At 70.8% G+C, this 57,117-nt stretch carries 56 protein-coding genes and 2 tRNA genes (2 of these 58 running past the window's edge); 40 read left to right on the top strand and 18 right to left on the bottom strand.

The features are described from left to right. A protein-coding gene (locus BW982_RS01660; protein ID WP_076490362.1) for a ComEC/Rec2 family competence protein crosses the window boundary here: on the top strand, positions 1–1,233 show its 3' portion. It extends 1,074 nt beyond the left edge of the window; 1,233 of the gene's 2,307 nt are visible here — the last part of the coding sequence; its start codon lies off the left edge, out of view; it ends in the stop codon at positions 1,231–1,233. Between the two features lie 29 nt (positions 1,234–1,262). Here BW982_RS01660 and BW982_RS01665 read toward each other — a convergent pair whose 3' ends face one another. Further along, entirely contained in the window at positions 1,263–1,682 is a 420-nt protein-coding gene (locus BW982_RS01665) for a hypothetical protein (RefSeq protein WP_175611008.1), read from the bottom strand. A 264-nt stretch (positions 1,683–1,946) separates the two neighbouring features. Here BW982_RS01665 and holA point away from each other — a divergent pair, with 264 nt between their 5' ends. Next, entirely contained in the window at positions 1,947–2,984 is a 1,038-nt protein-coding gene (holA, locus tag BW982_RS01670; RefSeq protein ID WP_076490364.1) for a DNA polymerase III subunit delta, read from the top strand. 257 nt (positions 2,985–3,241) lie between these two features. Here holA and rpsT read toward each other — a convergent pair whose 3' ends face one another. Beyond that, on the bottom strand, positions 3,242–3,502 hold the full coding sequence (gene rpsT, locus BW982_RS01675) for a 30S ribosomal protein S20 (RefSeq protein ID WP_076490365.1): 261 nt from the start codon (positions 3,500–3,502) through the stop codon (positions 3,242–3,244). A gap of 118 nt (positions 3,503–3,620) precedes the next feature. Further along, the gene (locus BW982_RS01680) at positions 3,621–4,343 is read right to left on the bottom strand and encodes an alpha/beta fold hydrolase (protein ID WP_076490366.1); all 723 of its coding nucleotides are present in this window, start codon (positions 4,341–4,343) and stop codon (positions 3,621–3,623) included. Positions 4,344–4,422: 79 nt separating this feature from the next. Here BW982_RS01680 and lepA point away from each other — a divergent pair, with 79 nt between their 5' ends. The 15 genes from lepA to BW982_RS01755 all read left to right on the top strand — a co-directional run bounded on the left by lepA (position 4,423) and on the right by BW982_RS01755 (position 19,605). Then, positions 4,423–6,267 carry a translation elongation factor 4 gene (gene lepA / locus BW982_RS01685; RefSeq protein WP_076490367.1) on the top strand — a complete coding sequence of 615 codons (1,845 nt, stop codon included), beginning with the start codon at positions 4,423–4,425 and terminating at the stop codon, positions 6,265–6,267. A 25-nt stretch (positions 6,268–6,292) separates the two neighbouring features. Next, positions 6,293–6,937 carry a DUF1990 domain-containing protein gene (locus BW982_RS01690; protein WP_076490368.1) on the top strand — a complete coding sequence of 215 codons (645 nt, stop codon included), beginning with the start codon at positions 6,293–6,295 and terminating at the stop codon, positions 6,935–6,937. Beyond that, entirely contained in the window at positions 6,937–8,154 is a 1,218-nt protein-coding gene (hemW, locus tag BW982_RS01695) for a radical SAM family heme chaperone HemW (protein WP_076490369.1), read from the top strand. Before BW982_RS01690 ends, hemW begins: the two co-directional genes overlap by 1 nt. An 81-nt stretch (positions 8,155–8,235) precedes the next feature. After that, positions 8,236–9,270: a heat-inducible transcriptional repressor HrcA gene (gene hrcA, locus BW982_RS01700; protein WP_076490370.1), complete on the top strand. Its 1,035-nt coding sequence runs from the start codon at positions 8,236–8,238 to the stop codon at positions 9,268–9,270. 53 nt (positions 9,271–9,323) lie between these two features. Next, positions 9,324–10,448 carry a molecular chaperone DnaJ gene (dnaJ, locus tag BW982_RS01705; protein WP_076490371.1) on the top strand — a complete coding sequence of 375 codons (1,125 nt, stop codon included), beginning with the start codon at positions 9,324–9,326 and terminating at the stop codon, positions 10,446–10,448. A gap of 2 nt (positions 10,449–10,450) precedes the next feature. Continuing rightward, positions 10,451–11,185: a 16S rRNA (uracil(1498)-N(3))-methyltransferase gene (locus tag BW982_RS01710; protein WP_076490372.1), complete on the top strand. Its 735-nt coding sequence runs from the start codon at positions 10,451–10,453 to the stop codon at positions 11,183–11,185. A 51-nt stretch (positions 11,186–11,236) separates the two neighbouring features. Next, positions 11,237–11,584 (top strand): HIT domain-containing protein, encoded by a 348-nt coding sequence (locus BW982_RS01715; RefSeq protein WP_076490373.1) that lies wholly within the window; start codon positions 11,237–11,239, stop codon positions 11,582–11,584. A 49-nt stretch (positions 11,585–11,633) separates the two neighbouring features. Next, entirely contained in the window at positions 11,634–12,665 is a 1,032-nt protein-coding gene (locus BW982_RS01720; RefSeq protein ID WP_254845543.1) for a PhoH family protein, read from the top strand. Continuing rightward, positions 12,662–13,129: an rRNA maturation RNase YbeY gene (gene ybeY, locus BW982_RS01725; protein WP_076490375.1), complete on the top strand. Its 468-nt coding sequence runs from the start codon at positions 12,662–12,664 to the stop codon at positions 13,127–13,129. Before BW982_RS01720 ends, ybeY begins: the two co-directional genes overlap by 4 nt. Beyond that, positions 13,126–14,442 (top strand): hemolysin family protein, encoded by a 1,317-nt coding sequence (locus tag BW982_RS01730; protein WP_076490376.1) that lies wholly within the window; start codon positions 13,126–13,128, stop codon positions 14,440–14,442. The genes ybeY and BW982_RS01730 overlap by 4 nt, the downstream gene beginning before the upstream one ends. Continuing rightward, the gene (gene era, locus BW982_RS01735) at positions 14,439–15,332 is read left to right on the top strand and encodes a GTPase Era (protein ID WP_076490377.1); all 894 of its coding nucleotides are present in this window, start codon (positions 14,439–14,441) and stop codon (positions 15,330–15,332) included. Before BW982_RS01730 ends, era begins: the two co-directional genes overlap by 4 nt. A 31-nt stretch (positions 15,333–15,363) precedes the next feature. After that, on the top strand, positions 15,364–16,311 hold the full coding sequence (locus BW982_RS01740; protein ID WP_076490378.1) for a quinone oxidoreductase family protein: 948 nt from the start codon (positions 15,364–15,366) through the stop codon (positions 16,309–16,311). Continuing rightward, positions 16,308–16,895 (top strand): GNAT family N-acetyltransferase, encoded by a 588-nt coding sequence (locus tag BW982_RS01745; protein ID WP_076490379.1) that lies wholly within the window; start codon positions 16,308–16,310, stop codon positions 16,893–16,895. Before BW982_RS01740 ends, BW982_RS01745 begins: the two co-directional genes overlap by 4 nt. Before the next feature lie 150 nt (positions 16,896–17,045). Further along, positions 17,046–18,806, top strand: coding sequence for a 2-isopropylmalate synthase (gene leuA, locus BW982_RS01750; protein ID WP_076490380.1), 1,761 nt, complete (start codon positions 17,046–17,048; stop codon positions 18,804–18,806). Positions 18,807–18,816: 10 nt separating this feature from the next. Then, a complete protein-coding gene (locus BW982_RS01755; RefSeq protein WP_076490381.1) occupies positions 18,817–19,605 on the top strand; it encodes a methyltransferase domain-containing protein in 789 nt (262 codons plus the stop codon). Between the two features lie 61 nt (positions 19,606–19,666). Here the strand turns inward: BW982_RS01755 and BW982_RS01760 are convergent, their stop codons facing one another. Beyond that, a complete protein-coding gene (locus BW982_RS01760; RefSeq protein ID WP_076490382.1) occupies positions 19,667–20,104 on the bottom strand; it encodes a hypothetical protein in 438 nt (145 codons plus the stop codon). Between the two features lie 99 nt (positions 20,105–20,203). Continuing rightward, a complete protein-coding gene (locus tag BW982_RS01765; RefSeq protein ID WP_139327299.1) occupies positions 20,204–20,899 on the bottom strand; it encodes a trimeric intracellular cation channel family protein in 696 nt (231 codons plus the stop codon). 82 nt (positions 20,900–20,981) lie between these two features. On the opposite strand from BW982_RS01765, the gene recO reads away from it, so the two are divergent. From recO to BW982_RS01815, 10 genes are all read left to right on the top strand, one after another. Then, the gene (recO, locus tag BW982_RS01770) at positions 20,982–21,710 is read left to right on the top strand and encodes a DNA repair protein RecO (RefSeq protein ID WP_076490384.1); all 729 of its coding nucleotides are present in this window, start codon (positions 20,982–20,984) and stop codon (positions 21,708–21,710) included. Continuing rightward, entirely contained in the window at positions 21,707–22,513 is an 807-nt protein-coding gene (locus tag BW982_RS01775) for an isoprenyl transferase (RefSeq protein WP_076490385.1), read from the top strand. Before recO ends, BW982_RS01775 begins: the two co-directional genes overlap by 4 nt. A 46-nt stretch (positions 22,514–22,559) precedes the next feature. After that, positions 22,560–23,252 carry a DsbA family oxidoreductase gene (locus tag BW982_RS01780; RefSeq protein ID WP_076490386.1) on the top strand — a complete coding sequence of 231 codons (693 nt, stop codon included), beginning with the start codon at positions 22,560–22,562 and terminating at the stop codon, positions 23,250–23,252. Between the two features lie 70 nt (positions 23,253–23,322). Then, positions 23,323–24,489, top strand: a complete 1,167-nt coding sequence (gene dusB, locus BW982_RS01785) for a tRNA dihydrouridine synthase DusB (protein ID WP_076490387.1) — start codon at positions 23,323–23,325, stop codon at positions 24,487–24,489. Then, the gene (locus BW982_RS01790; protein ID WP_076490388.1) at positions 24,479–25,813 is read left to right on the top strand and encodes a deoxyguanosinetriphosphate triphosphohydrolase; all 1,335 of its coding nucleotides are present in this window, start codon (positions 24,479–24,481) and stop codon (positions 25,811–25,813) included. Before dusB ends, BW982_RS01790 begins: the two co-directional genes overlap by 11 nt. Then, positions 25,813–27,663 carry a DNA primase gene (gene dnaG / locus BW982_RS01795; protein ID WP_076490389.1) on the top strand — a complete coding sequence of 617 codons (1,851 nt, stop codon included), beginning with the start codon at positions 25,813–25,815 and terminating at the stop codon, positions 27,661–27,663. Before BW982_RS01790 ends, dnaG begins: the two co-directional genes overlap by 1 nt. 45 nt (positions 27,664–27,708) lie before the next feature. After that, complete coding sequence (locus tag BW982_RS01800; protein WP_076490390.1) at positions 27,709–28,482, top strand: ATP-binding cassette domain-containing protein; 774 nt, start codon at positions 27,709–27,711, stop codon at positions 28,480–28,482. A gap of 62 nt (positions 28,483–28,544) precedes the next feature. Then, positions 28,545–28,617: transfer RNA gene (locus BW982_RS01805), tRNA-Asn, on the top strand. A 131-nt stretch (positions 28,618–28,748) separates the two neighbouring features. Continuing rightward, positions 28,749–29,681, top strand: coding sequence for a glutaminase A (glsA, locus tag BW982_RS01810; protein WP_076490391.1), 933 nt, complete (start codon positions 28,749–28,751; stop codon positions 29,679–29,681). A 126-nt stretch (positions 29,682–29,807) separates the two neighbouring features. Next, the gene (locus BW982_RS01815; RefSeq protein ID WP_254845508.1) at positions 29,808–32,186 is read left to right on the top strand and encodes an acyltransferase family protein; all 2,379 of its coding nucleotides are present in this window, start codon (positions 29,808–29,810) and stop codon (positions 32,184–32,186) included. Positions 32,187–32,192: 6 nt separating this feature from the next. On the opposite strand, the gene def is transcribed toward BW982_RS01815, so the two are convergent. Beyond that, a complete protein-coding gene (gene def, locus BW982_RS01820; protein ID WP_076490392.1) occupies positions 32,193–32,759 on the bottom strand; it encodes a peptide deformylase in 567 nt (188 codons plus the stop codon). Between the two features lie 41 nt (positions 32,760–32,800). Here def and BW982_RS01825 point away from each other — a divergent pair, with 41 nt between their 5' ends. The 3 genes from BW982_RS01825 to BW982_RS01835 all read left to right on the top strand — a co-directional run bounded on the left by BW982_RS01825 (position 32,801) and on the right by BW982_RS01835 (position 34,297). Further along, a complete protein-coding gene (locus tag BW982_RS01825) occupies positions 32,801–33,763 on the top strand; it encodes a DMT family transporter (RefSeq protein ID WP_175611009.1) in 963 nt (320 codons plus the stop codon). Positions 33,764–33,931: 168 nt separating this feature from the next. Continuing rightward, positions 33,932–34,005: transfer RNA gene (locus BW982_RS01830), tRNA-Ile, on the top strand. A 106-nt stretch (positions 34,006–34,111) separates the two neighbouring features. Beyond that, complete coding sequence (locus tag BW982_RS01835) at positions 34,112–34,297, top strand: zf-TFIIB domain-containing protein (RefSeq protein ID WP_076490393.1); 186 nt, start codon at positions 34,112–34,114, stop codon at positions 34,295–34,297. A 69-nt stretch (positions 34,298–34,366) separates the two neighbouring features. Here the strand turns inward: BW982_RS01835 and hxlA are convergent, their stop codons facing one another. Together hxlA and hxlB are read right to left on the bottom strand one after the other, a co-directional pair. After that, positions 34,367–34,996 (bottom strand): 3-hexulose-6-phosphate synthase, encoded by a 630-nt coding sequence (gene hxlA / locus BW982_RS01840; protein ID WP_076490394.1) that lies wholly within the window; start codon positions 34,994–34,996, stop codon positions 34,367–34,369. Positions 34,997–35,037: 41 nt separating this feature from the next. Then, positions 35,038–35,610 carry a 6-phospho-3-hexuloisomerase gene (gene hxlB / locus BW982_RS01845; protein ID WP_076490395.1) on the bottom strand — a complete coding sequence of 191 codons (573 nt, stop codon included), beginning with the start codon at positions 35,608–35,610 and terminating at the stop codon, positions 35,038–35,040. Between the two features lie 109 nt (positions 35,611–35,719). Here hxlB and BW982_RS01850 point away from each other — a divergent pair, with 109 nt between their 5' ends. Continuing rightward, positions 35,720–36,547 (top strand): helix-turn-helix transcriptional regulator, encoded by an 828-nt coding sequence (locus BW982_RS01850; RefSeq protein ID WP_076490396.1) that lies wholly within the window; start codon positions 35,720–35,722, stop codon positions 36,545–36,547. Between the two features lie 58 nt (positions 36,548–36,605). Further along, entirely contained in the window at positions 36,606–37,472 is an 867-nt protein-coding gene (locus tag BW982_RS01855) for a zinc-ribbon domain-containing protein (protein ID WP_076491745.1), read from the top strand. 111 nt (positions 37,473–37,583) lie between these two features. Here BW982_RS01855 and BW982_RS01860 read toward each other — a convergent pair whose 3' ends face one another. Both BW982_RS01860 and BW982_RS01865 read right to left on the bottom strand, forming a co-directional pair. Continuing rightward, the gene (locus BW982_RS01860; protein WP_076490397.1) at positions 37,584–38,591 is read right to left on the bottom strand and encodes a CNNM domain-containing protein; all 1,008 of its coding nucleotides are present in this window, start codon (positions 38,589–38,591) and stop codon (positions 37,584–37,586) included. Continuing rightward, positions 38,588–39,991, bottom strand: a complete 1,404-nt coding sequence (locus tag BW982_RS01865; protein ID WP_076490398.1) for a hemolysin family protein — start codon at positions 39,989–39,991, stop codon at positions 38,588–38,590. Before BW982_RS01865 ends, BW982_RS01860 begins: the two co-directional genes overlap by 4 nt. Positions 39,992–40,255: 264 nt before the next feature. Here BW982_RS01865 and BW982_RS01870 point away from each other — a divergent pair, with 264 nt between their 5' ends. Continuing rightward, the gene (locus BW982_RS01870; protein WP_076490399.1) at positions 40,256–40,582 is read left to right on the top strand and encodes a DUF7882 family protein; all 327 of its coding nucleotides are present in this window, start codon (positions 40,256–40,258) and stop codon (positions 40,580–40,582) included. On the opposite strand, the gene BW982_RS01875 is transcribed toward BW982_RS01870, so the two are convergent. Then, positions 40,527–42,005, bottom strand: a complete 1,479-nt coding sequence (locus tag BW982_RS01875) for a sensor histidine kinase (protein WP_083696477.1) — start codon at positions 42,003–42,005, stop codon at positions 40,527–40,529. The genes BW982_RS01870 and BW982_RS01875 overlap by 56 nt on opposite strands. Then, positions 42,002–42,676, bottom strand: a complete 675-nt coding sequence (locus BW982_RS01880; RefSeq protein ID WP_076490400.1) for a response regulator transcription factor — start codon at positions 42,674–42,676, stop codon at positions 42,002–42,004. Before BW982_RS01880 ends, BW982_RS01875 begins: the two co-directional genes overlap by 4 nt. 147 nt (positions 42,677–42,823) lie before the next feature. On the opposite strand from BW982_RS01880, the gene BW982_RS17630 reads away from it, so the two are divergent. The 3 genes from BW982_RS17630 (at position 42,824) to BW982_RS01895 (ending at position 44,977) form a co-directional block, all read left to right on the top strand. Next, complete coding sequence (locus BW982_RS17630) at positions 42,824–43,363, top strand: lipase chaperone (protein ID WP_076490401.1); 540 nt, start codon at positions 42,824–42,826, stop codon at positions 43,361–43,363. Between the two features lie 70 nt (positions 43,364–43,433). Next, positions 43,434–44,357 carry a hypothetical protein gene (locus BW982_RS01890; RefSeq protein ID WP_083696479.1) on the top strand — a complete coding sequence of 308 codons (924 nt, stop codon included), beginning with the start codon at positions 43,434–43,436 and terminating at the stop codon, positions 44,355–44,357. Between the two features lie 116 nt (positions 44,358–44,473). After that, positions 44,474–44,977: a DUF3145 domain-containing protein gene (locus BW982_RS01895; protein ID WP_076490402.1), complete on the top strand. Its 504-nt coding sequence runs from the start codon at positions 44,474–44,476 to the stop codon at positions 44,975–44,977. A 144-nt stretch (positions 44,978–45,121) separates the two neighbouring features. On the opposite strand, the gene BW982_RS01900 is transcribed toward BW982_RS01895, so the two are convergent. The 6 genes from BW982_RS01900 to aceE form a co-directional block, all read right to left on the bottom strand. Further along, positions 45,122–46,360 (bottom strand): beta-ketoacyl-[acyl-carrier-protein] synthase family protein, encoded by a 1,239-nt coding sequence (locus BW982_RS01900; RefSeq protein ID WP_076490403.1) that lies wholly within the window; start codon positions 46,358–46,360, stop codon positions 45,122–45,124. Positions 46,361–46,425: 65 nt separating this feature from the next. Further along, a complete protein-coding gene (locus tag BW982_RS01905) occupies positions 46,426–46,674 on the bottom strand; it encodes an acyl carrier protein (protein ID WP_022880558.1) in 249 nt (82 codons plus the stop codon). Between the two features lie 76 nt (positions 46,675–46,750). Further along, positions 46,751–47,755 (bottom strand): beta-ketoacyl-ACP synthase III, encoded by a 1,005-nt coding sequence (locus BW982_RS01910; protein ID WP_076490404.1) that lies wholly within the window; start codon positions 47,753–47,755, stop codon positions 46,751–46,753. Beyond that, positions 47,752–48,672, bottom strand: coding sequence for an ACP S-malonyltransferase (locus tag BW982_RS01915; protein WP_076490405.1), 921 nt, complete (start codon positions 48,670–48,672; stop codon positions 47,752–47,754). Before BW982_RS01915 ends, BW982_RS01910 begins: the two co-directional genes overlap by 4 nt. Positions 48,673–48,754: 82 nt before the next feature. Further along, complete coding sequence (locus BW982_RS01920) at positions 48,755–49,942, bottom strand: PucR family transcriptional regulator (protein ID WP_076491749.1); 1,188 nt, start codon at positions 49,940–49,942, stop codon at positions 48,755–48,757. A gap of 88 nt (positions 49,943–50,030) precedes the next feature. After that, complete coding sequence (gene aceE / locus BW982_RS01925; RefSeq protein WP_076490406.1) at positions 50,031–52,757, bottom strand: pyruvate dehydrogenase (acetyl-transferring), homodimeric type; 2,727 nt, start codon at positions 52,755–52,757, stop codon at positions 50,031–50,033. A 354-nt stretch (positions 52,758–53,111) separates the two neighbouring features. Here aceE and BW982_RS18070 point away from each other — a divergent pair, with 354 nt between their 5' ends. The 4 genes from BW982_RS18070 to BW982_RS01945 all read left to right on the top strand — a co-directional run. Next, positions 53,112–55,127 carry a right-handed parallel beta-helix repeat-containing protein gene (locus BW982_RS18070; RefSeq protein ID WP_076490407.1) on the top strand — a complete coding sequence of 672 codons (2,016 nt, stop codon included), beginning with the start codon at positions 53,112–53,114 and terminating at the stop codon, positions 55,125–55,127. Further along, positions 55,112–56,194 (top strand): acyltransferase family protein, encoded by a 1,083-nt coding sequence (locus tag BW982_RS01935; protein ID WP_076490408.1) that lies wholly within the window; start codon positions 55,112–55,114, stop codon positions 56,192–56,194. The genes BW982_RS18070 and BW982_RS01935 overlap by 16 nt, the downstream gene beginning before the upstream one ends. A gap of 4 nt (positions 56,195–56,198) precedes the next feature. Then, on the top strand, positions 56,199–56,894 hold the full coding sequence (locus tag BW982_RS01940; RefSeq protein ID WP_076490409.1) for a DUF1345 domain-containing protein: 696 nt from the start codon (positions 56,199–56,201) through the stop codon (positions 56,892–56,894). A gap of 99 nt (positions 56,895–56,993) precedes the next feature. Further along, positions 56,994–57,117, top strand: partial view of an acyltransferase family protein gene (locus BW982_RS01945; RefSeq protein WP_175611010.1) — the start only. The gene runs 1,952 nt beyond the window's last position; 124 of the gene's 2,076 nt are visible here — the first part of the coding sequence; its start codon is at positions 56,994–56,996; the stop codon falls past the right edge of the window.

The following is a 57,117-nucleotide window of genomic DNA, read 5'->3' on the forward strand; positions in this document are numbered from 1 at the left end:
GCCGACGGGCTCGGACGATGGATGCCACGCTCTCTCGCGCTCGCCCTCGCGGTGCCGACGTCGGCACAGCTGGCGTGCGGTCCGCTCATCGTGCTGATCGACCCGCACGTGCCGCTGCTCGGCGTCGCGGCGAACCTGCTCGCCGACCCGGCGGCAGCACCCGCGACGATCGCCGGAGCGCTCGCTTGCATCGCGCCGTTCCCGTGGCTGCGCGACGGGTTGACGGCGATCGCGTGGATCCCCGCCGCGTGGATCGCCGGCGTCGCACACACGACCGCCTCCTCGGCGGCGCAGAACCTCCCCTGGCCGGACGGTCTCCCGGGGGCGGCACTGCTCGCGGTCATCGGCGCCGCCTTCGCGGTGGCGCTCACCCGGCCCCGGCGCGTGCCGCGGCTGACCGCCCTGGCCACGCTGGTCGTCGCGATCCTCGTCGGCGCGATCGGCGGGACGAGCACGATCCGCACCGTCGGCGGCGCGCTCACCGTGCCGACCGCATGGCAGGTGGCCATGTGCGATGTCGGACAGGGGGATGCCACGCTGTGGCGGTCCGGCGACGCCGTGGCCCTCGTCGACACCGGGCCCGAAGCCGAACCGATCGCCGAGTGCCTCCGGACGTTCGGGATCGATCGTCTCGACCTGGTCGTGCTCACCCACTTCGACAAGGATCACGTCGGCGGATCGTCCGCGATCGTCGGTAAGGCGGACGTCGTCGTGCACGGCCCGGTCGGTGAACCCGCCGACCAGAGGCTGCTCGATCGATACTCGGCCGGTGGCGCCCGCCTGGTCGCCGCCGCGATCGGGATGACCGGACAGGTGGGCAGCACACGGTGGCAGGCTCTCGGCCCCCTACCGGGCATGGAGCCGGGCAATGACGCCAGCGTCGCGATCGAGGTCACGGGCGCGGCATTCCCGCGCACGGTGATGCTCGGCGACCTAGGAGAGGAGCCGCAGGCCGCCCTCCTCCGCCGAGTCGACGTTCCCCACGTCGAGATCGTGAAGGTCTCCCATCACGGCAGCGCCGACCAGGATCCCGATCTCTACGAGCGTCTGCACGCCGACCTGGGTCTCATCGGCGTCGGCGCTGGCAACAGCTACGGGCACCCGACCGAACGATTGCTCGAGATCCTGCGGCGCAACGGCACGGTCACGGCGCGCACCGACACCGACGGCATCCTCGCAGTCTGGCACGACGAGGTCGGCAGGCTCACGCTGTGGCGAGAACGCCCGTCATGAACCCGAGGTCACCGGGCCCGGGCCATCCGTCACTCCGAGGGGAGCGACCCGCACGCGTCCATGGTCCACAGGAGAAAGGCCTGGTAGTCCGGATCGGTGGCAACGGCGGTGACGGCCTGCGACTGCAGGATCCGAGGGTCCGTCCCGATATCGGCGACGAGCGCGTCCGCGGGGAAGTCGGCGAGGATCGAGACGGTCTCTTCCGCCGCGGCGACGAACGTCTCGGCACCCGCAGCGACCTCCGGCGACGCCCCCTCGATCGGGAGAAGCGCTCTCGCAGCGTTCGCCTGCGCCTGGCGGGCGACGATGTCCTCCGCCACGGTTCCCTGTACCGCCGCGCTCGCCGCGGCGTTCGCCGCGCAGAACGTCTCGACGCGATCCGCGCCGGCGGGGGCGCTCGGGACCGGCGTCGGCTCCGGGGAGGAGGGCGCCGCGGGGGCGGAGGCCACGGGCGCCCCCTCGTCCGAGCGGGGCGCGGCACACGCGGAGACGCTCAGACCGAGCGAGAGCAGAAGCACGCACACACCGCCCACGGCGGAGCGGCGGGCGGGGAGTCCCCTCGACCGGTGCGATGCGTGCATGAGAACTCGCCCTCCTCGTCGCCGTAAAGACCCGAACAGCCTGGCACGGAGGACCGCCCTCCCTCAAACCGGCACCCGCGTGCGGCGGGGGTCCCCGGCATCCGTGTCCGACCCGGTCGGTAGGCTGGGGGAGTGACCCCGGCACCCCGACGCTCCGCCCCCGCGAAGGCGAAGTCGGCCATCCCGCAGATCGGCTGGCGGACGCCGCAGCCCGCGCCGATCGTGCTGGTGTCAGGCCCCGAAGAGGTCTGCGCGGAGCGCGCGATCGCGGGGGTCCGCGAGTTCCTCAAGAGCGAAGACCCGAGCCTCGAGGTCACCGACGTCCGCGCCGACGACTACACCGCGGGAACCCTGCTCGCCGTCACCTCGCCCTCCCTGTTCGGCGAACCGCGCCTGGTGCGCGTCGGCGGCGTCGAGAAGTGCTCCGACACGTTCCTCACCGAGGCGCTCGCGTACCTCGCGCACCCGCAAGACGGGGCGACGGTCGTCCTCCGGCACACCGGCGCGAGCGTACGCGGCAAGAAGCTGCTGGATGCCATCCGCGCGGGCCAGGGGAGCGGCATCGAGATCGCGTGCCCCGCGATCAAGCGCGACTCCGACCGCTTCGACTTCGCGGTCGGCGAGTTCAAGGCGGCGCAGAAGAGGATCGCCCCCGTGGCCCTGCGGTCGCTGGTCTCGGCGTTCGCCGACGACCTCACCGAACTCGCGGCCGCGTGCCAGCAGCTCATCGCCGACGTCCCCGGCGACATCGACGAGCGCACCGTCGAGCGCTACTACGGCGGCCGCGTCGAGACCTCCGCGTTCACGGTGGCCGACACGGCGATCGCCGGGCACTACGGACAGGCCCTCCTCGCGCTGCGGCATGCCCTGGCATCCGGAGCCGACCCCGTGCCGCTCGTCGCCGCCGTCGCCATGAAGCTCCGCACCATGGCGCGGGTCGCCGGCAACCGCGAGTCGTCGTCGGCGCTGGCGCAGCGCCTCGGCATGAAGGACTGGCAGGTCGACCGCGCGCGCCGCGACCTGGTCGGCTGGAGCGCCTCGACGCTGGGCATGGCGATCCACGCCACCGCGCGCGCCGACGCCGAGGTCAAGGGCGCCTCCCGCGATGCGGTGTTCGCCCTCGAGCGCATGATCACGATCATCGCCACCCGCCAGCCGTACGGCCGCTGATCCGCTGCAGACGGCTCGCCGCGGCGCTGCCGCGCACGGAGAGCCCGGTCGCGGACATGACGCTCGGAGTGTGACTGCCGCGACGGGAGGAGATTCGGCCGGGGGAGGACGCGATCAACCTCCCGCATCCTCCGCTCACCGAATCTCCTCCCCTCACCGCTCCGCCCAGCCGCCGACACGGCCCGCGGCCTCGCCATCCCCCCGAAAACGACGAAGCCCGCCCCGCGAGGCGGGACGGGCTGTCGAAGAGAGGCGGCTCAGAGAGCGGCGACCTGCTTCGCGATGGCCGACTTGCGGTTCGCGGCCTGGTTCTGGTGGATGACACCCTTGCTCACGGCCTTGTCGAGCTTCTTGCCGGCGAGGACGAGCGCCTTCTCGGCGGCTTCCTTGTCACCGGCGAGGACGGCCTCGCGCGTGCGACGCACGTGCGTCTTCAGCTCGCTCTTGACGGCCTTGTTGCGCTCGCGCGCCTTCTCGTTGGTCTTGTTGCGCTTGATCTGCGACTTGATGTTCGCCACGTCGACGGTCTTTCGTTTGAGTGAGTGTTGGAAGTGCCGGGCGAGCGGTAGAGGGGCGCTGCACCGGCGGTCGTGGAGGTCGGGAAAAACCCCACACGCAAGCCAAGGACCGAGTCTATCAGGTCGTGGCTTCCACCGTGGTGAGCGCCACGTCCAGCAGCGCGTTGAACACGCGGGGCCGCATGGCCGTCACGAGATGCGTCGTGCGCGGCACCACGATCAGCTCCGCGTCGCGCGCGACCGAGGTGAACAGCTTCTCGTTCACCCGCAGCTGATCCCACTGGCCGTTGACGAACCACATCGGCACGTCGATCCGGCGCAGCGCCGCCAACAGGTCGAGCACCGACAACGACGCGAGCGCGGTGTCCTGCGCGTCGAAGGCGTAACCGCCCGCGCCGAAGTCCTCCCGCGTCTCGGGCGGGAGGGTGCGGTCGAGCACGATGTTGGTCAGCCCCAGCCCCCGGTCCGGCAGACCGTCGAACCGCCGGGCGAGGAACCGGTACGCCGCGAGGCCGACCCCGCGGGGAACGGAGGTGCAGGATGCGGCGATGAACGCCGCGACCGGCGGCGGATCCTCGCGGCCGACGTACTCGATGGACAGCAGCCCACCCATCGAGTGCCCCACGAGCAGCACGGGGCCGCGGGTCGCGGCATCACGAACCGCCCGATCGATCGTCGCGAACGCCTCATCCAGCGTGAAGTCCTCGCCGCGGCGAGTGCCGTGCCCCGGCAGATCCACCGCGGTGACGGGATTCCCCCGCTCCCGCAGGTGCACGACCTGCGCCCGCCACATGGTCGCGGACGTGCGGATGCCGTGCACGAGCACGACCTGGACCGTCATGGCATCCAGCCTACGAACGGCGCCTGTGCACCGGCTCGGGGACGGGGATGTCCGCTCCCGCCCGTAGAATCGACGGAACATGTCACCGCGCGCCCTGAAGCCCCTCGAGCCGTCCGCCACCCCGCCGGCGCAGATCCGCAATTTCTGCATCATCGCCCACATCGACCACGGCAAGTCGACGTTGGCCGACCGCATGCTGCAGATCACCGGCGTCGTCGCCGACCGCGACATGCGCGCGCAGTACCTCGACCGCATGGACATCGAGCGCGAGCGCGGCATCACGATCAAGTCGCAGGCCGTGCGTATGCCGTGGGCCGTCGACGGCGAGACGTTCGCCCTGAACATGATCGACACGCCCGGTCACGTCGACTTCACGTACGAGGTCAGCCGCTCGCTCGCCGCGTGCGAGGGCGCGATCCTCCTCGTCGACGCCGCGCAGGGCATCGAGGCTCAGACGCTCGCGAACCTCTACCTCGCGCTCGAGAACGATCTGACGATCATCCCGGTGCTGAACAAGATCGACCTTCCGGCCGCCGACCCCGAGAAGTACGCGGCCGAACTCGCCGGACTCATCGGCGGAAAACCCGAAGACGTGCTGCGGGTGAGCGGCAAGACCGGCATGGGCGTCGAAGACCTGCTCGACCTCATCGTCGAGAAGATCCCGGCCCCGGTCGGAAAGGCCGACGCCCCCGCGCGCGCCATGATCTTCGACTCCGTGTACGACGCGTACCGCGGTGTCGTGACCTACGTCCGCATGGTCGACGGCGCGCTGTCGCCGCGCGAGCGCATCCAGATGATGTCGACCACCGCGACGCACGAGCTGCTCGAGATCGGCGTCTCCAGCCCCGAGCCCGTACCCACGAAGGGTCTGGGCGTGGGCGAGGTCGGGTACCTCATCACCGGCGTGAAAGACGTGCGGCAGTCGAAGGTCGGCGACACGATCACCAACCACCGCAAGCCCGCCACCGAGGCCCTCGCCGGGTACACCGACCCGAAGCCCATGGTCTTCTCGGGCATCTATCCGATCGACGGCAGCGACTACGCGGAGCTGCGCGAGGCCCTCGACAAGCTGAAGCTCTCGGATGCCTCGCTGCAGTACGAGCCCGAGACCTCGGTCGCGCTGGGCTTCGGCTTCCGCTGCGGGTTCCTGGGCCTGCTCCACCTCGAGATCATCACCGAGCGCCTGTCGCGCGAGTTCGGTCTCGACCTCATCACGACCGCCCCGTCGGTGACGTACGAGGTCACCACCGACACCGGCGAGGTCATCTCGGTCACCAACCCGAGCGAATACCCCGATGGGCGCGTCGCCTCGGTGTCCGAGCCCATCGTGAAGGTCGGCATCCTGTTGCCGAAGGACTACGTGGGCACGGTCATGGAGCTGTGCCAGTCGCGCCGCGGCACGCTCCTCGGCATGGACTACCTCAGCGAAGACCGCGTCGAGCTCCGCTACAACATGCCGCTCGGCGAGATCGTCTTCGATTTCTTCGACCACCTGAAGTCCCGCACGCAGGGCTACGCGAGCCTCGACTACGAACCGGCCGGGCAGCAGACCGCCGACCTGGTGAAGGTCGACATCCTGCTGCAGGGCGAGAAGGTGGATGCCTTCAGCTCGATCGTCCACCGCGAGAAGGCCTACGCGTACGGGACGCTGATGGCCGAGCGGCTGCGCAAACTCATCCCGCGCCAGCAGTTCGAGGTGCCCATCCAGGCGGCGATCGGCGCGCGCATCATCGCGCGAGAGACCATCCGCGCGATCCGGAAAGACGTTCTGGCCAAGTGCTACGGCGGTGACATCACCCGGAAGCGCAAGCTGCTCGAGAAGCAGAAGGAAGGCAAGAAGCGCATGAAGATGGTGGGTCGCGTCGAGGTTCCGCAGGAGGCGTTCATCGCCGCCCTGTCCGGCGACGTCGAGACCAAGAAGTAGCGCTCACAACCGAGAGGGGTGGATCATGCGCAGGCAGAATTTCACCGACGACACGGTCGACTATGCGGCGGTTGGCGCCACCCAGGCGCACGACCTCATGCAGTATCCGCCCGAGCACTCGGTGCCCGCGGAAGAGGCGTGGCGCATCGGCAGCGGCGAGGAGCGGTTCACCGCCGCGGGTGACCTGTTGCTGTCCTGGGCGCCGCTGCGGTCCGAGGAGCTGAGCATCAGCGACGTGCGCCCGGCGACCGACGGCGGCTACTCGGGAGTGGCTTTCGATGCCGACGGTGCTCCGGTCGCCCCCAGTCGCCTCGAATCCGAGCAGCGGTTCGCGGCCGACGGCACGCCCTTCGTCCGCCCCGGCACCAGCGTCCGCGTCCACGGCAAGGTCGACGGGCACCGGGCCGACGCCCATCTGCGCGTGATCTGGGTGTTCGAGGAGCCGCGGCGGGTGGGCTACATCCTCGGCACCGTCGGACACTCGATCGTCAGCGGCGAGGAGCTGTTCTCGGTCGAGTGGCGCGACAACGACGAGGTGTGGTTCGTGGTGCGGGCTTTCGACCGCCCCACGGCGCCGTCCTACCGCGTGTTCCTCGGTCTCGTCCGGCGTCGCCGTCGCGCGCTGTTCCAGCGGTACCTGCGAGCGATCTCGCCGCTGTACACGTCCTGATGGGCGGACCGCTCCCGCTCGGCGATCCGGCCCCCGTCGACGGACGCCTGCCCGACGATCTGTCGATCGATCCCGCCGCGGATTTCGGCGTCTACCTGCACGTGCCGTTCTGCCGTGTCCGGTGCGGCTACTGCGACTTCAACACCTACACCTCGAGCGAGCTGCGGGGGGCGCGGCAGGAGGACTTCGCCGACACGCTCACCGCGGAAGTGCGTCTGGCGGGAGGGGTGATGGATGCCACGGGCGGGCGGCGCGCGGCATCCACCGTGTTCTTCGGAGGCGGGACCCCCACCCTGCTGCCACCGGGCGACCTCGCACGCATGCTCGGATCGGTCCGGGACGAGTTCGGGATCGCCGACAGGGCCGAGGTCACGGTCGAGGCGAATCCCGACACGGTCGACGACCGCGTCGCCGAGACGTTGGCGGCCGCCGGCGTGACGCGACTGTCGATCGGCATGCAGTCAGCGCAGCCGCACGTCCTGGCGGTGCTCGATCGCACGCACGACCCGCGCAACGTCGCGACCGCGGTGGCATCCGCTCGCCGCGCCGGGCTCGACGTCTCGCTCGATCTCATCTACGGTGCGCCGGGGGAGTCGCTCGACGACTGGCGCGCGTCTCTCGAGACGGCCGCGGGGCTGCGGCCCGATCACGTCTCGGCGTACGCCCTGATCGTCGAGGACGGCACGAAGCTCGCCCGGCAGATCCGTTCGGGCGCGGTGCAGATGCCGGACGACGACCTCCAGGCCGACATGTACGAGCTCGCCGACGACCTGCTCGCCGGCGCCGGATACGACTGGTACGAGGTGTCGAACTGGGCGACCGACCCTGCCCATCGCTCGCGTCACAACCTCGCCTACTGGCGGGGAACGGACTGGTGGGGCTTCGGCCCCGGGGCGCACAGCCACGTCGCCGGGCTCCGCTGGTGGAACGTCAAGCATCCCGCGGCCTACGCCCAGCGACTGGCGGCGGGGGAGTCCCCGGCGGCGGCGCGCGAGCGGCCCGACGAGACCGCCCGGCGCCTCGAGTCCGTGCTGCTGCGCAGCCGCATCCGCGAGGGGCTGCCGGTGTCCGAGCTGCTCGGCGAGGGCCGGAAGGCCGTGGCATCCCTCATCGCCGACGGTCTCATCGAGGGCGCCGACGCGGTGCGCGGACGCATCGTCCTGACACGTCGCGGACGGCTGCTCGCCGACGCCGTCGTGCGGGCTCTCACCGCCTGAGCGCGCTTCCGACTCGGCGGCGGACAGGTGCCCTAGAATTGGCACTCAGGTGTCCGGAGTGCCAGAAGGAGGGAGCCGGCCATGGTGTCAGAACGCGGCCTGCAGGTGCTCCGCGCGATCGTCCAGGACTACGTCGACACGCGCGAGCCCGTCGGAAGCAAGGCGATCGTCGAACGGCACGCCTTCGGCGTCTCGGCGGCGACGATCCGCAACGACATGGCCCTGCTCGAGGACGAGGACCTCATCGTCGCGCCGCACACGTCGTCGGGCCGCGTGCCCACCGACAAGGGCTACCGCGTCTTCGTCGACCACCTCGCCGAGCTGCGGCCGCTGTCGACGGCGCAGCGCAGCGCCATCACCTCTTTCCTCGATGAGGCGGGCGACCTCGACGATCTGCTCTCGCGCACAGTCCGGGCGCTGACGCAGCTGACCGGCCAGGTCGCGATCGTCCAGTACCCCTCGTTCGCCCGCGCCAACCTCTCGCACGTCGAGCTCGTCGCCCTCGGCGGCCCCCGGGTGCTCGTCATCCTCGTCACCGACACCGGTCGTGTGTCACAGCGCATCGCGTTCGTGCCGGTCGAGCCGACCGAGAGCGACATCGTACAGTTGCGCGCCCGCGTGGGTGCGCTGCTGGTGGGCCGGAGCGTCGCCGACTGCGCGCAGTCGGTCGCCACAGCCGAGGCACCGCGCACCGGCAACGCGCTCGACGCGATCGCCGATGCGGTGCTGCGCGTCGTCGGGGAGGAGCTCGAGGAGTTCCGCCAGGACCGTCTGGTCATGGCCGGCGCGGCGACCCTCGCCAAACGCGAATCCGACTTCCGGGGGAGCATCTACCCGCTCCTCGAAGCCATCGAGGAGCAGGTCACCCTGTTGCGGCTGATGACCGAGATGGTCGCCGACGAGCAGGGACTCTCGGCCAGCATCGGCCGTGAGAACGAACCGTTCGGTCTGGTGGAGGCATCCGTCCTCGCCAGTCGGTACGACGGTTCCGCCGGCGGCGCGCGCGTGGGGCTCCTCGGTCCCACGCGGATGGACTACTCCTCCAATCTCGCGGCGGTCCGTGCCGTCGCGCACTACCTGACCCGGATGCTCGAAGACGACGAGACCGCTCGTTGACGGGCACCGCACCGAAACGGATCGACCCCGCATGAGCGGGCAGGAAGGCGACTGTGGCTGACCACTACGAGGTCCTCGGCGTCGAACGCGACGCGAGCCCCGAAGACATCAAGAAGGCGTACCGGCGCCTGGCCCGTCAACTGCACCCCGACGTCAACCCGGGCGCCGACGCGTCCGAGCGGTTCAAGCTCGTCACCCACGCCTACGACGTGCTGAGCGACCCCGAGCAGCGCCGCCGATACGACATGGGCGGCGACCAGAACCCGTTCGGCGGCGGCGGAGCGGCCGGCTTCGGCGGCTTCAGCGACATCTTCGAGACGTTCTTCGGCGGAACCCAGGGCGGCGGCGGCGGCCGCGGTCCGCGCCCCCGGTCGCGCCGGGAGCGCGGCCAGGACGCCCTCGTCCGCGTCACGCTGCAGCTGGGCGACGTCGTCTTCGGCGTCCACCGCGACCTCGAGGTCGACACCGCGGTGCTCTGCGAGACCTGTCAGGGCGCGTGCACGCAACCGGGGACGAGCGAGGTCACCTGCGACATCTGCCACGGCTCGGGCCACGTGCAGCGCACGGTCCGCAGCCTCCTCGGCAACGTCGTGACCAGCCAGCCCTGCAGCGTCTGCCAGGGACACGGCACGACCATCCCGTACCCCTGCGGGACGTGCCAGGGTCAGGGCCGTGTGCGCGCGCGCCGCACGGTGTCGGTGGACATCCCCGCCGGTGTCGAGACGGGCCTGCGCCTGCAGCTCCCCGGCTCGGGCGAGGTCGGTCCCGCGGGCGGACCCAACGGCGACCTGTACCTGGAGATCACGGTCGAGACGCACGACGCGTTCAGCCGCGAGGGCGACGACCTGCTCGCCACCCTCGAGGTGTCGATGCCGGATGCCATCCTCGGCACCACCACGACGATCGAGTCGCTCGACGGCAGCGTCGACCTCGAGGTGCGGGCGGGCGTGCAGTCCGGCGATGTGCTCACGATCAAGGGCCGCGGCATCACCCCGCTGCGCGGCAGCCAGCGGGGTGACCTGAAAGTCGGCGTGCACGTCGTGACCCCGACGCGTCTGGATCACAAGGAGCGCGCCCTCATCGAGGAGTTCGCCCAGCGGACGAAGGCTCCGGCGCCTCGCCTGGCCGAGCACCAGCAGGGCCTGTTCTCGAAGTTCCGCGACCGCTTCCGGCACTGATCGTGGCGCTGCATTTCGTCACCGACGACGCGTCGGGCGCCGGTGTCGGCGACGTGGTCGTGCTGACCGGACCCGAGGCGCACCACGCCGCCGCGGTGCGCCGCGTCCGCGTCGACGAGCCGGTGACGCTGGGCGACGGCCGCGGGGTGTGGCTCGACGGTGTGGTCACGGCCGCGGCGCCCAAGCAGGTGGACGTGCGGGTCACCGGTCGCGCCGAGATCCCCGCACCGTCCCCCCGCATCGTGCTCGTCCAGGCGCTCGCGAAGGGCGACCGCGATGAGCTCGCGGTGCAGGCGGCCACCGAGCTGGGCGTCGACGCGATCGTGCCCTGGCAGGCCGCGCGGAGCGTGTCGCGGTGGGATGCCAAGGCCGAGAGGGGTCTCGCCCGTTGGCGCACGATCGTGCGCGAGGCCGCGAAGCAGGCGCACCGCGCGTGGGTCCCCGAGGTCGAGGGCGTCGCGCGCCTGGCGGATCTGGTCGCGCGAGCGGGCGCGGCGAACGTCTTCGTGCTGGAGCCGTCCGCGGTCGAGAGGCTGACCGCCGTGGCATCCGATCCGCTCGACGATCGCGACGTCGTGCTCGTGGTCGGGCCCGAAGGAGGGATCGCGCCCGAGGAGCTCGACGCCCTGCGCACGGCCGGCGCGCGCCTGGTGCGCCTCGGCGACACGGTCCTGCGCACGTCGACCGCGGGGGCGGCGGCGATCTCCGTGCTCTCGGCGTCGACCGGCCGCTGGTAGCGGACGATCGCGCCCGGCCCCCTGTCGGACCCCGTCGATAGACTGGATGCCATGACCGAGCCGTCGATCTTCACGCGCATCCTCCAGGGCGAGATCCCCGCCGAGATCGTCGCTGAGACCGAGAACGCCTTCGCGATCCGCGACATCGCGCCGCAGGCGCCGGTTCACCTGCTCGTGATACCCAAGACCGAGCAGTACCGCGACGTCGTCGAGCTGGCCGCCGGCGACCCCGACCTGCTGACCGAGATCGTGGGATTGGCGAACTCCGTCGCGGCAGAACACGCCGACGGCGACTTCCGACTCGTCTTCAACACCGGCGCCGGTGCCGGCCAGACGGTCTTCCATGTACACGCCCACGTTCTCGCGGGCGGACTGAACGAAAAGAGCACGGGTGGCTGATTCCCCCGAAGAACCCGTCGTCGAGCGTCTGTACGCCGACGGCGTCGCCATGGTCCAACTCCTCGGCCCGCAGGACCGACTGCTGCGGGTCGTCGAGAAGGAGCACCCCGAGGTCGACGTGCACGTGCGCGGCAACGAGATCACCCTTTCCGGGGCAGCCGCGGCGGTGACGGCCGCCAAGGGCCTGGTCGAGGAACTGCTCACCATGACCCGCCGCGGCCAGGGGCTCGACCCGTCCGACGTCTCGAGCTCGAGCCGTATGCTGCGCTCCGACGGCGGCCCGCGCCCGTCCGAGGTCCTCGGCGAGGCGATTCTGTCGTCCCGCGGCAAGGTCATCCGTCCGAAGACCCTGGGCCAGAAGGCCTACGTCGACGCGATCGAAGAGAACACGATCGTGTTCGGCATCGGACCCGCCGGTACCGGCAAGACCTATCTCGCGATGGCGAAGGCCGTCCAGGCCCTGCAGCGCAAAGAAGTCAGCCGCATCATTCTGACGCGCCCGGCCGTCGAAGCGGGGGAGCGTCTCGGGTTCCTCCCCGGAAGCCTGACCGACAAGATCGACCCCTATCTGCGGCCGCTGTACGACGCGCTCAACGAGATGATGGACCCTGACATCGTGCCGAAGCTCATGGCCACGGGCACCATCGAGGTCGCGCCGCTGGCCTACATGCGCGGGCGCACGCTGAACGATTCGTTCGTCGTCCTCGACGAGGCGCAGAACACCACGCCCGAGCAGATGAAGATGTTCCTCACCCGCCTCGGGTTCGGCACGCGCATGGTCGTCACCGGCGACATCACGCAGATCGACCTGCCGCAGGGGGCGTCGGGTCTCCGGCTGGTCACGCGCGTGCTCGGCGACATCGACGACATCCACTTCTCCTACCTCACCAGCGCCGACGTCGTGCGCCACACGCTCGTGGGCCGTATCGTCGATGCGTACAGCGAATACGACGAGAAGCGTCTCGTGGCCCGCCGCGAACGCGACGAGGCATCCGAATTCGCTGGCCGTGCCGAACGCCGCGGCGCGGCCCGCCCCGCGGGTCCGCGCGATCACCTCCCGAGACGAAACCGCTCTTCATGACGATCGAGATCAACAACGAATCCGGCCACGACGTCGACGAGCAGGTGCTGCTGCGTCTGATGGAGTACAACCTCGCCGAGCTCCACGTGAGCCCCGACGCCGATGTCGCCATCGTGCTCGTCGACGAGGGCGCGATGGAGTCGCTCCACGTGCAGTGGATGGACGAGCCCGGTCCGACCGACGTGCTGAGCTTCCCGATGGACGAGCTGCGCCCCGGAACCGAGGACGCCCCGACGCCGGCCGGTCTGCTGGGCGACATCGTGCTCTGCCCGGCGGTGGCCGAGACGCAGGCCGTCGCGGCGAAGCACTCCACGCAGGACGAGCTCATCCTCCTCACCACCCACGGCCTCCTGCACCTCCTCGGCTTCGACCACGCCGAACCCGACGAGGAGCGCGAGATGTTCGGCCTGCAGCGCGAGCTCATCACCGGTTTCCAGGCCGTCGAGCGCCGCCGCCGCGCATGACCGCAGCCCTCCTCCTCGTCGCCGCCCTCCTCCTCGTCGCCTTCGGCGGCTTCATGGCGGCGTCCGAGGCGGCGCTGGGGGTGACCTCTCGCGCCGATCTGACCGAGCTCGGCGCGAGCGGGCGCAACGCACGCTCTCTCCAGCGCATCGCCGACGACCCGAGCGCCCACGTCACGGCGGTGGTGTTCATCCGCGTGCTCGCCGAGACCACCGCGGCCGTCCTCGTCGCGGCCGCCTTCATGCTCCTGTTCGACAACATCTGGCTCGCGTTGATCGCGGCGGCCGTGCTGATGACCGGCATCTCCTTCGTCGCGGTGGGCGCGAGCCCCCGAGCGGTGGGGCGTCAGCACGCGACCGGTCTGCTGCGCGGCGGGGCCCCGATCATCCGCGGCATGCGCATCCTGCTGGGGCCGCTGGCGCACGGGCTGGTCGCGGTCGGCGACCGGATCACCCCGGGCGTCGCCCGCTCGACCTCGTTCGCGTCCGAGGAACAGCTCCTCAGCATCATCGACGAGGCCGCCGAGAACGAGCTCATCGAAGAGGACGATCGCGAGCTGATCCACTCGGTGTTCGACTTCACCGACCGTTATGTGCGCGAGGTCATGGTGCCGCGTACCGACATGGTCACGGTGGATGCCGCGGCCACGACCCGTGAGGCCCTCGCGCTGTTCCTCGACAAGGGCGTCTCGCGGGTGCCCCTCGCCGACGACGAGGCCGACGACATCGTGGGCATGTTGTACCTCAAAGACCTCGTGCAGTTCGGGTTCCGTGACGAGGCGGGCTGGCGCGATGCGCCGATCCGCCGCATCGCGCGCCCGGCCGTGTTCGTCCCCGAGACCATGAAGGCCGAGACCCTTCTGCAGCAGATGAAGAAGGATGCCGTGCACGTGTGCCTCGCCGTCGACGAGTACGGCGGTGTCTCCGGGCTCGTGACGCTGGAAGACCTCATCGAGGAACTGGTGGGCGAGATCTCCGACGAGTACGACGCTCCGTCGACGGAGGTCGTGCCGTTGGACGACGGCCGCTACCGGGTGAGCGCGCGTCTGGGGCTCGACGAGGTCGGCGACCTGTTCGGTCTCGAGCTCGACGACGAGGACGTGGATTCCATCGGCGGACTGCTGGGCAAGGCGCTCGGGCGGATTCCGCAGCCCGGAGCCACCGCCGAGCACTCCGGCCTGGTGATGACCGGCGGCGCGTCCCGGGGACGCAATCGCGGCATCGCGACGGTGATCGTCGAGCGGGCCGAGAACGACGACGATGATGACGACGAGACGGCGCCCGCGGGCTCCGCTCGCGAGAGGAACGACAGATGAGCGCCACCCGATCCGGCTTCGTGACCTTCGTGGGTCGCCCCAACGTGGGCAAGTCGACCCTCACGAACGCGCTGGTGGGCGAGAAGGTCGCGATCACGAGCGACAAGCCGCAGACCACGCGTCGCGCGATCCGCGGCATCGTCAACCGCCCCGGCGGTCAGCTCGTGGTCGTGGACACCCCTGGCATCCATCGCCCGCGCACCCTCCTCGGGCAGCGCCTCAACGACCTCGTCGAGCAGGTGCTGGGCGACGTCGACGTCATCGCCTTCTGCGCGCCCGCCACCGAGAAGGTGGGCCCCGGCGACCGTCGCATCGCGGAATCGCTGTCCGGCTATCCGCGGGCGAAGAAGGTCGCCCTGGTGACGAAGACGGATGCCGCGACCCGCGAGCAGATCACGGAGCGCCTCATCGAGGTCGATGCGCTGCGCGAGGACTGGGCAGCGGTCATCCCGCTGTCCGCCGTGACGCGGGATCAGCTCGACGTGCTGAGCGACGAGCTGCTGGCGCTGATGCCCGAGGGTCCGGCGCTGTACCCGGACGACGTGGTCACCGACGAGTCGCTCGAGGACCGGATCGCCGAGATCATCCGCGAGGCGGCCCTCGACGGCGTGCGCGACGAGCTCCCGCACTCCATCGCGGTCACCATCGAGGATGTGGCGCCGCGTGAGGGCAGCGATCTCACCGACGTCTTCGCGAACATCGTGGTCGAGCGCGACAGCCAGAAGGCGATCATCATCGGCCACAAGGGATCCCGTCTGGCCGGTGTGGGCGCCCGCGCGCGCAAGGGCATCGAGCCGCTCGTGGGCACTCGGGTATACCTGTCCCTGCACGTGCGCGTGGCCAAGGAGTGGCAGCGCGACCCCAAGCAGCTCGGCCGCCTCGGGTTCTGACCCGGACGCCCGCGACGAGAGGACGACGATCATGGCGAAGCAGTGGCGGGCGCACGAGGCCGGTCCGGTCGAGGACTGGACGTTCGACGACGTCGACGTCCCGGCACCCGGGCCGGGCGAGGTCACCATCCGCGTCCGCGCGGCCGGGATCAACCCCGCGGATGCCAAGCGCGTCGCGTCCGCGCGACCCGGTGCCGAGTTCCCCGTCGCCATCGGGTACGAGCTGTCCGGTGAGATCGCGGCGATCGGCCCCGATGCGATCGGGGGATCGGGCCCGCTGCGGATCGGCGACGAGGTCGTGGCCTTCCGCGTCCAGGGCGCGTACGGGACGGAACTCACCGTCCCCGCGCGCGACGTGTTCGCCAAGCCCGCGACGCTCTCGCACGCCGAGGCCACGAACCTGCTCCTCGCCGGCACGACTGCGGCCGAGATGATTCAGGTCACCCGCGCGACCGCGGGCGAGACCGTGCTGCTGCACGCCGCCTCGGGGGCCGTGGGCGTGAGCCTTCTGCAGCAGGCGCGGGTGCTCGGCATCCGGGTGATCGGCACGGTCGGTCCCGACGCCGAGGAATCCGCGGAGCGCGTGCGCCGGTTCGGTGGCATCCCCGTCGCGTACGGCGAGGGACTCCAGGCGCGGGTGGTCGAGGCTGCCGCGGGCGAACCCGTCGCCGCCGCGTGGGACGCCGTCGGCACCGACGAGGCCATCGACGTGTCGCTTGCGCTCGTGGCCGAACGCGACCGCATCGTCACGATCGTCGCGCCGCAGCGCGCCGAGTCCGACGGCATCCTGTGGATCGCCGGCGCCCGACCCGAGAGCGCCCGCTTCCGCGACATCGCCCGTGCGCACGTGCTCGAGCTCGCGGCATCCGGGGATCTCGAAGTTCCGGTCGCCCGCACCTTCGCGCTGGCCGACGCCCGCGAGGCCGTGCGGTTCGTGATGCAGGGACATCCGGGCGGCAAGGTCGCGCTGCTGCCGTGACCGGGTCGCCGTTCGTGCTGCCGCCGGCGCCCGCGCGTCTCGAGGTCGTCCGCGAGCGTGTGCGGCTGAGACCGATCGTCGACACCGACGTGGATGCCATGGTCACCTACCGCGGCGACCCCGAGGTCTGTCGCTTCCTCCCGTTCGATCCCCAGAGCGGTGAGGACATCCGGCAGCGCATCGGCCGCCTCTTCGGCGGCACGAGCCTGGCGGGCGAGAACGGGGGAGTGGTCCTCGCCATCGAGCGGCGCGACGACCGGGCCGTGGTCGGCGACCTCGTGCTGTTCCATCTCGACGCGGACTCGGGGACGGCGGAGGTCGGCTGGGTCGTGAGCCCCGCGGCCTCCGGTCGGGGGCTCGCCACCGAAGCCGTGCGGGCGCTGGTGGACACGGCCTTCACGGTCTACGGGCTGCGGCGGCTCGTCGCGCGCATCGACGCCGAGAACACCCGCTCGATCGCCCTTGCGGAACGCCTCGGCATGCGGCGCGAGGCGCACCTCGTCGAGAACGAATGGTTCAAGGGTCGCTGGAGCGACGAGCTGGATTACGCGCTGCTCTCCCGCGAGTGGACGGTACGCGCGTGAGGAGCGCCGCGCGCGGGTGCTACGATCGCAGAATGCGCTTCGGTGGCCTGCTTCTTCTTAGCTGCCGCGACGAGTCCTCGTTCTAAGGGCCTTCCTCGTCGCGGAGCTCGTCGTCGGCCCCTTCAGACAGACAAGAGAAGCGACCCCCTCATGAAGAACACTCAGCTGCCCACGTCCGCTCCGGTCCACAAGTACCGTCCGTTCCACGAGCAGATCCGCGTCGACCTGCCCGACCGCACGTGGCCGAGCAAGCGCATCGAGACCGCACCCCGCTGGTGCGCCGTCGACCTGCGCGACGGAAACCAGGCCCTCATCGACCCGATGAGCCCCGAACGCAAGCGGGTCATGTTCGACCTGCTCGTGAAGATGGGCTACAAGGAGATCGAGGTCGGGTTCCCGAGCGCCAGCCAGACCGACTTCGACTTCGTCCGTCAGCTGATCGAGGAAGACCTCATCCCCGATGACGTCACGATCCAGGTGCTGACCCAGGCCCGTGAGCACCTGATCGCCCGCACCTACGAGTCCATCGCCGGAGCGAAGCAGGCCATCGTCCACCTGTACAACTCCACGTCGGTGCTGCAGCGCGAGGTCGTGTTCCGCACCGACCAGCAGGGCGTCGTCGACATCGCCCTCGAGGGTGCGCGTCTGTGCAAGAAGTACGAGGCCACGATCCCCGAGACGCAGGTCTTCTACGAGTACTCGCCCGAGAGCTACACGGGCACCGAGCTGGAGTTCGCGCTGCGGATCTGCAACGAGGTGCTGGAGGTCTTCCAGCCGACGCCCGAGCGCAAGGTCATCCTGAACCTGCCCGCCACGGTCGAGATGGCCACGCCGAACGTCTACGCCGACTCCATCGAATGGATGTCGCGGAACCTGAACCACCGCGAGAACGTCATCCTGTCGCTGCACCCGCACAACGACCGCGGCACCGCGGTCGCCGCGGCCGAGCTCGGGTACATGGCCGGAGCCGACCGGATCGAGGGATGCCTCTTCGGCAACGGTGAGCGCACCGGCAACGTCGACCTCGTCGCCCTGGGCGTCAACCTGCTGACGCAGGGCATCGATCCGCAGATCGACTTCAGCGACATCGACCAGGTCAAGCGCACCGTCGAGTACTGCAACCAGCTGCCTGTCCCCGAGCGCAGCCCGTGGGCCGGCGACCTGGTCTTCACCGCGTTCAGCGGTTCGCATCAGGATGCCATCAAGAAGGGCTTCGAGGCGATGGAGGCCCGCGCGGCCTCCGAAGGCAAGAGCATCGACGACATCGAATGGGCTGTTCCGTACCTGCCGATCGATCCGAAGGATCTGGGGCGGTCCTACGAGGCCGTGATCCGCGTGAACTCGCAGTCCGGCAAGGGAGGCGTCGCCTACCTGCTGAAGGCCGACCACGCGCTCGACCTGCCGCGGAAGCTGCAGATCGAGTTCTCCGGTGTCGTCCAGGCCCGCACCGATGCCGAGGGCGGCGAGGTGTCCAGCGGCCAGATCTGGGACATCTTCACCGACGAGTACCTGCCCACGACCGAGGACGACCAGCGTTGGGGCCGCTTCGAGCTGCTGTCGACGCGCTCGTCGAGCGACATGTCGGGCGACGTCTCCCTCGAGGTGACGCTGCGCGACGGCGAGTCGACGCACCCGGCTTCGGCGGTCGGCAACGGCCCGGTCGCGGCGTTCCTCGAGATCGTGCGTGCGCAGGGCTTCGACGTCACGCTGTACGACTACGTGGAGCACGCGCTCAGCTCCGGCGGCGACGCGCAGGCGGCGGCGTACATCGAGCTGCAGGTCGACGACCAGCGCCTGTGGGGCGTCGGCATCGACAACGACATCTCGACGGCGTCGCTCAAGGCGATCGTCTCGGGCGTGAACCGCGCGATCCGCACGCGTCAGCGCTCCGGCGCCCTCGCCGGCGTCTGAGACCACGGCCGTGGCCTACACCCACGGACACCACGAGAGCGTGCTGCGTTCCCACGCGGCACGGACCGTCGCCGATTCGGCGGCCTACCTGGTGTCCTCGCTGTTCGCCGGTGCCCGCGTCCTGGACGTAGGCGCCGGCCCCGGCACCATCACCGTCGACCTCGCCGACCGGGTCTTTCCGGGGCAGGTCGTCGGGATGGATGCCGCCCCCGATGTCGTCGAGGTCGCCCGCGCCGCGATCGGCGAGCGGACCAACGTCGAGTTCCGCGTCGGCGACGCGTACGCCCTCGACGCCCCGGACGCCTCGTTCGACATCGTCCACGCCCACCAGACCCTGCAGCACCTGGCGCGCCCGGTCGACGCGCTCCGCGAGTTCCGGCGAGTGGCCGGCCCGGACGGCCTGGTCGCGGCGCGTGACGTGGACTACGGCGGGGTGATCTGGCATCCACGGGTGCCCGCTCTGGACGAGTGGCTCGAGATCTACCACGGCGTGCATCGCGGATCGTCCGGGGAGCCCGACGCGGGCCGCGCGCTCAAGGCGTGGGCGCGCGAGGCGGGTTTCACCCGTATCGAGGCGAGTGCGAGCGTGTGGGTGTTCGACACGCCGGAGAAACGCGCGTGGTGGGGCGGCATGTGGGCCGACCGGGTCGTGGCATCCGCGTTCGCCGGCCACGCCCGCCGTCTCGGTCTCGCCGACGAGGCGACGCTCGAGCGCATCTCCGCCGCGTGGCTCGAGTGGGCCGCCCACCCCGACGGGTGGATCCTCCTCCCGCACGGCGAGATCCTCGCGCGCGCGTAACCCAGGTGTGAGGGGTCGAGATCCGTCGCGGAGGGCATGCGAAGTGACGGATACCGACCCCTCAGGCGTCGGGTACGGGGGTGAGAACGCGGAAGAGCGCCCCTACGCCGACGAAGATGGCGCACGCGAAGGCCGTCTCTATGAGGATTCGTGGCAAGCCGACTGCTCCCCACAGGAGACCGAGGATCACGAGTGCGGTGCCAGCGATGAGCGGTCCGACGCACAGTCGTCGCGCGATGTCTCGGCGTCTCGTGGGCCGACGCGACAACAACACCGCGCCGAAGGAGGCTGAACCGGCGATCACGATCCCCACAATGATGTTCATCCAGGCCGCCTGCCAGTACATCCAGTCCGGATACCAGAGCATCCCGTCAGCCTCGAGTCGGTTGATCACGAGGTCCGCGGGACCGACGATGCCACCGATGACCGTGCTGGCGAGCACGATCGCGAGACCGAGCCGAACGGCATAGCCGGTCGACCACCACCGCCTGGCTGACACCTCCGCCGCCCCTGGAGCCACCTCACCACCGTCACCCGACATGGCACCTGACCTTAGCCCGCCGCCCGCAGCAGGCGCGACGAGGCCACGCCACGCGAATCAGACGTCGTCGACGCGGATGATCGGGATGCCGGTGGTCTCGACCGCCACCTTGCGGCGGTAGAGCTTGCGCTGCTCGGGGAGCGACAGGTCGAAGAGCACGGCGAGCACGCGGATGACGGTCGTCACGACGACGCCGATGACGGCCGCGACGGGGAGCGGCACGCCGAACGCCGCCGCCGTGGCGAGCACGGCGCACCCTCCTCCGGCCGCAACGGCGTACAGGGACCCGACGTGCATGATCGCGACGGGGAGTCCCATGAGCACGTCGCGCAGCACGCTGCCGCCCGCCGCCGCCACGACGCCGACGAACACCGCCGGGACGGCGGGGAGTCCGAGCGCGAGGGCCTTCGACGTGCCGAAGGCGCCGAACAGCCCGATCACGACCGCGTCGAGCAGGACGATCGCGCGGTTGAGGCGTTGGAAGATCCCCGACAGCAGCATCCCGACGAGCGAGGCGACCGTGGCTGTGAGGAGGTACCAGTTGTTCTGCAGAGTCGCCGGGGTGAGTCCTAGGAGCAGGTCGCGGATGAGACCACCGCCCATGCCGAGCAGGATGCCGATGATCGCGACGCCGAGGAGATCGAGGCGGCGCTGGCCCTGGAACCCGGAGGCGAAGAGCGCGCCCTGCACACCTCCGAGGGCGACGGCGGTGAGGTCGGCCCACAGCGGGATGATGAAGACGGGCGGGTTCACGGCATCCATTGTCCCGTCCCGCAGGCGCGGGAACGCGCGCGGCGCACCGCCGACTCCCGGCGTGCCGGGCGGATAATGGACTGTGCCCACCTACCGCGACGAAGTCGTGGTCCTGCGTACCCACAAGCTGGGGGAGGCGGACCGCATCGTCACCCTCCTCAGTCGTCGTCACGGCAAGATCCGTGCCGTGGCGAAGGGCGTGCGCCGCACCTCTTCCCGCTTCGGTTCGCGGCTGGAACCGTTCATGGTGGCGGACGTGCAGCTGTACCAGGGCCGCAACCTCGACATCGTGCAGCAGGCCGAGTCGCTCGGCGCCTACGGGGCCGACATCGCGCAGCACTACGACCGGTACACGACGGCCAGCGCGATGGTCGAGACAGCGGATCGGCTGAACGAGGCCGAGGCCACGCCCCAGCAGTACCTCCTGCTGGTCGGGGGGCTCCGCTCCCTCGCCCGGGGTGATCACGCGGCCCGGAGCGTGCTGGACTCCTACCTCCTGCGCGCCATGGCGCTGTCGGGCTGGGCCCCGGGACTCGGGGAGTGCGCGCGCTGCGGCACGGTCGGGGAGCACGACTACTTCCTCGCCCAACTCGGGGGCGTCGTGTGCTCGGCGTGCGCCCCCGCGGGCTCGCCCCGGGTCGCGCGCGACACCGTCGACCTGCTGCGCGCGCTCATCGCGGGGGAGTGGGACGTCGTGGACGCGGCCCCGGGTCGCACCACCGCCGCCGCCTCCGGACTCGTCGCCACCTACGCCCAGTTCCACCTGGAGCGCGGCATCCGTTCCCTCTCGCACCTGGAATCGAGTCGATGACCCCGAAGCCGTTCACGCACCGCAACGCCGAGCCCTACCGGCCGCTCGATTGGACCGGGGAGTATCCGCCGACCTTCCCGAAGGGATCGGTTCCGGCGCACATCGCGATCGTCATGGACGGCAACGGCCGCTGGGCGAACCGCCGGGGCCTTCCGCGGATCGAGGGCCACCGGGCGGGCGAGGCGACCATCCTCGACATCGTCGCGGGAGCGATCCAGGCCGGGGTGAAGCACCTGTCGCTGTACGCATTCTCCACCGAGAACTGGACGCGGTCGCCCGACGAGGTCCGCTTCCTCATGGGATTCAACCGCGAGGTGCTGCAGCGCCGCCGCGACCAGCTGAACGAATGGAACGTGCGCGTGCGCTGGGCGGGGCGACGGCCGCGCCTGTGGGGCTCGGTCATCAACGAGCTGCAGGCCGCGGAGCGCCTCACCGCGGGCAACGACGGACTGACCCTGACGATGTGCGTCAACTACGGCGGTCGTCTGGAGATCGTGGATGCCATGCGGCGCATCGGCGAGGACGTCGCCGCCGGCAAGGTGAAGCCCTCGGCGATCACCGAGAAGATGATCGCGAAGAACCTGTATCTGCCCGATATGCCCGACGTCGATCTGTTCGTCCGCTCGAGCGGGGAGCAGCGGACGTCGAACTTCCTCCTGTGGGAGTCCGCGTACGCCGAGATGGTGTTCCTCGACACGCTCTGGCCGGACTTCCGTCGCGCCCACCTGTGGGACGCGATCGGTCGCTACGTCTCCCGGGATCGACGCTTCGGCGGGGCCGTCGACACCCCGAGCGCGACGTGAATGCCGTTTTCGGAATAAGCCCCTCACCCGAAAGGTTGCACACGACATGACGGATGCCATCAAGATCGACGTGTGGAGCGACATCGCCTGCCCCTGGTGCTACATCGGGAAGCGCAATCTCGAGAACGGCCTCGCCGCCACCGCCGGTGACGACGACGCACCGGTCGTCGAGATCGAGTACCACTCGTTCGAGCTCTCGCCCGACACCCCCGCCGACTTCGTCGGCGGCGAGGTGGACTACCTCTCCCAGCACAAGGGCATCTCGCCCGCTCAGGCGCGGGAGATGCTCGACCGCGTCACCGGGGTGGCCGCGGACGCGGGCCTCGAGTACCGCTTCGACATCCTCCAGCACACGAACACGGTGAAGGCGCACGAGCTGCTGCACTTCGCCAAGGAGCAGGGGCGACAGCTCGAGCTCTCCGAGCGCCTGATGGCGGCGTACTTCCTCGAGGGCAAGCACGTGGGGCGCGACGACGACCTCGTCGAGCTGGCGGCGGAGATCGGCCTGGATGCCGAGCGGGCACGGGAGGCGCTGGCCTCGGGCCGCTTCCGCGACGCGGTGCGGGCTGACCAGGCGCAGGCCCAGGCGTACGGCATCAGCGGCGTCCCGTTCTTCGTCATCGACGGCAAGTACGGCGTCAGCGGGGCCCAGCCGGTCGAGGCCTTCACGCAGATCGCCCGCCAGGTGTGGGGCGAGCGTCGTGCAGCCGCGAACGAGCCGGAGACCGCGCAGGCGTGACCCCTCCTCCCCAGGCCGTCCCGCGCCCCCCGCGGCACCGCGGGGGTGCGGGGTCTGGGAGAATGGAACGATGACCACGGCATTGGCCCCGGCGCGGACGCTCCGCATCGGCCCCCTCGAACTCGACGCCCCGGTCGTGCTCGCGCCCATGGCCGGAATCACCAACACGGCGTTCCGGCGACTGTGCCGCGAGTACGGCGCCGGGCTGTACGTCAGCGAGATGATCACGACGCGCGCGCTCGTCGAGCGCAACGACACCACGATGCGTCTCATCCGGCACCACGAGTCCGAGACGCCGCGCTCGATCCAGTTGTACGGCGTCGATCCCGCGACCGTCGAGGCAGCGGTGCGCCTGATCGTCGAGGAAGACCACGCCGATCACATCGATTTGAACTTCGGGTGCCCCGTGCCGAAGGTCACCCGACGCGGCGGGGGCGCGGCGCTTCCCTGGAAGACCACTTTCTTCCGCGAGATCGTCGAGCGGGCCGTGCGAGCGGCCGGCGACCTTCCCCTCACGATCAAGATGCGCAAAGGCATCGACACCGACCACCTCACCTATCTCGAGGCGGGACGCATCGCCGAGGGCGCGGGCGTCGCATCCATCGCGCTGCACGCGCGCACGGCATCCGAGTTCTACTCAGGGCACGCCGACTGGAGCGCGATCACGAAGCTCAAAGAGACGGTGACGAGCGTCCCGGTGCTCGGCAACGGCGACATCTGGTCGGCCGCCGACGCCGTCCGGATGATGGAGGAGACCGGCTGCGACGGCGTCGTCGTCGGTCGCGGCTGCCTCGGGCGCCCCTGGCTGTTCGGCGATCTCGCCCGCGCGCTCGGCCGGCCAGGCGCCGCCGCCGGCGAGCCCGTCGACGCGACCCTCGGGTTCGTGGCGCAGGCGTTCCGGCGTCACGCGGAGCTGCTGGTCGAGTTCTTCGAGGACGAGGGGCGCGGATGCCGCGACATCCGCAAGCACGTCGCCTGGTACTTCAAGGGCTACCCGGTCGGCGGTGAGCTGCGCGCGAGCCTCGCGACCGCGTCGACGCTGGAAGAGATCGACGAACTGCTGGCGACGATGGATCTCGAGGCGCCGTATCCCGGCGAAGCGGCCGAGGGCCAGCGCGGGCGCGCCGGTACTCCCAAGCGTCCCGCCCTGCCCGACGGCTGGCTCGACTCCCGCGAGATCGGCGACGCCGCCGGTCGCGCTCTTGCGGACGCGGAGCTCCACCACAGTGGGGGCTGAGTCGGTGGTGGGCGTCGCCCGCCCCTCGGGGTACGACGACGTCGACGCCGCCCGGTTCTTCGAAGAGCAGCACCGCTCCCGGCGCGACGATTTTGCCCGCGACCGCGCCCGCGTACTGCACTCGGCGGCACTCCGCCGTCTCGCGGCGAAGACCCAGGTGCTGAGTCCCGCGAGCCCCGCGGACTTCGCGCGCAATCGCCTGACGCACTCGCTCGAGGTGGCGCAGGTGGGCCGCGAACTGGCGACCGCGCTCGAGCTCTCACCCGACGTCGTCGACACCGCGTGTCTGAGCCACGACCTCGGCCACCCGCCGTTCGGCCACAACGGCGAGCGTGCGCTCAACGAGTGGGCGGAGGACATCGGGGGCTTCGAAGGCAACGCGCAGACGCTGCGCATCCTGACGCGTCTCGAGCCGAAGGTGATCGGCCCCGAGGGTCACTCGTTCGGTCTGAACCTCACCCGGGCGAGCCTGGATGCCACGTGCAAATACCCGTGGACGGCCGACGCGCCCCTGCCTGACCCGGGTGGGCGGTTGAAGTTCGGCGTCTACCCCGACGACGAGCCGGTGTTCCACTGGATGCGCGACGGCGCCCCCGGCCGGGTGCGCTGCATCGAGGCCGAGGTCATGGACCTCTCCGACGACATCGCCTACTCGGTGCACGACTTCGAGGACGCCGTCGTCAACCGCTACATCGACCCCGCCACCCTGGCGTCCCCGGCCGGCCACGAGTCCCTCCTCACGGCGATCCAGACGTGGGTCGGATACGACTTCTCGCGCGACGAGCTCGCCGATGCCCTCTACCGCCTCATGCGGCTACCCGAGTGGATCGGCGAGTTCGACGGCTCGCGCCCGGCGCTGGCGCGACTGAAGAACCTCACCTCCGATCTGATCGGTCGCTTCGCACGCGCGGCCACCACGGCCACCCGTGACGCCTACCCGGCGAGCGATCTCACGCGCTACCGCGCGCACGTCGTCGTCCCGCGCGTCGTCGAGGCCGAGATGGCGGTCCTCAAGGGCATCATCGGCGCCACGGTCGTCTCGATCGACGGCCGCAAGGCGCTGTACCGCGAGCAGCGACGCGTGCTCAAGCGTCTGGCATCCGCCCTGTGGGAGAACCCGGGGTCGCTCGACACGCTGCACCTGCCCGACTTCGAGAGCGCTCCGGACGACACGGCGCGGCGCCGTGTCGTCGTCGACCAGGTGGCGAGCCTGACCGACCAGCTCGCGATCGCCTGGCACGGCCGTCTCGTGGGCGAGGTGGATGCCGCCGAGCTCGGTGTCTGGGCACCGGGCGCCCGACCGCCGCGGGGAGCGGATGCCTGATGGCGGGGCGTATCCGGCAGGCCGACATCGACGAGGTCAAGGCGCGGGTCAACATCGCCGACGTCGTCGGTGACCGCGTCGCGCTGAAGCCCGCCGGCGTCGGGTCGATGAAGGGCCTGTGCCCCTTCCATGACGAGCGCAGCCCCAGCTTCCACGTGCGCCCGCAGGTCGGGTACTACCACTGCTTCGGCTGCGGCGAATCGGGGGACGTGTACTCGTTCCTGCGCGCGATGGACCATGTCTCGTTCACCGAGGCCGTCGAGCGCATGGCCGCTCGTGTCGGCTACACGCTCCACTACGAAGACGGCGGAGCCGCCCCCGAGACGACGGGGCGTTCGCGTCTGTACGCGGCCAACGCCGCGGCCGCGGAGTATTTCCGGGCGCAGCTGATGTCGCCCGAGGCCGACACCGCCCGCCGGTTCCTCGGCGATCGCGGGTTCGACGCGGGCGCGGCCGCGCACTTCGGCGTCGGCTACGCGCCGAAGGGGTGGTCCTCGCTCATGGACCACCTGCTCGGGCAGAAGTTCTCGCGCGACGAGCTCGTGCAGGCGGGCCTGGTCTCCCAGGGGCAGCGCGGGGTCTACGACCGGTTCCGCGGTCGGGTCGTCTGGCCGATCCGCGACGTCACCGGGCAGGTGATCGGGTTCGGCGCCCGCAAGCTGTACGACGACGATCAAGGACCCAAGTACCTCAACACACCCGAGACGCCGATCTACAAGAAGGCGCAGGTGCTGTACGGGCTCGACCTGGCCAAGCGCGACATCTCGCGCGAACACCGGGTCGTCGTGGTCGAGGGGTACACCGACGTCATGGCCTGCCACCTCGCGGGGATCACCACCGCGATCGCGTCGTGCGGCACCGCCTTCGGCAGCGACCACATCACGGTCCTCCGGCGCGTGATGGGCGACGACAACGCCTCCGGCGAGGTCGTGTTCACCTTCGACCCGGATGCCGCCGGCCAGAAGGCGGCGCTGCGCGCCTTCGCCGACGAGAAGCGGTTCGCCGCGCAGACTTACGTCGCCGTCGCACCCGAGGGCCTCGATCCGTGCGACCTGCGCCTGCAGCGCGGCGACGGCGCGGTACGCGCGCTCATGGACACCAAAGCGCCGATGTTCGAGTTCGTCATCGACCAGCGCCTCAAGGACTACGACCTCTCCAGCGTCGAAGGGCGCGCGGGTGCGCTGAGGGCCGCGGCACCGATCGTGGCGGACATCCGCGACCCCGCGCTGCGGCCCGGCTACATGCGTGTCCTCGCCCGACGCCTCGGACTCGACATCCCCGAGGTGCAGGGCGCCGTCGAGCGCGCCGCACGCGGCGCCGATCGGGCCGAGAGACGAGAGACCACGCGCGGGGGAGCGACGGAGGCTCCGGCGCCGGTCGCGGTGTCGGTGACGATGGCGCAGCTTCCGAACACCCGCGACGTCGCCCTCGAGCGCGGTGCGATGATGGCGTTCCTGCAGTACGGGCACCGGATCGAACCCGACCTGTTCCTCCGCGCCCTGCAGACGCCGTTCGGCCACCCCGCCCTCGAGGCGGTCCGGAGCACACTGGCATCCACGGATCTGTCCCAGCCCGGCTGGGCCGTGGCCGCCGTCGAGGCGGTGCGCGAACCCTTCCGCACCCTCGCGGCCGAACTGCTCACGGCGGAGTTCCCGGCGCGGAACGAAGAAGGTGCCGTGGCCTCGGCGAACGACCTCGCGCGCGGCCTCCTCGTCCGTGAGCTGCAACGGGAGAAAGACGAACTGCTGCGCGGTATCCAGCGCGTCCCCGCCGACTCCGAGGAGGGCCGGCGGCTGCGGCTGCGGCTGCGCGAACTGGATGCCGATCGTCAGCGCTTGACCGCTTCCTGACGCGTCGCGGTGGCGTCGGCACGATCCGTCAGGGAGGATGTCCACATGCCCCGGACCCTGGACACCGCCGTCGCCATCCGAGCCGACGATCTCTCGCTCGCCCGCCACGGCGTGCGCGTCATCGACGGGGTCGCCTTCACGCTGCCGGCGGCGCGGAGTCTGGTGGTGATGGGGCCGACCGGATCCGGAAAGACGTCTCTCGTGTCGCTGCTGGCCGGGCGCCCGGACGAGGGTCTCAGCGTCGTCGGGGGAGACGCGCGCATCCACGGCATCTCGGCGCGGCATCCGGGACGCGCTGTGCGCGAATGGACGTTCCACACTGGCTATCTGCCCCAGGGCGCCGGGGCGAACCTGCCCGCGCGGCTGACGGTGCACGAGGTCATCTCGGAACCGATCACGGCCCGCGACCGCCGGGTGAACACGCGTGCCCTGGCGGTGCGCGTGGCGACGCTCCTCGATGAGATGGAGCTGCCGCTGGGGACGGCGCCGAAGTATCCGTACGAGCTGAGCGCCGGAATGCGCCAGAGGGTCGCGCTCGCGCGTGCCCTCGTGCTGGAGCCGCGCCTGTTCGTCGCCGACGACCTCTACGCGAACCTCGACGTCGAGGTCCGTCGCGCCGCACGCACGGCGATCACACGTCGACGTGACGAGCGCGGGATGGCCTCGCTCGTGGTGACGAACGACGCCGATGCCCCCCGTGACCTGGATGCCGACGTGCTCGTGCTGCGCGGCGGCCACGTCGTGGCCTACGGGCACGGTGCCGAGGGGCTCCAGTGGACCCCGGACGGCGCGCCCGACCGACGGATTTCGGCCGGCTGATTTTTCCGCTGCGCCGGGGTGCTGTTAGTATCGTCTGGTTGCCCACCGCCAGGCGGGCATGATCCTCGGTAGCTCAATTGGCAGAGCAATCGGCTGTTAACCGATAGGTTCTTGGTTCGAGTCCAAGCCGGGGAGCGAGAGATCCGCGTCCATCTAAACGCGCCTCTCACCTAGGCCCGGGCTTCCACCCCGGGCCTTACCTTTTGCCCGGGTCTTCCTCGACGACGAGCGGCCCCGACGACATCTCCGCCTGACAGGCTGGGGACATGGCATCCCCCTCCGATCCGCGTTCCTACGACCTCGACGCGCTTCGCACCCGCGGCCTCCCCGAGCGGGGCGGGAAGATCGACGACAGCATTCCGCAGCTCGCGGACGCCGATCCTGAACTGCACGCGATAGCGATCGCCCTGCCCGACGGCGAGCTGCGGTCGAGCGCGCAGGGGCGCGTGTCCTTCACCCTCCAGTCCGCGGTCAAGCCCTTCCTGTTCGCGCTGGCGCTGCTCGACACCGACGGGGGAGCGCTCGATCGTGTAGGGATCGAGCCCACCGGGGAGGCCTTCGACGCGGTCAAGCTCGAGAGCGGAACGGGGCGCCCGCCGAACCCGATGGTCAACGCCGGCGCGCTGCTGACGGCCTCGCTGGTCTCGGGCGACGACCCCGCTTCACGTGCCGACCGCATCGCGCGGGGCCTCGCCGCCTTCGCGGCCCGCGAACTCGAGGTCGACGAGGACGTCGCCCACAACGAGCACCTGCTCGGCGACCGCAACCACGCCCTCGCGCACCTGATGCGCGCCGAGGGCACCCTGACGGTGAGCGCGGACGACGCGGTCGAGGTGTATGCGCGGGCATGCGCGACACTCGTGGATGCCGAGACCCTGGCTCTCATGGGCGCAACGCTCGCGCTCGGCGGCGTCAACCCGCGGACCGGGCAGCGAGTCGTGCCCGCGACCGTGGCCCGCGACGTCATTTCGGTCATGGCGACCTGCGGGGTGTACGACGGCTCCGGGCGCTGGATGCGAGCGGTGGGTGTTCCGGCGAAGTCGAGCGTCTCCGGCGCCATCGTGCTGTCCGCGCCGGGCCGCCTGGGAGCCGCCGTCGTGAGCCCGCCGCTCGACGAGCAGGGTACGAGCGTGCGGGGTCGGGTCGCCGCGCAAGCCCTCTCCGACGACCTGGACCTGCACAGCTTCACGCTGCGCTGAGCGCGGTGCCGACCATGGAGGGGTCTGGCGGCTCCGCTCCCACGACGCGACGACCCGCGCCGTGGGAGCGGTTCCAGTAAGCTCGCTCCGGCTGCATCCGGCGGCCCGAGAGGATGCCGCCGCCCGATGCCCACCGCCCCGACCCGCATGCGTCTCGACCTCCAGGGGCTGCGGGCGGTGGCCGTCCTCGGCGTCGTGGCGAGCCACCTCACCGGCTGGCCGTCGGGCGGATTCGCCGGCGTCGACGTGTTCTTCGTGATCTCGGGATTCCTCGTCACGGCCATCCTGCTCCGCGATCTCGCCGCCTCGGGCACGATCGACCTCCGGGTGTTCTTCGCGCGCCGCATCCGGCGTCTGCTCCCCGCCGCGCTCCTGGTGCTCGGCACGGTCGTGGGGCTCGGCTTCGTCGTCTTCCATCGCGCCCGCGCCGAGCAGACGCTGGGCGACGCGCTCTCCGCCCTCGGCCTGGTGTCGAACTGGCGCTTCGGGCTGGACGGGCGCGACTACTTCTCCTCCACGGACGTCTCGCCGCTGCAGCACTTCTGGTCGCTGTCGATCGAGGAGCAGTTCTCGCTGGCGTGGCCGCTGCTTCTCCTCGCGGTCGTGGCGTTCCTCCCCGCGACCGTCCGGCGGGGCCCCGCGGCGCGCCGGACGGCCGGCCTGACCGCCGGCGTCCTCGTCGCGGCGTCCGCGGTCGCCGCGGTCCAGCTCACCGCGAGCGATCCGACAGGAGCGTACTTCTCGACGTTCGCCCGAGCGGGGGAGCTCGGCGTCGGTGCCGTGCTCGCTGCCCTCGCGCCCGTCCTCCGCCGGATGCCCGCACCGCTGCGCGGCATCCTCGCCTGGGCCGGCCTGGCGATCGTCGCGGCATCCTTCGTCGTCATCGACCCGACGTCCCCGTTCCCCGCCCCGTGGGCGGCCGCTCCCGTGGCCGGTGCGGCCCTCGTCATCGCCGGCGGCATCGGGGGAGACCCGCGCCACCGTCACCTCTTCCCCCTGACGAACCCTGCGAGCGTCGCCGTCGGCAACGTCTCGTACTCGCTGTACCTCTGGCACCTTCCGGTGATCGTGTTCGCCGAGGTCCTCCTGCCGGCGGGGCCCTCCTGGATGCCGATCGTGCTCCTGATCACCGCGGTGCTCACGGTCGCGACGTACCTGGGTGTCGAGCAGCCGCTCCACCGCTCTCCGTGGCTCGTCCGGCGCCGGCCCACGGCGGAGGTACCGCCGGTCGCACCCGAGCCGGTCGCAGCGGTGGTGACGCCCGTCGTGCGAGCTGCGGCGTCGGCGTCCCGCCCCGCGGGATGGGTGCCGGGGCAGCGCTACTACCCCGGTTCGCGGCCCCGGGTCGCGGAACCGAAGACGCCGCGCGCAGCGGAGGCGCGGCTCGCGGAGGTACCGCCGATCGCGGAGGTTCCATCGACGGCTCCGGCACCACCCGCCGCGCCCGGACCGGTACCGCGATCCGAACCCGCCGCCGCCCCGCAACCGCCGCTCACGTGGGCCGCGTGGCGTGAGCGCTTCTCCGCTCGCATGGGCCTCGCCGCAGCCGTGCTGACGATCGGCGCGGGGGCGACGGTCCTCGCGGTCTTCGTCGCGTACGGCGCCCCGGTCGTCCAGCTTCCCGGGCTCGCGGCCGCCCCCGCCGCCGACCCCGCGGAGGTCGCCGAGGCCCTGCCGACCCTGCAGGCCCAGCTCGCCGCGGCCGTCAGCGCGGACGCGTGGCCCGACCTGCATCCCGGGCTCGATGAGGTCATCCGCGAGTCGTCGTCCGACAACCGCGCGCACGACTGCTTCACCCCCGACGTGGTTCCCGACCCCGCCCGTTGCACGTTCGGCGACCCGTCGGCATCCCGTCACCTGTATCTCGTCGGCGACTCCAGCGCGATGGCGTACGCGCCGGCGATCGCGAAGCTCGCGGAGCAGAGCGGGGGAGCGTGGCGCGCGACGACCGTCGGAATGTACGGATGCCGCTTCACCGACGTCATGATCGAGAGCCGCGACCCCGCGGTCAATGCCGGGTGCGAGACGCGGAAGGCGCAGGTGCGGGCGATGATCGCCGCCGACCCGGCCGACCTCCTGATCGTCTCGAACGCCTTCACGCTCGGTACGGCGGTCGGCGGCGCGTCGCTCGACCCCGCCCAGCTGGCGACCTCGACGTTCGCGGAGGTCGGCACGTGGGCACCGTCCGGACGCACGGTCTTCCTCTCCCCGCCGCCGCACGGTGCCGATCTCGACCGCTGCTACTCACCGGTGACCGGACCGTCGGCGTGCCTCGCCGCCGTAGACGACGTGTGGACGCAGATGGAGTCCGCGACCGAGGCGGAGGCCGCGGCCACGGGCAACACCGCGATCAGCGCCCTGCCCTTCACCTGCTGGCAGAACGTGTGCCCGGCTTTCGCGGGAGAGACCCCCGTACGGTACGACCAGACCCACCTGACCCCGGCGTACGCCGAGCGGCTGGCGCCCATCCTGCAGCAGGAGCTCCAGTCACGCGGACTCTACTGAGTCGCCTCAGGCGTCGATGTCGTCGACGCCCGGCATCCAGGACGCGCCCGGCTTTCCCCACTTGCGCTTCTTGGCGATCTTCGCGACGATCCGGCTGTCTTCCTCGTCGAGGCGATCGACGTAGAGCACGCCGTCGAGGTGGTCGAACTCGTGCTGCAGGATGCGGGCACGCCAGCCCGACACTTCGATGCGCACCGGCTGGCCGTCGAGGTCGACCCCCGTCAGCAGCGCCGACTCGGAGCGACGCAACGGGAAACGCTCGCCGGGGAACGAGAGGCATCCCTCGGACTCTTCGTCCGGATCGGGGTAGCCCGGCTCGAGCGGGCGGATCCACAGCTCGGGGTTGATGACGACCCCGCGCCACGGTCGACCCTCGTCGTCTTCATAGGTGTACGTGAAGATCCGCAGACCCACGCCGACCTGGGGGGCGGCGAGACCGACGCCGGGAGCGGCATCCATCGTCTCGAACATGTCGGCGACCAGCGTGCGGATCTCATCGGTGATCTCGTCGACGCGGGAGGCGGGCGAGTGCAGGACGGGATCGCCCATGATGCGAATAGGGAGAACGGCCACGTCACCAGCCTATGCGGCGATGCGGCGGCTATCGTCGGAGGGTGATTCCGCTCGATGTGTCCCTCACCGACGGTATCGATCAGCTCGTCGGTGTCTTCCGCGATCCCCGCATTCTGCTCGGTATCCCGCTGGCGCTGCTGGGCGCGGTGTTCATGTCGTTCGGCGCGCAGTACCAGCACCGCGGCGTGCAGAAGGTCGAGCGTCTGTCGGGCAAGACGACCGGCGGACTCTCCCGATCGCAGGTCACGTCGCTCCTGACCCGCCCGTCGTGGGTCGCCGGCACCGTGATGCTCGGGCTCGCGATCGTCTGTCAGCTCGCCGCCCTGTCGGTCGCTCCGCTGATCCTCGTGCAGCCGCTCGGGGCGATCGCCCTCGTCATCACCACGGTCCTGAACGCGCGGGTCACGCATCACAAGCCGACGCGGCAGTCCCTCATCGCGATCGCCGCGTGCGTCGGCGGCATCTTCATCTTTGTCACGATCGCGGCGTTCTTCGCGACCGAGCACGTCGTCACCTCGCGCGAACTGCTGATCATCCTCGGCATCCTGGCCGTCGTGGTCGTCGTCTTCGGGGTGTTCTGGTTCCTCGTCCGCCGCCGCGCGCAGGCGCTGTTCTACATCATGGCCGCCGGCGTCATCTATGGGTTCGTCGCGACGCTCGCGAAGGTCATCATCAGCCGCATCCAGGCCGGCAACTTCGAATGGCTGACCCTGCTCTGCGTCGTGGCGCTGCTCGCGGCCGTCGGCGTGGGGGCGTACTTCGTGCAGACGGCCTACTCGGTGGGTCCGCCCGACCTCGTGATCGCGGGCCTCACGGTGATCGATCCGATCGTCGCCGTGCTCATCGGGCTCGCCGTGCTCGGCGAGGCCTCGACGGCTCCCGCCTGGGCACTGATCGGCTTCGTCATCGCCGGCGCGATCGCCACGTGGGGCGTGATCCAGCTCACCCGCCACCACCCGCAGATCACCGCCGACGGCAAGCCCAAGAAGCCGCGCGTGCACTGACCGCGCGCCTCGCGCTGGGCCCTCGCGGGGTGTGCGGGGCGCCAGATCACGTGACGTGGCCGAGCGCACCTGTCGTACCGCGCCATGGCCCGTACGGTCGGCCAGATCACGTGATCTGGCGGGTTCGCGGCGACGGAGAACGGATGCCGGTAGGCTCGAGAATCGCGAGGGGCGGTGGCCAAGCTGGTCAAGGCAGCGGGCTCATAACCCGACGATCGTGGGTTCAAGTCCCACCCGCCCTACCGATGCCCGCCGACGAGCGGGGCGTGGGAACACGGCACAAGCGCCGGGCGTTCTCGTCGTCGTCTCCTCCTCCCGCGGGGAGACGACGACCCGAGCGGAACGACCATGACCTTCCTCTTCCCCTACGACGACGATGACGACGCGGCACAGCCGATCTGCCCGTCGTGCGGCATCACGATGCATCCGCTGCTCGACGAGGGCGTCGAGGCCGACGAGTGCCGCGACTGCGGTTTCCGGCTCGCCTGGGCGGGCGGTGATCACGACGCCGCCGACGACGGCTGGGGCGACTGACCCTCACGTACGACGGACGGGGCCGCGCTCCCCACAGGAGAGCGCGGCCCCGTCGTACAGCGATGCGGATCAGGCCGCGGTGATCGCGGAGCGCAGCTCGGCGGCGGCGGCAGCCACGTCGTCGGCGCTGTAGATCGCGCTGCCGGCGACCGCGACGCGCGCGCCGGAGTCCTGCACGGCGCCGATGGTGCGGGCGTTGATGCCGCCGGCGACCGAGAAGGCGACGCCGGAGGCCTCGCCGTCGCGCAGCAGGGTTTCGAACGTGAAGCCGTCCTCCGCCTGCTCGTCCAGGCCCGCGTGCATCTCGACGAACTCTGCGCCGAGCGCGGTGACCTCCTGGGCGCGGGCGGCCTTGTCGGCCACACCGATCAGGTCCACCACGACGCCCTTGCCGTGCGCCTGGGCAGCCTTGACGGCCCCGGCGATCGTGCTGTCGCCGGCGACGCCGAGCACCGTCACCAGGTCGGCGCCGGCCCGGAAGGCCATGTCAGCCTCGAGCTCTCCGGCATCCATCGTCTTCAGGTCGGCGAAGACGATCTTGTCGGGGTGGGCCTCCTTGATCGCCGTGATGGCCGAGAGCCCGGCACTCTTGATGAGCGGGGTGCCGAGTTCGAGGACGTCGACGTAGGGCGCGGCCTGGCCGGCGAGGGCGAGCGCGTGCTCGGTGGAGAGGGTGTCGATCGCGAACTGGAGCTGCATGGGAGTGTCCTTTCGGGTGGATGCCGGGGATCCAGCGGAGGTCATTCGAGGTTGGCGTGGCGCGGCCACAGGTCGTCGGCGGACTGGTCGCCGCGCTGCCACATCGCGTGGAAGAGCGCGTCACCGACGAGGCCGACGGACTGCTCGAACAGGCTGCCCGCGTACTGCGCGGATGCCGTGCCCGAGCGATCGGTCTTCGTCGCCGCCGGGATCACGAGGGTGGCGTCGGCGATCTCCGACAGGGGGGAGTCGTCCGTCGTCGAGAGCGCGAGCACGCGCGCGCCGACGTCGGCGGCGGTGCGCGCCGCCTGGACGATCCCGCCGGTGGTACCCGAGCCGCTCGCGACGAGCAAGACGTCACCGCGAGCGATGGCCGGGGTCGTGACCTCGCCGACGACGTGGACGGTCAGCCCGAGATGCATGAGTCGCATCGCGGTGGAACGCAGCGCGAGGCCGGAGCGGCCGGCGCCGTGCACGAAGACGCGTTCTGCGTCCGTCAACAGCGTGACGGCCCGTTCCATCGGCGCACGGTCCCCGCGGCGCACCGCGTCGACGACGTTCTGAAGCTCACGGCCGATCGTGTCGAGGGCGTCGGCGACGGAGGTAAGGCGCATACATCGATCGTGCTCGCACCCGGGATTCCGTGCCGCCGCCCGGCCAGACGGCATCCCCACCCGATCGGGTGGGACCATCCTTTCGGGTGGGCCGGGTAGGTTCGGGGGCATGGCGACCGACGCACTGACGCACGCGAGTCGATCGGCGGCGTCCGAGCACGCCCGCACGGTGGCCGAGCAGGCCGACCGTCACGCGCTGACCCTCGAGTCCATCCTCGCGGCGCTCAGATCGACCCGACTCTCGGATGCCGCGGCACGCGCGGAAGCGGTCGAGATCGCGTCCGCGGCTCTCATCGAACTGCGCACGGCGACCGACCGCCAGCGCAGCACGCTCCTCGAACCCGTGACGGGGGCGTTCTCGCGGCTACGGGCGGATCTTCGGCCCCTCGTGCGCTTCGGCGATCTCGACGTGCAGTTCGTCGAACCTCCCGCGACCGGTCGTGCGCTCCCCGGCGACGTCGCGCACAGCGCGCGGGCGATCGTGCGCACCGCCGTTCTAGCCCTCGTCGACGACGGCGTCGCCCGGCGGGTGCGCATCCAGTGGGACTGCGACGGGCGCAACCTGCTCATGCAGCTCCGGGACGACGGCGCGGGCACGCTCGACGCGCACGATGACGCCGTCCGGCCGATCGCGGAGCGCGTCGTGGCGCTGGAGGGCACGCTCGCCGTCCACTCCACCGCGGGATGGGGGTCGACGCTCGACATCTCCCTGCCTCTCGACCCGTCGCCCCGGGCGATCGAGGCCCCGACCGATTCCGACCTGACCGAGCGGGAGAGAGACGTGCTCCGACTCGTGGTGACCGGGATCGGCAACCGCGAGATCGCGGACGGGCTCGGCATCAGCGCGAACACCGTGAAGTATCACGTCGCGAATCTGCTGCGGAAGCTCGGTGCCCGCACGCGCGCCGAACTCGCCGCCGCCGGCGCGCGGGGCTGAGCCGACCGCGACCGCACGCGGAGACGGCGATGTCGCAGGTCGCCGCTACCGTCGTCGCGTGGCGGAGCGAGTCGAAGCGTGGTGGGCCCGGCGACAGTGGTCGAAAGGTGCTCACGTGCCGTATGCGATCGGCACGTATCGCTCGGCGTGGGCACCGTTCCCGGCATTGATCCGGCAGTACCACCCCGACCTCAACGCGGGGATCGCGCTGAGCCAGGTGCCGCCCGCCGCCGACGTGCTCCTGCTGTGGCAGTGCGACTCCGGACACCGATTCGCCGCGACCCCGACCGAGCAGCGTTTCCGGCCCGGGCGTGAGCGGCGGCGGAGCGCGTGGTGCCCGGAGTGCAGCGATCAGGCAGCCCCGACCCGCGTGGTCGCTCTGCCGATGCGGGAGTCGGTCGACGAGCCCGTCCGCCCGAGGACCGGGGTGCTGCGCGAGAGGAAGAAGCGCCCGGTCGCACGACTGTGCGACAAGACCCCCGATCTCCCGCCCGGCGAGGCGTTCGTCTCGGCGTGCGCGCCGAAGCCGGCGTCCGCGGTCGAAGACCGTCTGCGCGCCGACCTCTTCGGCCGTCTCGCGCTGACGGAGGGACTCACCGCGGTGCGGGTCGCCCGGCCGTTCTTCGAGCACCTCGAGGTCTGGCCCGACCTGGTGCTGCCCGAGCTGCGGATCGCCGTCGAGTACGACTCGATCGGCCGCCATGGGCTCGAGCACGTCGGTCGCCGCGAGCAGGCCGACCGGCGGAAGGATCGCGCACTCCGCGCCGTGGGATGGGAGGTCGTCCGCCTGCGGACCGGGAAGCTCGAGCGTCTCGGACCGCACGATCTGCAGCTTCCGTCCTGGAACCGTGCGGCGCTCGACCGCTTGATCGAGACGTTCCGCGGCATCCGGGGCCCGCTGCTGGTCGACGCGTACGTGCGATGACCGGGGCGCTTCCGTGCACCGGGGCGCGCGATGTCCGCCCCAGTGCACGAAACGCGCCCCGCACCCACAACGACCCGTCGCGCGGTCCGAACCGCCGCGGGGACGCGCGGTTCAGGCCGCGCCCACCCCCGGCAAGATCTGCTTCAGCAGGTCGTCGAGGGTCACGACGCCGAGAAGCCGCTCCCCGTCCACGACCGTCGCCAGCTGCACACGGCCGCGGCGCATGCGAGCGAGCGCGTCGTAGGCCGAGGCATCCGGCGCGAGCACGAGGGGCTCGCGTGCGATGTCTACCGCCGGCGTCGAGGGCGCGACCTCGAGGGTGTCCCGCACGTGTGCGACCCGCGCGGACGCTCCGGCTCCGACGAGGATCCGGAGATGCGTGGATGCCGCAGCCGCAGCCTGCACGTCGGCCGCGGTCGCATCGGCCGGCACCGCGGTGGGCGTCCGGTCGGTGCGGACGATGTCGCCGACGGTCAGGGTACCCAGCTCGATCGCCTGCGCGATCGGGCCGGAATACTGCTCGTCCAGGGTGCCCGCGCGCCGCGAGTGCGCGACGAGTTCGCGGATCGTGTCCGCATCCTGACCGCCCGCCGCGGCCTTGTCCACCGGCTCGACGCCGGACGCGCGGACGAGGCGGTTCGCGATGCGGTTGATCCACAGCAGGAAGGGGCGCAGCGGCCAGGTCAGCGCGCGGGCGAGGATGCCGGTCGCCTTCGCCGCGGTCTCCGGGTGCGCGATCGCCCAGGACTTCGGCGCCATCTCGCCGATGACGAGGTGGAGGAAGGTGACGACGATCAGCGCCAGCATGAACGCGATGATGTCGGCGAGCACGTAGGGGAGGCCCCACTGCTCGAACACCGGCGCCAGGGCGTAGTCGATGGCGGGCTTCGTGATGGCGCCGAGGAGGAAGGTGCAGGCGGTGATGCCGAGCTGCGCGAACGCGAGCATGACGGTGAGCTCGTTGACGCCGCGGAGGGCTGCGCGCGCAGACGCGCTCGTGGCCGCCTCCTCTTCCAGGCGGTGGCGGCGCGCGGCGAGGAGCGCGAACTCCACGATGACGAAGAACGCGCTGGCGACGATGAGCGCCGCGGTGATCAGGGTGACGACCCACCAGCTCATCGGGCCACCTCCTGGTCGGTGGATTCCGCCGGCGCGGCGGACTCGGCATCCCGGTCGACCTCGTGGAGCCGCACGACGAGCTGCGAGGGCACGTGCCGGTCGACCTCGGTGACCTCGATGTCGAGCCAGCGGTCCAGATGCAGCCCCTGCACCACTTCACCCGCGCGTTCGGGCAGGTCGACGCGGACGATCGTTCCGACCGCGGGCAGGTCGCCGTGCGCCTCGATCACGAGCCCCGCGGCCGTCTCGACGTCGCCGTCGGCGAGGTCGTGCCCGATGAGGCGTTCCAGTTCGTCGAGGTGCAGGTCGCCCGGGACCGTCCACGCGTCGTCGCCGACCGCGGCGACCTCGTCGATCTCGAGGTCGTGCTCGTCGGAGAGTTCGCCGATGACCTCCTCGGTGAGATCTTCGATCGTGAGGATGCCGTCGAAGTTGCCGTACTCGTCGACCACGCACGCGAGCTCGTTGCGGCTGCGCCGCATCCGGTCGAGGGCGACGGGGAGCAGCATCGACGTCGGGATCACGACCGCCGGTCGCATGACCGACGACACCGGGTCGGCGGCATCCGGCTTGACCCGGAGGAGATCGATGAGCTCGACCACTCCCACCGGGGAGTCCTCTTCGCCGATCACGGGGTAACGGGTGTGCCCGGTGGCCATCAGCGACCGGACCTCTGCCACGGTTGCCTGCGGACGGACCGAGTCGACCTGCGAACGCGGGATCATGGCGTGCTCGACGTCACGCTGGGGGAAGTCGAGGATGCGGTCGATGATCATCGACAGGTCGTCGGGCAGGTCGCCGCTCGCGCGCGACTCCTCGACGATCGCCTCGAGGTCGCGCGCGGTCGCGCTCTCGTCGACGTCTTCGAGCGGCTCGATCCGCACCAGGCGCAGGAGCGCGTTCGCGGCGACGTCGAACACGGTGATCAGCCAGCCGAACGCCAGCAGATAGATGCGAGTGGGCACGGCGAGGGCACGGGCCAGGGGCTCGGGGTTCGCGATGGCGAGGTTCTTCGGGTAGAGCTCGCCGAAGATCATGGTGACGACCGTGGCGAGCAGCAGTGCGCCGACCGTGCCGATCGCGACCGAGACGCCGGGGTCGATGCCGACACCGCCCAGCAGCGTTCCGATCGAGGCGCCGATGAGCGGCTCCGCCACGTAGCCGATCAGCAGTCCGGTGACGGTGATGCCGAGTTGCGCGCCCGAGAGCATGAACGATGTCCGCTGCGTGATGGCGAGCACCCGCTTCGCCTGGACATCGCCCTTCTCGGCGCGCGCGGCCAGTCGGGATCGGTCCACCGACATGTACGCGAACTCCTGCGCCACGAAGAACCCGCAGGCCGCGATGATCGCGAGCGTCACGATCACACCCAGAAGCAGTGTCAGAACCGCCGTCAGCATCGAATCTCACCCCCTCTCGAATCGAGAGGGCTCGAAGATCGGCCCTCCTGGTCGGGGGAGGTGCGGGGATGGCTCACGGGGGATTCTCTCTCGTGGGTCGTCGATTCGGTGACGAGAACGATATCGGCGTTCGCTTTGAAATCGCTGTGGCGTCCGAGACGGCCGCGGGGTGGCACAATGGTTATCCCCGCATTGCCTCGCTTCCCGGCGTGGTCCCGCCCTTGCTCTACCGGTACGCTTCGGCGCGCCAGAAAAGGACCAGCCGTGGGACGCCTCATCTACCGCGACCGTGCGACGTTCGATATCGACGACCGTCTGCTCGCGCATCTGCGCATCGTCATCATGAACAAGCTCCGCCGCAACGAGGGCTTCATGCTCCAGGTGCCGGTCAACGAGGGGGTGCGGCAGGCGAGCCTCTGGATCCATGCCTCCAACGCGCTCGTCCTGCAGTTCTACGGCGGCCGGGAGCCGGCGATCGATCGCGAGCTCGTCGACCAGATGATGCACGACGCCAGCGGTGCCGATGGCCTCACGCTCACGGGCGCGGGGATCGCGGCACCTCAGGCCGCGCCCGCACGTCCCGCGCGCTGACCGGTCGGGTCGCCGACCACGGGAGCCGGAGCACGAACACCGCGCCGGCGTCCGCGGGGAGGCATTCCACGTCACCGCCGTGCACGCGGGCGATCCCACGGGCGATGGGGAGCCCCAGCCCGACGCCCCCGTTAGCCGTGCGCGCGTCCTCGAGACGAACGAGCCGATCGAAGATGCGCTCGCGGTCCTCCGGGGGCACACCCGGACCGTCGTCGCGCACCCGCACCTCGATCTCGGCATCCGAGAGTCGGATGCCGAGCTCCACGCGGCCGCGGCCGTCGGTGGCGCGCGCCGCGTTCTCCACGAGGTTCGACAGCACCTGGGCGATCCTGTCGCGGTCGATCGCGACGCGCACGGCGGCGTCCGGGATCCGTGTCCGCACGGTCATCGCGGGATGCACGAGGCGGGCCCGCTCGGCCTCGGCCGCGACGACGTCGCGGAGGTCGGTCTCGGTGAGTGCGAGCTCGAGGCCGCGGTCCACCCGAGCCATGAGGAGCAGATCATCCACGAGCCGGGAGGCGCGGGTCGCTTCCCGGACCACGTGCGCGGCGAGTGTCTCCCGCTCGGGTCCCTCGAGATCGGCGCGCACGAGCGTGTCGGCGGCGGCCCGGATGCCGGCGACCGGCGTCCGCAGTTCGTGAGCGGCATCCGAGAGGAAGGCGCGAAGCCGCTCCTCCGCGGCGCGTGCCGCGACCTCGGCGCCCACGACGTCATCCAGCATGTCGTCGAGGGCGCGCGCGACGCGCCCGATCTCGGTCTCGGGATGCGTCGGGCGCAGCCGGCGGTCGCGTTCGCCGCCGCCGATCGCGCGGGCGACATCGGACACGTCGTTGAGCGGCCGGAGCGTCGCACGGACGACGAGGATCACCGCCCCCGCGGCGAGCACCAGAACGCCCACCGATGCGATGGCCATGATCCAGCGGACCTGGGCGAGGGTCTCGCCCACGCCGGCGGCCGAGGCGGTCAACGTCAGGGTGGATCCGTCGCTGAGCGCCGATCGCAGCGTGACGAGATCCGCGTCGCCCGTGAGTTCCGAGGCCGTGACGGTCACCGCTCCCGGCGACGACGTCGGCGGAGCCTCGCCGCGCGGACCGCCCCCGGGGGGTCCCGGCGGAGCCGTCCGCAGCTGATCCGGGCTGGGACCGGCCACGACCGAGTCGCCGCCGGCACCGTCGATGCGCACCGCGAGCCCCTGCGCCGACAGCCGGTCGGCGAGGTCGGTGTCGTCCACGATCCCGACGAGCGATGCGGTCGCGGCGGCCCGGTCCCGCAGCCGGTCCTCGATCTGCCCGCGCAGGCGCGCCCCGAGCGCGATGTCGACGATCACCGCGAGCACCACGAGCAGGAGTGCGACGAGCGCCAGGACCGAGACGATCGTGCGGCGGCGGAGGGATCCCGAGCGCAACGGCCGCGGCGTGCTCACGACCGCTCACTCAGGCGGTAGCCGAGTCCGCGCACGGTGTGGACCAGGCGCGGGCCGTGGGTCTCCATCTTGCGTCGCAGCGCGCTCACGTGCACCTCGACCAGGTTCACGTCGTAGTCCTCGTAGCCCCACACCTGGGTGAGGATCTGAGCCTTCGACAGGGTGCGGCCGCGGCTGTCGACGAGCAGCCGCAGCAGACGGAACTCCGTCGCGGTGAGGTCGAGCAGCGTTCCCGCCCGATGTGCGGTGGCCGCATCGGCATCCACGACCAGGTCGGCCACCGACACCGTCTGGGGGAGCCGCCCGCGCCGCCGCAGGACCGCGCCCGTGCGGGCCACCAGCTCGGCCATCGTGAACGGCTTGACGACGTAATCGTCCGCGCCCTCGGCGAACCCGCGCAGGCGATCGTCGACCTCGTCGCGGGCCGTGAGCATGATCACCGCGGTGTCTCCCGCCGCGCGCACGACGGGGAGCAGCCGGATGCCGCTGGGCCCGGGCATCATCCAGTCCAGCACCACGAGGTCGGGGCGGAAGCGGTCCAGGCGCTCGGTCAGGTCCGTGCCGTCCGGCGCTCCCTCCGCGATGAATCCGTCGGCGCGCAGCGCGAGGACGACGGCGAGACGGATGGTCTCGTCGTCGTCGAGGACGAGCACGCGGGCGGGGGCGGACATCCGACCGAGGCTACGGGCGGACACTGGACGCCGCTTATGCGAGGCCTACGTGTTCGCCCGCGCGTCGGCGACTTCAGGTCGGCTTCAGTTCCGGTTCGAAGGCTGGTCATCGACGCCGACGAGATGCGCCGGCCCGAGAGGAAGATCATGTACGAGGACGACAACCCCACCCAGCCGCTCCCGCGCCACGACGAGCCGGCCGCCATGCCGCAGCGTCGCGGATGGGTCCGGCCCGCCGTGATCGCCGCCGCGGTGGTCGCAGCCGTCGGGCTGACCGGCGGAACGGCGGCGCTCGCCGCCCAGTCTGGAACGCCGACGACGGCGGCGGCGACGCACAACGCGCCGGGCGCCGACGGAGGGGCGTCCGCACCGACCGGTGCCCCCACGGGTGCGCCCACCGCCGGGCCGACCCCGCCCACCGGCGGCACCGCGCCCACCCCGCCCGCCGACGGCACGGCACCGGCCGCCCCCGAGGGCGCACCGCAGGCGGGGCAGTGCGGTCCGGGCGGGGCTCCGGGGCGTCCCGGAGGCCCCGGAGCAGAGGGACGCACCCCGCCCGCTCCGCCCGCCGACGGCACGGCACCGACGGCGCCGACCCCGCCGAGCGACGGCACCGCGCCCACCCCGCCCACGCCCGACGGAGGGGCGACGCCCGAGGCCACGCCGCCCGCGGTCAAGGGGAGCTGATCGCCCGATTCCGCCGCGCCGCGCGGGCCGCGTCCAGCACGCGGTCAGCGCGGTGCGGCACGATCGAGGCATGGCGAAGCAGGGGACGGGAGCGCGCCGACGCCCGACCCCGTCCCGGTCGAAGCGTCCCGCGCCCCGGCGCCCGCGCCGCACCGCGGCCCGTGCGCGCGAGCTTCGGAGACGGCGCCTGGTCTTCGGCATCCTCGCCGCCGTCGTCATCGGATTCATCGTGGCGGCCGCGGTTCCGCTCGTGCACCTCGTCGCGGCGTGGAACGCGGAGACCCGCAAGGCGTCCATCGATCTCGCCGGGTTCGATCCCGGATTCCTGATCGACGACGCCGACTTCTACGACGGGAACGCCATGGATGCCGACGAGATCCAGCGGTTCCTCGACGACCAGATCGGCGACTGCGCGAACGACTCCTGCCTCACCGTCCTGCGCGCCGAGCTCTCCGCCCGCGACGCGATCGTGTCGCAGGACGCCGGTGAGACGGTCTGCGCGGCCTACGACGGCGGCGACCTCACGGCGGCGCAGATCATCGATCGCATCCAGCGCGCGTGCGGCATCTCGGCGAAGGTGCTGCTTGTCACACTTCAGAAGGAGCAGAGTCTGATCTCCGGCCGGATCGCCCGTGCCCCTTCGGCCGAGGCGCTCGGCGCGGCGATGGGAGCGCGCTGCCCCGACGATGCCGCGTGCGACCCGGGGCAGACGGGCTTCGCCGCCCAGGTGGCGCAGGGCGCGACCGACCTCAAGGCCTACCGGGCTTCGGACTTCATGCGGCAGCCCGGCACGCACTACATCGCGTACTCGCCCGACCCCGCGTGCGGCGGGACCGACATCGAGATCCGCAACCATGCCACCGCGGCCCTGTACAACTACACGCCGTACCAGCCGAACCCGGCCGCGATCGCCGCCCGCTGGGACACGGGCGACGCCTGCTCGACCTACGGCAACCGCAACTTCGCCCTGTACTGGAAGCTCTGGTTCGGATGAGGAATCACAGTGTTGTGATTTCGTTATGAAGCGGCGATAATGACCGAGACAACCGAACAGCCGCCACCGCTCTCGCGCAGGTCGTAGGGGAAGACGTACCTGACGAAGGAGAGACCATGGCGACCACGTCTTCGCGCGGAGTGATCCTCATCCACTCGGCGCCACGCGCGTTGTGCCCCCATCTGGAGTGGGCGGCAGGGCGTGCGCTCGGCCGTGCGGTCAACTTCGATTGGTCGGACCAGCCGGTGCTCACCGGCAGCCGCCGCGCCGAGTTCTACTGGGAGGGTCCGGTCGGTACCGGCGCCGCCCTCGCGAGCGCCATCCGCGGCTGGGAGCACCTGCGCTTCGAGGTGAGCGAGGATCCCACCCCCCGCAGCGACGGCGGGCGCTGGATGCACACGCCGGGGCTCGGCATCCACTACGCCCAGACGGATTCCGCCGGGAACGTCGTCATCGGCGAAGACCGCGTGCGCTACGCGATGGACGTCGCCGCCGGAGACCCGTTCGAACTGCAGCGCGAGCTCGACGTCGCCCTGGGCTCCGCCTGGGACGAGGAACTCGAGCCCTTCCGCCACGCCGGCGACGACCAGCACATCGTCTGGTTGCACAAGGTCGGCTGAGAGATGTCGGGTGGGGGAGGCGCCACTACCGGAGGCCGGTGACCGTTTCCCGGTACCGGGACCGCGTATCCCCGACCCGATGAAAACCGAACGCCCCCGTCATCCCCGCAGCAGTCGGGGGATGACGGGGGCGTTCGGCCGTGATCAGACGGAGGCGATCGCGACGACGGCGTTGTGACCGCCGAAGCCGAAGGAGTTGCTGATGGCCAGCTGGTCGCCGGAACCGAGCTCGACCGGCGAGCCCGAGATCGCGAAGGGCACCTCGGGGTCCTGCTCGGTGAGGTTGATGGTCGGAGGCGCGACGCGGTTCTGCAGCGCCAGCACCGTGAAGATCGCCTCGAGCGCGCCGGTGCCGCCGAGGAGGTGACCCGTGGATGCCTTGGTGGCCGAGACCGGGATCTCGTCGACGCGGGCGCCGAACACCGCGCGCAGCGCCTGGTACTCGTTCGGGTCGCCGACGGGGGTCGACGTGGCGTGGGCGTTGATGTGGGTGACGTCGTCGGGCGACGCCCCCGCCATCTCCAGCGCCATGCGCACCGCGCGCGCGGCGCCGCGACCCTCGGGGTCGTTGGCGGTGATGTGGTACGAGTCGGCGGTGACGCCGCCGCCCACGATCGAGGCGTAGATCTTGGCGCCGCGGGCCTTCGCGTGCTCCTCGGTCTCGAGGATCAGGACGCCGGCGCCTTCGCCCATGACGAAACCGTCGCGGTCGATGCTGCCGGGACGCGACGCGGTCTCGGGGGAGTCGTTGCGCTTGGACAGCGCCTGCATCGACGCGAAGGACGCGATGGTGATCGGGTGGATCGCGGACTCGGTGCCGCCGGCGATCACGACGTCGGCCAGGCCGTCGCGGATGTGCTGCACCGCGTTGACGATCGACTCGGTGCTCGAGGCGCACGCCGACGCCACGGTGCGCGCGAAGGCGCGGGCGTTGAAGTGCAGCGACAGGTTGCCGGCCGCGGCGTTGGGCATGAGCATCGGCACCGTCATCGGCATGACGCGACGGGGGCCCTTCTCGCGCAGGGTGTCCCAGGCGTCCAGGAGCGTCCACACGCCGCCGATGCCGGTGGCGAAGTCGACACCGAGGCGGTCGGGGTCGATGTCGGGGCTGCCGGCGTCTTCCCACGCCTCCTTCGCCGCGACCATCGCGAGCTGCGACGAGGGGTCGAGGCGCTTGGCGACGGGACGTTCGAGGACGGTCTCGGGCCGCACGAGCGCCTCAGCGGCGAAGGTGACGGGCAGGTTGTACTGCTCGACCCATTCGTGCTCGAGGGTGCGCGCGCCGGATGCACCGGACAGCAGCGCGTTCCAGCTCTCGGGCGCCGTCCCGCCGATGGGCGAGGTGGCACCGATACCGGTGACGACGATGCGGGATGTGCTCATGGTGTGATCCTTGGTGCGGCCGGAAAGGTCGTGACCGGTGGGGGCCGGAGCCCCCACCGGGAGGGTCAGGACTGGTTCGACGTGATGAACGTGACGGCGTCACCGACGGTCTTGAGGTTCTTGACCTCGTCGTCGGGGATCGTGACGCCGAACTTCTCCTCGGCGTTGACGACGATCGTCATCATCGAGATCGAGTCGATGTCGAGGTCGTCCGTGAAGGACTTCTCCAGCGCCACCTCGTCGGCCGAGATGCCGGTCTCGTCGGTGATGAGCTCGGCCAGGCCGGCGAGAACCTCGTCGTTGGTGAATGCCATGATTTCTCCTGTTGTTGAGGGCGGACCCGGGGAGTCGTCCCGAGCCCCGAACAGTCTAGAGTTCGACGACGCTGCGTCAGGGAAGGACGACGACCTGCGCGCCGAAGACGAGACCGGCACCGAAGCCGATCTGCAGAGCGAGGCCGCCGCTGAGCTCGGGGTGCTCCTCGAGCAGACGGTGGGTGGCCAGCGGGATCGAGGCGGCCGAGGTGTTCCCGGTGGTCTCGATGTCGCGGCCGATCACGACGGTCTCGGGCAGCCCCAGCTGCTTCGCGAACTCGTCGATGATGCGCATGTTCGCCTGGTGCGGCACGAACGCCGCCAGGTCGGACGGCTCGATGCCGGCGGCCTCGATGGCCTGCCGTGCGACCTTGACCATCTCCCAGACAGCCCAGCGGAACACGGTGGGGCCCTCCTGGCGGAGCGTGGGCCACGGGGCGACGCCGTCGCGGAACTCGGTCAGCGTGTGGTTCATGCCCACGGCGTCAGCCTTCGAACCGTCGGAACCCCAAATCGTGGGGCCGATGCCGGGGGTGTCGCTCGGCCCGACCACGACGGCGCCGGCGCCGTCGCCGAGCAGGAACGAGATGCTGCGGTCGGTCGGGTCGACGACGTCGCTGAGCTTCTCGGCGCCCACGACGACGACGTGGGTCGCGAGGCCGCCGCGGATGAGGGCGTCCGCTTGGGCGACGCCGTAGGCGAAGCCCGCGCACGCGGCGTTGACGTCGTAGGCGGCGGCGGGGTTGGCGCCGATGCGGTCGGCGACGATCGCCGAGGCGGACGGCGTCTGCTTCGGGTTGCTGATCGTCGCCACGATGACCGCGTCGATGTCGCTCGGCGCGACACCCGACTTCTCGACGGCCTCACGCGCGGCGGCGGAGGCCAGGTCGATGGCATCCGTCTCCTTGTTGGCGCGGACGCGCGTCACGATGCCGGTGCGCTGGCGGATCCACTCGTCGCTCGAATCGATCGGGCCGACGAGGTCGTCGTTGGGGACGAAGTTCTCGCCCCGGGCGGCGCCGTACGCGTAGATGCGCGTGTGGGCCGGGCCCTGGAGCTGACGGAGGGTGGGGGTGCTCATGCCTGCTCTCCCTTCAGGAGTGCGACGGCCGCGTCGAGGTCGTCCGGGGTCTTGACTGCGACGGTGGGTGTGCCGCGCAGCGCGCGCTTGGCCAGGCCCGTGAGGGCACCGGCGGGCGCGAGTTCGATGATGCCGGTCACGCCGTGGTCGGCGAAGGATGCCATGCTGCGGTCCCACCGCACGGGGGAGGCGACCTGCGAGACGACGAGGTCGACGGCCCGGCGGCCGTCCTCGACGACCGACCCGTCCGAGTTGGTCCAGAGGGTCGTCGTGGGAGCGGATGCCGCGACGTCGGCGGCGGCGGCGCGGAGCGTCTCCACGGCGGGCTCCATGAAGCGTGTGTGGAAGGCGCCGGCGACCTGGAGCGGAATCACGCGCGAGCCGCGGGGCGCCTCGGCCGCGAGCTCCGCGAGGGCCGACAGCTCACCGGCCGCGACGATCTGTCCGGCGCCGTTGTAGTTGGCGGGGGTGAGGTCGAGGTCGGCGAGGCGATCCAACACGGTTTGCTCGTCACCGCCCACGACGGCGCTCATGCCGGTCTGAACGGTCGAGGCCGCCTCGGCCATCGCTCGACCGCGGATGCCGACGAGGCGCAGGGCGTCCGCCTCGGAGAGCACACCGGATGCCGCCAGCGCGGCGAACTCGCCGACCGAGTGGCCCGCCACACCGGCGGCACCCTGCCCGGCGCGGTCGCGGAGCACACTCCACGACAGCAGGCTCGCGGCGACGATGAGCGGCTGGGCGACACTGGTGTCACGGATCCGGTCGGCATCCCATTCGGTGCCGGCGGCGAGGAGGTCGACGCCGGCGTGCTCGGAGGCCTCGGCGAGACGCTCACGCGTCCCCTCGATCTCGAGCCACGGCGACAGGAACCCGGGGGTCTGAGACCCCTGTCCGGGGAAGACGGCGATGATCACCGTCCCATCCTGCCAAGGATCCGGCGGTGGCTTCTGGAGATATCGGCACAGAAAATCGGCGTGTCTTTGTGCGCGCCGTGCATCAACGGGGCGAGGAGGGGCGCCGAGCCGACGATCCACGTCGCCGCGTGGCCTCTGTTCCCATCGACCCGAGGATGAGCGCGGTCTGCAGGATCAGTGCCTCGCGCGGGCCCGTGGCATCCCACCCGATCACCTCGGACACGCGCTTCAAGCGGTAGCGGACCGTGTTGGGGTGCACGTACAGCTCACGGGCCGTGGCCTCGAGAGACCGGCCGTTGTCGAGGTAGCTCCACAGTGTCGCGACGAGATCGGCGCTGTGGGCGTGCAGCGGGCGGTAGACCCGGTCGACGAGGGTCTGCTTGGCCACGGCGTCTCCGGCCAGGGCGCGCTCGGGCAGCAGGTCGTCGGCCTCGACGGGGCGCGGGGCATGCCGCCAGGCGCGCGCCACGGCGAACCCGGCGAGGGCCGCGCGCGCACTCTGCCCCGCATCGACCAGGGCCGCGACGGCCGGGCCGAGGACGAGATGCCCCGAACCGAAACTCGGCTCGAGCCGCTTCGCGATCTCGGTGAACGGCAGCTCGGTGGTGTCCTCGCGTCCGCGGACCGGAAGATCGGCGCGACCCACGACGAGCACGAGCCGCGACCCCTGCACCCCGATGAGCACGTCGACGCCGAGCTTGCGGGAGGTGCGCCGGACGTGGTCGACGTCGAGCTGCGGGGGAGTCGTTCCCACCAGCACCGCGACCTCGCCGTGACCGTGCCAGCCGAGCGCGGCGATGCGGCTGGGGAGCTCGTCGTCGGCTTCGCCGGTGAGGATCGAGTCCACGACCAGCGCTTCGAGTCGCGCATCCCACAGGCCGCGGGCCTCGGCGGCACGCGCGTACACGTCGGCCGCCGCGAAGGCGACCTCGCGCGAGTACGACAGCATCGCCTCGCGGACGCGTTCACTGCGGCCGGCGACCCGCTCCTCCATCACCTCCACGGTGACGCGGACGAGCTGCAGCGTCTGGGTCAGGCTGACGCTGCGGAGCAGCTCCCGCGGGGCCGCGGCGAAGATGTCGGCGGCGATCGCCGGAGTGGATGCCGGTTCCTCGAACCACTGCAGGAACGAGGTGATGCCCGCCTGTGCCACCAGCCCCACCGCTGAGCGGCGGGCCGGTGGCATCTCGGCGTACCAGGGCAGCGTCTCTTCGAGGCGCTGGATCGTCGCGGTCGCGAGATCACCCGAGATCCGACGCAACCACGCCAGCGTCTCGGCTTTCTCCTCGGCGGCCCGGGAGAGGGCGGCCTGCCCGCTCCCTCCCGAACCGTCGACGGCCGCGCGATCGGTCACGCGATCAGGCCTCGCCGCCGGCGTTCCCGCTCGTGCCGGCGTTCACGTCGTGGAGACGGTACTTCTCGATCGCCTGGGCGATGACCGAACGGTCGACCTTGCCCTCGTCCGCGAGCCCCTGCAGGGCGCGCACGGCGAGCGACGGACCGTCGATCTTGAAGAAGCGACGCGCTGCGGCACGGGTGTCGGAGAACCCGAACCCGTCGGCGCCGAGCGTGAGGTAGCGCTGCGGCACCCACTGACGGATCTGGTCCTGGACGGCGTGCATCCAGTCGCTGACCGCGACCACGGGGCCCTCGGCATCCCGGAGCTTCTCGGTCAGGTAGGCCGTGCGGGGCTCCGCCTCGGGGTGGAGGAAGTTGTGCTCGTCGGCCGCGAGACCGTCACGACGCAGCTCGCTCCACGACGTCACCGACCACACGTCCGCGACGACACCCCAGTCGTCCTTCAGCAGACGCTGGGCCTCGAACGCCCACGGCACGCCGACGCCCGAAGCGAGCAGCTGCGTGCGGGGACCGTCGCCCTCGCCCACCGAGACCCGGTGGATGCCGCGGACGATGCCGTCCACGTCGACGCCCTCGGGCTCGGCCGGCTGCACGAGCGGCTCGTTGTAGACGGTCATGTAGTACATGACGTTCGGGTCGGGGTGCTGGCCGCCGTACATGCGCTCGATGCCCGACCGGACGATGTGCGCGATCTCGTAGCCGTAAGCGGGGTCGTACGACACCGTCGCCGGGTTCGTGGATGCCAGCAGCTGCGAGTGGCCGTCGGCGTGCTGCAGACCCTCACCCGTCAGGGTCGTGCGACCCGCGGTCGCGCCGATGATGAAGCCGCGCGCCATCTGGTCGCCCGCCGCCCACTGGGCGTCGCCGGTGCGCTGGAAGCCGAACATCGAGTAGAAGACGTAGACCGGGATCAGCGGTTCGCCGTGCGTGGCGTACGACGTCCCGGCCGCGGTGAACGCCGCGAGGGCGCCCGCCTCGTTGATGCCGACGTGGATGATCTGCCCCTGCGGGCTCTCCTTGTACGCCAGCAGCAGCTCACGGTCGACCGACGTGTAGTGCTGACCCTTGGGGTTGTAGATCTTCGCCGTGGGGAAGTAGGCATCCATACCGAAGGTGCGGGCCTCGTCGGGGATGATCGGCACGATGCGGTGACCGAAGTCCTTGACCCGCAGCAGGTCCTTCAGCAGACGCACGAACGCCATGGTCGTGGCGATCTCCTGCGTGCCCGACCCCTTCTTGGGCAGCGCGTACGCCTGGTCGCCGGGCAGCTCGAGACCGACGTGGGTCGTGCGGCGCTCGGGCAGGAACCCGCCGAGCGAACGGCGACGCTCGAGCATGTACTCGATCGTCTCGTCCTTCTCTCCGGGGTTGTAGTACGGCGGCTGGTAGGGGTTCTCCTCCAGCTGCGCGTCGGTCACCGGGATGTCCATCGCGTCGCGGAAGGCCTTGAGGTCGTCCAGCGTCAGCTTCTTCATCTGGTGCGTGGCGTTGCGGCCCTCGAAGTGGGGGCCGAGGCCGTAGCCCTTGATGGTCTTGGCGAGGATGACCGTCGGCTGACCCTTGTGCTGCTTGGCCGCCTTGAACGCCGCGAACACCTTGCGGTAGTCGTGGCCACCGCGCTTGAGGCCCCAGACCTGCTCGTCGGTGTAGTCCTTGACCAGCTCGAGCGCGCGGGGGTCGCGGCCGAAGAAGTGCTCGCGGACGTACGCGCCGTTCTCGGCCTTGTACGTCTGGTAGTCGCCGTCGGGCGTGGAGTTCATGAGGTTCAGCAGCGCACCCTCGGTGTCACGGGCGAGCAGGTCGTCCCACTCGCGGCCCCAGACGACCTTGATGACGTTCCAGCCGGCGCCGCGGAAGAAGCTCTCGAGCTCCTGGATGATCTTGCCGTTACCGCGCACGGGGCCGTCGAGACGCTGCAGGTTGCAGTTGACGATGAACGTCAGATTGTCGAGGCCTTCGTTCGCGGCGACCTGGAGCTGACCGCGGCTCTCGACCTCGTCCATCTCGCCGTCACCGAGGTACGCCCAGACGTGGGAGTCGGACACGTCCTTGATGCCGCGGTTGCTGAGGTACTTGTTCGACATCGCCTGGTAGATCGCGTTGATCGGACCGAGACCCATCGACACCGTCGGGAACTGCCAGAAGTCCGGCATGAGGCGGGGGTGGGGGTACGACGGGATGCCGTTGGGCGCGGCCGACTTCTCCTGGCGGAAGCCGTCGAGCTGCGCCTCCGTGAGGCGGCCCTCGAGGAAGGCGCGGGCGTAGGCGCCGGGCGAGGCGTGACCCTGGATGAAGATCTGGTCGCCGCCGGAGGGGTCGTCGAGGCCGCGGAAGAAGTGGTTGAAGCCGACCTCGTACAGCGCGGCCGAGGACGCGTAGGTCGAGATGTGGCCGCCGACACCGATGCCGGGGCGCTGCGCACGGTGGACGGTGACCGCCGCGTTCCAGCGGATCCACTTGCGGTAGCGACGCTCGAGCTCTTCGTCACCGGGGAATTCCGGCTCGTTCTTCTGCGCGATCGTGTTGATGTAGTCGGTGGTCGGAACCATGGGCACGTTGAGGTGCAGTTCCTTCGAGCCCTTGAGAAGGCTCAGCATGATCTCGCGCGCACGACCGGGGCCCTTGGCCTGGACGAGCTGGCGCAGGGATTCCTGCCACTCGCCGGTCTCTTCCGGGTCGCTGTCCTGCGGCCCCTGCGAATACGGATCCTGATCGTGAACAGTCACGGAAGACCTTTCGTCGTCTGGCAGGTCATGCCAGAGAATCGCCATACGTGTGCGGCAACCCTTGTCTGCTCCGCACAATTCACCGTCGTCCAGCCTAGTCAGTTCGCGCCCTGCCGGATGTCCACGGACGCCATGGTCGGAGAAGCGGCCGTGGGATGCCTCGGCGTCGAGACATCGGACGGTCCAGAGGTCGGGTGAAGGCGCGGGCCAAATCCGCGGGAGGATGGCTCGCCGCCGCGGCGGGTGAGAATGCACACATGCTCTTGTTCCCGCGGGTCAGCGCGATTCACCTGGCGTCGGGCACGGGCAGGGGAGGGGCGGATGCCTCACCGCGCGACTCCTAGCGTGACGCCCGTGAGCCGTCCCTCCCTCTCCCTCGATCGCCGCCGATTCCTCGCCACCGCCGGATCCGGAGCAGCCCTCGCCGCCGCCGGCGTCGTCGCCGCCCCGCGGGAGGAGGCCGCGCACGCGGCAAATCCCACGGGTCCCATCGACGTCGTGACCGTCGAGGGCGCCATCCCCGGCATCCCGTACCGCACGCGCACCGCGATCCTGGACGTCGCCGAATACGCCCGGCGAGCGCAGATCAACAGCGACGCGTTCACGAACGCCTGGAAGCGCGCGCTGCAGCAGCTGGCGGAAGTGCCGGCGCCGGCCGACTCGCCGGCATCGGGGAACAGCGTGAACTGGCGGCCGAACGCCGGCGTCGTGCTGCGCGTGCCCCCGGGGTTCTACGCCATCGACCAGTGGTCGATGGCGACCCGGCCCGCCGACCTCGGGCTGCCGGGCTCCGAGCCGGACGGACAGCAGTACGGCGAATGGTCGGTGCGCATCACCGTGGAGGCGGACGGGGTCGTGCTGGTGGCGAAAGATCACCCGGGCACGGTCGCCGGCAGCCCCGTGGTCTACCTCGGCAACCCCGACTCGCCCGGTGGGAGCAAGGACCTCCTCAAACGGGTCGTGATCCGCGGACTCACCGTCCAGAGCGACGGGCACTCGCTCCAGGCCGACTACGTCCCGGATCGCGTCGGGATCGTGGTGCATCAGAGCCAGGAGATCCGGCTCGAGCGGGTATCGGTCTTCGGGTTCGCTCGCGAGGGGATCCGCTTCGAAGGGGTCATGGACTCCACGATCGACGCCGCCGTCATCGGATGGTGCGGACGACCGTCGCGCCTGGCGTCCCCGCCCGACCCGCTTCCGTACGGCCTGTCCATCGTGAGCACCCGCAACGCGAACGGCGACATCGTCGAGAACTCCAACGCCCTGCGCGTGATCGACAGTCACGTGGAGTTCTGCGAGCAGGAGCTGTTCCTGGACCGCGGCACCCGGCACGTCGACTTCCTCGGATGCAAGTTCGAGCACGGATGGGGGACGACATCCGACCAGCCGCCGGTGTCGATCGGATTCCCTCCCAATCCCAGCTCCACCCTCGAACGCGTGCTCGAGATCGGTTTCACCTCGTGCATGTTCGTCCAGAACACCTACGCCCACGCGGGGAACCACCCCAGCCACATCGTCGTCGGCGAGGTCTCGTACGTGGGCGGCCGGGCGTCGGCGGCCAAGACGTCGGTCAGCTTCCTCGGATGCCACTTCTCGGTGCCGGACGGAATCGGCGAGCGCTGGTTCACCGGTGGCGACACCACGTTCATCGGGTGCGATTTCGGCGGATGCGGGAACGCGGATGGCGAACCCGCCTGCTTCGACCTGGGCAACGATGTGACGTTCGACGACTGCCGGTTCTCCGCGGTGGCCGAACTCCACGACGGCGTCACCGGCTCGCTGCAGCACGGCAACGCGGGTAGCGCGGTGCCGGGATCCCGGACCGACCTCTTCCGGTTCCGTGGCGGGGCCTCACGGGTCGTGAACCCGGTCATCTACTTCCCCCCGCCGCTGGACGGCGTGCGCACGTCTCCGGGATCGGTGGCGACGCTCGCGCGCGACGTGGGCGACGCGAACCGCGTGGCGGGGTGGCATCCGGCCTGGTACGGCCTGCCGGGCGACGGGAGCGGCCGACCCGGCCCGGTCGCCGCGGTGCGCTACGAAGATCCCGACCGCACGCAACTGGGGACGTCGCTCACCTGGGAGGCGCTGACCGGAACCTCGACGCCGATCCTCGAACCCGACGACGACGGCCGGGTGTCGGTGTGCGGCCGGGAGCAGGTGCGCCTGCAGGGCGGGCGCACGTACACCGGATTCACCGATGCCTACGCCGGGCAGGTGATCCGCGTCGTTGCGGATGGCGAGCCGATCACGTTCGCCGGGGGACTCCTGGTCCTCAAGGGCACGCAGACCCTCCGGGCGGGGACTGCCGATATGACGTCGTTCGTCTTCTACACGTTCGGTTCGGGATCCGCGTGGTTCCAGATCTGATCCTGCGCGACCGATCGCGCCGCGCGACGGCGACCATCGGCGGCCGGCTCGATCCCCGGTCGAACAGTCTGAACGCCCTCCGCCTCGGACTCGCGCTGCTCGTCCTCGTCGCCCATGCCGGGGAGTTGGGCGGCTACGGACTGCAGACGAAGCCCCTCGGGCCCTGGGCCGTCGCCGGCTTCTTCTGCATCTCCGGCTACCTGATCGCCCTGAGCAGAGCGCGAGCTCGCAGCGTCGGCGACTTCTTCGCGCGAAGGGTCGTGCGGATCTACCCCGCCTTCCTCGTCGTGCTGGTGGTCGTCGCGTTCGGCTTCGCCCCGCTCGCATCCACTTTCCTGGACGCCGGCCCGTGGTCGCCGGCGGCCGGCGCGCAGTACGTCCTGCGCAACGCCGGGCTGTGGATGGCGCAGCCCGTGATCCCCGGCATGCTCGAGGACGTTCCGTACCCGGGGGTCTGGAACGGCTCGTTGTGGACCCTCGCATTCGAGTTCGCGTGCTACGTGGTCACCGGACTCGTCGGATGCCTCGCCGCTCGCTGGGGAACCCGGGTGACGATCGTGCTCTGGGTGGGCGCGATGACCGTGTCCGTCCTCACGGGCGTCGGCCTCATCGCCGTCCCGGGAACGCTTGCCACCCTCGCGACGCTGCTCGGCTTCTACCTCGCGGGGACGCTGCTGTTCCTCGGACGCGATCACGTGCCGCTGCATCCGATACTGCTCGTGGCCGCGGGAGCGATCGTGGCCGCGGTCGTGGCGACCGGGGTGCCGACGGTGCTCGCAGGTCCCGCGATGGCGTATGCCATGCTCGCGCTCGGCATCCTGCTCCCGCTGCGACGAGTCGGAGCGCGGAACGACATCTCCTACGGGATCTACATCTACGCCTTCCCGGTCCAGCAGGGGCTCGCCCTCGCCCTGGCCGATCGGGGGGTTCCGGTCGTGGTGCCGCTCGTCCTCGCCATCGCCCTGACGGTCCCTCTCGCGTGGGCGAGCTGGCTGGTCGTCGAGCGACCCGCGATGCGGGCGCACCGTCGATGGTCGTCGCGTCACGGAACGGCAGGTCTAGCCTGAGCGCGTGACGTCGAGCGAGTACGCGGGGTTCCGCACGCGGCCGGAGCACCGCTGGCCGGTGCTGATCTGCCTGGCCCTGGGCGCGCTCCTCTATGCGCTGCTGCCGAGCGACGTGGCCGGCGAGCTGCGATACATCGTGATCGGGGCGAGCCTGTTGTGCTCGATCGCGATGGTCATCGCCCATCCGACACGCTACGACCACGATTCGCGGATCGGGCGCGCGTTCGCTCTCGCGTTCGTGTCGATCCTGCTCGTTGCGAATCAGGTTGCGTTCGTGCTGCTGGTCCGCCAGCTTCTCGACGGTCAGGGCAGCGGCGCAGTCACCCTGCTCGGGGCCGCCCAGGTGTGGGCCATCAACGTCATCGGGTACGGCGCGGTCTATTGGGAGATGGATCGGGGAGGCCCCGTCGCCCGCCGCCGCGACCCGCGAGACACGATGCAGCCTGCTGACTTCCAGTTTCCCCAGGACTCCGACGGGGATGCCGTGAGCGAAGTGAAACGCCGGTCCTCGAACACCACCGATTGGACACCGGGTTACATCGACTACCTCTACTTCTCGGCATCCAACGCGATGGCCTTCAGCCCCACCGACGTGATGCCTCTCAGTGTCCGCGCGAAGCTGTTCATGATGGTGCAGGCGATCTCGGGATTCTTGCTGCTGGCGCTCGTGATCGCGCGCAGCGTGAACATCTTGGGCTGAGGCTCAGCTCGGGTGACGTGATCTCCCGGACGGAATCACCCCGCCCCCGTGGCTCGCGCCCCGCACGCCGGGGACATGCTCACATGCGATGGTTCCGCCGTGTCGATCTCCTCCTTCCCCCGCACCGACCACTCGTCCTTCGTTCCACACATCCAAGGCCTGCGGGCGATCGCGGTCCTGGGCGTCGTCGCCTTCCACCTCTGGCCGTCCGCGCTGCCCGGCG

This window comes from Microbacterium sp. RURRCA19A (assembly GCF_900156455.1).
Taxonomy (GTDB): Bacteria; Actinomycetota; Actinomycetes; order Actinomycetales; family Microbacteriaceae; genus Microbacterium.

Excerpts from the sequence above, each read along its gene's own strand:
- BW982_RS01680 (WP_076490366.1), bottom strand. The coding sequence starts at position 4,343 with ATGACGGTCCAGGTCGTGCTCGTGCACGGCATCCGCACGTCCGCGACC.
- lepA (WP_076490367.1), top strand. The coding sequence starts at position 4,423 with ATGTCACCGCGCGCCCTGAAGCCCCTCGAGCCGTCCGCCACCCCGCCG.
- BW982_RS01690 (WP_076490368.1), top strand. The coding sequence starts at position 6,293 with ATGCGCAGGCAGAATTTCACCGACGACACGGTCGACTATGCGGCGGTT.
- hemW (WP_076490369.1), top strand. The coding sequence starts at position 6,937 with ATGGGCGGACCGCTCCCGCTCGGCGATCCGGCCCCCGTCGACGGACGC.
- hrcA (WP_076490370.1), top strand. The coding sequence starts at position 8,236 with ATGGTGTCAGAACGCGGCCTGCAGGTGCTCCGCGCGATCGTCCAGGAC.
- BW982_RS01715 (WP_076490373.1), top strand. The coding sequence starts at position 11,237 with ATGACCGAGCCGTCGATCTTCACGCGCATCCTCCAGGGCGAGATCCCC.
- BW982_RS01720 (WP_254845543.1), top strand. The coding sequence starts at position 11,634 with ATGGTCCAACTCCTCGGCCCGCAGGACCGACTGCTGCGGGTCGTCGAG.
- ybeY (WP_076490375.1), top strand. The coding sequence starts at position 12,662 with ATGACGATCGAGATCAACAACGAATCCGGCCACGACGTCGACGAGCAG.
- BW982_RS01730 (WP_076490376.1), top strand. The coding sequence starts at position 13,126 with ATGACCGCAGCCCTCCTCCTCGTCGCCGCCCTCCTCCTCGTCGCCTTC.
- era (WP_076490377.1), top strand. The coding sequence starts at position 14,439 with ATGAGCGCCACCCGATCCGGCTTCGTGACCTTCGTGGGTCGCCCCAAC.
- BW982_RS01740 (WP_076490378.1), top strand. The coding sequence starts at position 15,364 with ATGGCGAAGCAGTGGCGGGCGCACGAGGCCGGTCCGGTCGAGGACTGG.
- leuA (WP_076490380.1), top strand. The coding sequence starts at position 17,046 with ATGAAGAACACTCAGCTGCCCACGTCCGCTCCGGTCCACAAGTACCGT.
- BW982_RS01775 (WP_076490385.1), top strand. The coding sequence starts at position 21,707 with ATGACCCCGAAGCCGTTCACGCACCGCAACGCCGAGCCCTACCGGCCG.
- BW982_RS01780 (WP_076490386.1), top strand. The coding sequence starts at position 22,560 with ATGACGGATGCCATCAAGATCGACGTGTGGAGCGACATCGCCTGCCCC.
- dusB (WP_076490387.1), top strand. The coding sequence starts at position 23,323 with ATGACCACGGCATTGGCCCCGGCGCGGACGCTCCGCATCGGCCCCCTC.
- dnaG (WP_076490389.1), top strand. The coding sequence starts at position 25,813 with ATGGCGGGGCGTATCCGGCAGGCCGACATCGACGAGGTCAAGGCGCGG.
- BW982_RS01800 (WP_076490390.1), top strand. The coding sequence starts at position 27,709 with ATGCCCCGGACCCTGGACACCGCCGTCGCCATCCGAGCCGACGATCTC.
- glsA (WP_076490391.1), top strand. The coding sequence starts at position 28,749 with ATGGCATCCCCCTCCGATCCGCGTTCCTACGACCTCGACGCGCTTCGC.
- BW982_RS01815 (WP_254845508.1), top strand. The coding sequence starts at position 29,808 with ATGCCCACCGCCCCGACCCGCATGCGTCTCGACCTCCAGGGGCTGCGG.
- BW982_RS01835 (WP_076490393.1), top strand. The coding sequence starts at position 34,112 with ATGACCTTCCTCTTCCCCTACGACGACGATGACGACGCGGCACAGCCG.
- hxlA (WP_076490394.1), bottom strand. The coding sequence starts at position 34,996 with ATGCAGCTCCAGTTCGCGATCGACACCCTCTCCACCGAGCACGCGCTC.
- hxlB (WP_076490395.1), bottom strand. The coding sequence starts at position 35,610 with ATGCGCCTTACCTCCGTCGCCGACGCCCTCGACACGATCGGCCGTGAG.
- BW982_RS01850 (WP_076490396.1), top strand. The coding sequence starts at position 35,720 with ATGGCGACCGACGCACTGACGCACGCGAGTCGATCGGCGGCGTCCGAG.
- BW982_RS01860 (WP_076490397.1), bottom strand. The coding sequence starts at position 38,591 with ATGAGCTGGTGGGTCGTCACCCTGATCACCGCGGCGCTCATCGTCGCC.
- BW982_RS01865 (WP_076490398.1), bottom strand. The coding sequence starts at position 39,991 with ATGCTGACGGCGGTTCTGACACTGCTTCTGGGTGTGATCGTGACGCTC.
- BW982_RS01880 (WP_076490400.1), bottom strand. The coding sequence starts at position 42,676 with ATGTCCGCCCCCGCCCGCGTGCTCGTCCTCGACGACGACGAGACCATC.
- BW982_RS17630 (WP_076490401.1), top strand. The coding sequence starts at position 42,824 with ATGTACGAGGACGACAACCCCACCCAGCCGCTCCCGCGCCACGACGAG.
- BW982_RS01890 (WP_083696479.1), top strand. The coding sequence starts at position 43,434 with ATGGCGAAGCAGGGGACGGGAGCGCGCCGACGCCCGACCCCGTCCCGG.
- BW982_RS01895 (WP_076490402.1), top strand. The coding sequence starts at position 44,474 with ATGGCGACCACGTCTTCGCGCGGAGTGATCCTCATCCACTCGGCGCCA.
- BW982_RS01900 (WP_076490403.1), bottom strand. The coding sequence starts at position 46,360 with ATGAGCACATCCCGCATCGTCGTCACCGGTATCGGTGCCACCTCGCCC.
- BW982_RS01905 (WP_022880558.1), bottom strand. The coding sequence starts at position 46,674 with ATGGCATTCACCAACGACGAGGTTCTCGCCGGCCTGGCCGAGCTCATC.
- BW982_RS01910 (WP_076490404.1), bottom strand. The coding sequence starts at position 47,755 with ATGAGCACCCCCACCCTCCGTCAGCTCCAGGGCCCGGCCCACACGCGC.